At 43.8% G+C, this 57671-nt stretch carries 49 protein-coding genes and 1 pseudogene (1 of these 50 running past the window's edge); 17 read left to right on the top strand and 33 right to left on the bottom strand.

All coding sequences use genetic code 11. The features are described from left to right. Positions 1-814, top strand: partial view of an alkene reductase gene (locus R8269_RS02875; protein ID WP_033906506.1) — the 3' portion only. The gene continues 287 nt to the left of window position 1, outside the view; only the last 814 of its 1101 coding nucleotides appear in the window; the start codon falls outside the window, past its left edge; it ends in the stop codon at positions 812-814. Positions 815-931: 117 nt separating this feature from the next. Here R8269_RS02875 and R8269_RS02870 read toward each other — a convergent pair whose 3' ends face one another. Further along, positions 932-1207, bottom strand: a complete 276-nt coding sequence (locus tag R8269_RS02870; protein WP_017820985.1) for a nitrogenase-stabilizing/protective protein NifW — start codon at positions 1205-1207, stop codon at positions 932-934. A gap of 241 nt (positions 1208-1448) precedes the next feature. Here R8269_RS02870 and R8269_RS02865 point away from each other — a divergent pair, with 241 nt between their 5' ends. Further along, positions 1449-3299, top strand: a complete 1851-nt coding sequence (locus tag R8269_RS02865) for an acyltransferase family protein (protein ID WP_215810365.1) — start codon at positions 1449-1451, stop codon at positions 3297-3299. Between the two features lie 79 nt (positions 3300-3378). Here R8269_RS02865 and R8269_RS02860 read toward each other — a convergent pair whose 3' ends face one another. From R8269_RS02860 to R8269_RS02845, 4 genes are all read right to left on the bottom strand, one after another. Beyond that, positions 3379-3849, bottom strand: a complete 471-nt coding sequence (locus tag R8269_RS02860; RefSeq protein WP_005376497.1) for an RES family NAD+ phosphorylase — start codon at positions 3847-3849, stop codon at positions 3379-3381. Position 3850: 1 nt separating this feature from the next. Beyond that, on the bottom strand, positions 3851-4303 hold the full coding sequence (locus R8269_RS02855; RefSeq protein WP_005376498.1) for an antitoxin Xre/MbcA/ParS toxin-binding domain-containing protein: 453 nt from the start codon (positions 4301-4303) through the stop codon (positions 3851-3853). 165 nt (positions 4304-4468) lie between these two features. Continuing rightward, positions 4469-6643: a catalase/peroxidase HPI gene (gene katG / locus R8269_RS02850; protein ID WP_005376499.1), complete on the bottom strand. Its 2175-nt coding sequence runs from the start codon at positions 6641-6643 to the stop codon at positions 4469-4471. 186 nt (positions 6644-6829) lie between these two features. Continuing rightward, entirely contained in the window at positions 6830-8371 is a 1542-nt protein-coding gene (locus R8269_RS02845; protein WP_005376500.1) for a glutamate synthase-related protein, read from the bottom strand. A 156-nt stretch (positions 8372-8527) separates the two neighbouring features. Here R8269_RS02845 and R8269_RS02840 point away from each other — a divergent pair, with 156 nt between their 5' ends. Next, the gene (locus R8269_RS02840) at positions 8528-9007 is read left to right on the top strand and encodes an aminoacyl-tRNA deacylase (protein ID WP_215810364.1); all 480 of its coding nucleotides are present in this window, start codon (positions 8528-8530) and stop codon (positions 9005-9007) included. Between the two features lie 175 nt (positions 9008-9182). On the opposite strand, the gene R8269_RS02835 is transcribed toward R8269_RS02840, so the two are convergent. From R8269_RS02835 to R8269_RS02825, 3 genes are all read right to left on the bottom strand, one after another. Next, positions 9183-10595, bottom strand: a complete 1413-nt coding sequence (locus R8269_RS02835; protein WP_033906502.1) for a coniferyl aldehyde dehydrogenase — start codon at positions 10593-10595, stop codon at positions 9183-9185. A gap of 125 nt (positions 10596-10720) precedes the next feature. Next, positions 10721-11293 carry a GNAT family N-acetyltransferase gene (locus tag R8269_RS02830; RefSeq protein ID WP_033906501.1) on the bottom strand — a complete coding sequence of 191 codons (573 nt, stop codon included), beginning with the start codon at positions 11291-11293 and terminating at the stop codon, positions 10721-10723. A 104-nt stretch (positions 11294-11397) separates the two neighbouring features. Beyond that, entirely contained in the window at positions 11398-11856 is a 459-nt protein-coding gene (locus R8269_RS02825) for an NUDIX hydrolase (RefSeq protein WP_005376504.1), read from the bottom strand. 169 nt (positions 11857-12025) lie between these two features. On the opposite strand from R8269_RS02825, the gene R8269_RS02820 reads away from it, so the two are divergent. Further along, positions 12026-12931 carry a DMT family transporter gene (locus tag R8269_RS02820; protein ID WP_258477024.1) on the top strand — a complete coding sequence of 302 codons (906 nt, stop codon included), beginning with the start codon at positions 12026-12028 and terminating at the stop codon, positions 12929-12931. 79 nt (positions 12932-13010) lie between these two features. On the opposite strand, the gene R8269_RS02815 is transcribed toward R8269_RS02820, so the two are convergent. Then, positions 13011-13325 (bottom strand): DMT family transporter, encoded by a 315-nt coding sequence (locus R8269_RS02815; RefSeq protein WP_005376506.1) that lies wholly within the window; start codon positions 13323-13325, stop codon positions 13011-13013. Between the two features lie 394 nt (positions 13326-13719). Here R8269_RS02815 and R8269_RS02810 point away from each other — a divergent pair, with 394 nt between their 5' ends. Continuing rightward, complete coding sequence (locus tag R8269_RS02810; RefSeq protein ID WP_258477025.1) at positions 13720-15084, top strand: endonuclease/exonuclease/phosphatase family protein; 1365 nt, start codon at positions 13720-13722, stop codon at positions 15082-15084. Between the two features lie 284 nt (positions 15085-15368). On the opposite strand, the gene R8269_RS02805 is transcribed toward R8269_RS02810, so the two are convergent. The 4 genes and pseudogenes from R8269_RS02805 to R8269_RS02790 all read right to left on the bottom strand — a co-directional run bounded on the left by R8269_RS02805 (position 15369) and on the right by R8269_RS02790 (position 18221). Further along, entirely contained in the window at positions 15369-15902 is a 534-nt protein-coding gene (locus R8269_RS02805) for a DNA mismatch repair protein (protein ID WP_158173471.1), read from the bottom strand. Then, on the bottom strand, positions 15896-16282 hold the full coding sequence (locus R8269_RS02800) for an MAPEG family protein (RefSeq protein WP_005376510.1): 387 nt from the start codon (positions 16280-16282) through the stop codon (positions 15896-15898). Before R8269_RS02800 ends, R8269_RS02805 begins: the two co-directional genes overlap by 7 nt. A 209-nt stretch (positions 16283-16491) precedes the next feature. Further along, positions 16492-17397, bottom strand: coding sequence for an EamA family transporter RarD (gene rarD, locus R8269_RS02795; RefSeq protein ID WP_031778926.1), 906 nt, complete (start codon positions 17395-17397; stop codon positions 16492-16494). A 102-nt stretch (positions 17398-17499) separates the two neighbouring features. Beyond that, a pseudogene (locus R8269_RS02790) lies at positions 17500-18221 on the bottom strand (sulfite exporter TauE/SafE family protein). A 444-nt stretch (positions 18222-18665) separates the two neighbouring features. Here R8269_RS02790 and R8269_RS02785 point away from each other — a divergent pair. Beyond that, entirely contained in the window at positions 18666-19196 is a 531-nt protein-coding gene (locus tag R8269_RS02785; protein ID WP_005376513.1) for a prepilin-type N-terminal cleavage/methylation domain-containing protein, read from the top strand. A gap of 49 nt (positions 19197-19245) precedes the next feature. Here R8269_RS02785 and R8269_RS02780 read toward each other — a convergent pair whose 3' ends face one another. Next, the gene (locus tag R8269_RS02780) at positions 19246-20226 is read right to left on the bottom strand and encodes a chemotaxis protein (RefSeq protein WP_213961544.1); all 981 of its coding nucleotides are present in this window, start codon (positions 20224-20226) and stop codon (positions 19246-19248) included. A gap of 683 nt (positions 20227-20909) precedes the next feature. Between R8269_RS02780 and R8269_RS02775 the strand changes: the two genes are divergently transcribed. After that, positions 20910-21518, top strand: a complete 609-nt coding sequence (locus R8269_RS02775) for a response regulator transcription factor (RefSeq protein WP_017635344.1) — start codon at positions 20910-20912, stop codon at positions 21516-21518. Here the strand turns inward: R8269_RS02775 and R8269_RS02770 are convergent. From R8269_RS02770 to R8269_RS02750, 5 genes are all read right to left on the bottom strand, one after another. After that, positions 21515-22402: a LysR family transcriptional regulator gene (locus R8269_RS02770; protein ID WP_017635345.1), complete on the bottom strand. Its 888-nt coding sequence runs from the start codon at positions 22400-22402 to the stop codon at positions 21515-21517. The genes R8269_RS02775 and R8269_RS02770 overlap by 4 nt on opposite strands. Positions 22403-22559: 157 nt before the next feature. Beyond that, the gene (locus tag R8269_RS02765) at positions 22560-23930 is read right to left on the bottom strand and encodes a GGDEF domain-containing protein (protein WP_258477030.1); all 1371 of its coding nucleotides are present in this window, start codon (positions 23928-23930) and stop codon (positions 22560-22562) included. Between the two features lie 9 nt (positions 23931-23939). After that, positions 23940-24536 carry a response regulator transcription factor gene (locus R8269_RS02760; RefSeq protein ID WP_017635347.1) on the bottom strand — a complete coding sequence of 199 codons (597 nt, stop codon included), beginning with the start codon at positions 24534-24536 and terminating at the stop codon, positions 23940-23942. After that, positions 24529-25695 (bottom strand): EAL domain-containing protein, encoded by a 1167-nt coding sequence (locus R8269_RS02755; RefSeq protein ID WP_017821555.1) that lies wholly within the window; start codon positions 25693-25695, stop codon positions 24529-24531. Before R8269_RS02755 ends, R8269_RS02760 begins: the two co-directional genes overlap by 8 nt. Beyond that, positions 25679-29344, bottom strand: coding sequence for an ATP-binding protein (locus R8269_RS02750; protein WP_258477031.1), 3666 nt, complete (start codon positions 29342-29344; stop codon positions 25679-25681). Before R8269_RS02750 ends, R8269_RS02755 begins: the two co-directional genes overlap by 17 nt. A 447-nt stretch (positions 29345-29791) precedes the next feature. On the opposite strand from R8269_RS02750, the gene ylqF reads away from it, so the two are divergent. Both ylqF and cqsA read left to right on the top strand, forming a co-directional pair. Further along, positions 29792-30736 (top strand): ribosome biogenesis GTPase YlqF, encoded by a 945-nt coding sequence (gene ylqF / locus R8269_RS02745; protein WP_005376521.1) that lies wholly within the window; start codon positions 29792-29794, stop codon positions 30734-30736. Between the two features lie 336 nt (positions 30737-31072). Then, positions 31073-32254, top strand: coding sequence for an alpha-hydroxyketone-type quorum-sensing autoinducer synthase (cqsA, locus tag R8269_RS02740; RefSeq protein WP_017635350.1), 1182 nt, complete (start codon positions 31073-31075; stop codon positions 32252-32254). Positions 32255-32357: 103 nt separating this feature from the next. On the opposite strand, the gene R8269_RS02735 is transcribed toward cqsA, so the two are convergent. Next, the gene (locus R8269_RS02735) at positions 32358-34403 is read right to left on the bottom strand and encodes a response regulator (protein WP_053303516.1); all 2046 of its coding nucleotides are present in this window, start codon (positions 34401-34403) and stop codon (positions 32358-32360) included. A 363-nt stretch (positions 34404-34766) separates the two neighbouring features. Here R8269_RS02735 and R8269_RS02730 point away from each other — a divergent pair, with 363 nt between their 5' ends. Further along, a complete protein-coding gene (locus R8269_RS02730; protein ID WP_025767847.1) occupies positions 34767-35384 on the top strand; it encodes an HAD family hydrolase in 618 nt (205 codons plus the stop codon). Positions 35385-35474: 90 nt separating this feature from the next. On the opposite strand, the gene R8269_RS02725 is transcribed toward R8269_RS02730, so the two are convergent. Next, entirely contained in the window at positions 35475-36023 is a 549-nt protein-coding gene (locus R8269_RS02725) for a GNAT family N-acetyltransferase (RefSeq protein ID WP_005376525.1), read from the bottom strand. A gap of 271 nt (positions 36024-36294) precedes the next feature. Here R8269_RS02725 and R8269_RS02720 point away from each other — a divergent pair, with 271 nt between their 5' ends. Beyond that, positions 36295-37419, top strand: coding sequence for an acyl-CoA desaturase (locus tag R8269_RS02720; RefSeq protein ID WP_017821552.1), 1125 nt, complete (start codon positions 36295-36297; stop codon positions 37417-37419). A gap of 359 nt (positions 37420-37778) precedes the next feature. Continuing rightward, positions 37779-39146, top strand: a complete 1368-nt coding sequence (gene dcuC, locus R8269_RS02715; protein WP_005376528.1) for an anaerobic C4-dicarboxylate transporter DcuC — start codon at positions 37779-37781, stop codon at positions 39144-39146. Between the two features lie 102 nt (positions 39147-39248). On the opposite strand, the gene R8269_RS02710 is transcribed toward dcuC, so the two are convergent. Continuing rightward, a complete protein-coding gene (locus tag R8269_RS02710) occupies positions 39249-39605 on the bottom strand; it encodes a hypothetical protein (RefSeq protein ID WP_005376535.1) in 357 nt (118 codons plus the stop codon). 576 nt (positions 39606-40181) lie between these two features. Between R8269_RS02710 and R8269_RS02705 the strand changes: the two genes are divergently transcribed. From R8269_RS02705 to R8269_RS02690, 4 genes are all read left to right on the top strand, one after another. Next, entirely contained in the window at positions 40182-41414 is a 1233-nt protein-coding gene (locus R8269_RS02705) for an OFA family MFS transporter (RefSeq protein ID WP_005376536.1), read from the top strand. A gap of 68 nt (positions 41415-41482) precedes the next feature. Then, complete coding sequence (locus tag R8269_RS02700; protein ID WP_005376537.1) at positions 41483-43096, top strand: VRR-NUC domain-containing protein; 1614 nt, start codon at positions 41483-41485, stop codon at positions 43094-43096. 165 nt (positions 43097-43261) lie between these two features. Further along, positions 43262-43909 (top strand): AcfA family outer membrane beta-barrel protein, encoded by a 648-nt coding sequence (locus R8269_RS02695; protein ID WP_005376538.1) that lies wholly within the window; start codon positions 43262-43264, stop codon positions 43907-43909. 15 nt (positions 43910-43924) lie between these two features. Further along, positions 43925-44260, top strand: coding sequence for a YgiW/YdeI family stress tolerance OB fold protein (locus R8269_RS02690; protein ID WP_005376539.1), 336 nt, complete (start codon positions 43925-43927; stop codon positions 44258-44260). Positions 44261-44341: 81 nt separating this feature from the next. Here the strand turns inward: R8269_RS02690 and yegS are convergent, their stop codons facing one another. The 11 genes from yegS to R8269_RS02635 all read right to left on the bottom strand — a co-directional run bounded on the left by yegS (position 44342) and on the right by R8269_RS02635 (position 56447). After that, positions 44342-45244 carry a lipid kinase YegS gene (yegS, locus tag R8269_RS02685; protein WP_005376540.1) on the bottom strand — a complete coding sequence of 301 codons (903 nt, stop codon included), beginning with the start codon at positions 45242-45244 and terminating at the stop codon, positions 44342-44344. An 8-nt stretch (positions 45245-45252) separates the two neighbouring features. Further along, positions 45253-46158 (bottom strand): LysR family transcriptional regulator, encoded by a 906-nt coding sequence (locus R8269_RS02680; protein WP_258477033.1) that lies wholly within the window; start codon positions 46156-46158, stop codon positions 45253-45255. 172 nt (positions 46159-46330) lie between these two features. Further along, entirely contained in the window at positions 46331-46756 is a 426-nt protein-coding gene (locus tag R8269_RS02675; protein ID WP_005376542.1) for a bifunctional diaminohydroxyphosphoribosylaminopyrimidine deaminase/5-amino-6-(5-phosphoribosylamino)uracil reductase RibD, read from the bottom strand. 49 nt (positions 46757-46805) lie between these two features. After that, the gene (locus tag R8269_RS02670; RefSeq protein WP_318222447.1) at positions 46806-48107 is read right to left on the bottom strand and encodes a BatD family protein; all 1302 of its coding nucleotides are present in this window, start codon (positions 48105-48107) and stop codon (positions 46806-46808) included. Further along, positions 48104-49834, bottom strand: a complete 1731-nt coding sequence (locus tag R8269_RS02665) for a vWA domain-containing protein (RefSeq protein WP_033906483.1) — start codon at positions 49832-49834, stop codon at positions 48104-48106. The genes R8269_RS02670 and R8269_RS02665 overlap by 4 nt, the downstream gene beginning before the upstream one ends. Continuing rightward, complete coding sequence (locus R8269_RS02660) at positions 49827-50897, bottom strand: vWA domain-containing protein (protein ID WP_258477035.1); 1071 nt, start codon at positions 50895-50897, stop codon at positions 49827-49829. Before R8269_RS02660 ends, R8269_RS02665 begins: the two co-directional genes overlap by 8 nt. Beyond that, complete coding sequence (locus tag R8269_RS02655) at positions 50890-51468, bottom strand: DUF4381 domain-containing protein (protein WP_054574631.1); 579 nt, start codon at positions 51466-51468, stop codon at positions 50890-50892. Before R8269_RS02655 ends, R8269_RS02660 begins: the two co-directional genes overlap by 8 nt. Continuing rightward, entirely contained in the window at positions 51469-52431 is a 963-nt protein-coding gene (locus R8269_RS02650; RefSeq protein WP_047101409.1) for a DUF58 domain-containing protein, read from the bottom strand. It abuts the gene before it with no gap. Between the two features lie 12 nt (positions 52432-52443). Then, positions 52444-53427, bottom strand: a complete 984-nt coding sequence (locus R8269_RS02645) for an AAA family ATPase (RefSeq protein WP_258477037.1) — start codon at positions 53425-53427, stop codon at positions 52444-52446. Between the two features lie 85 nt (positions 53428-53512). After that, the gene (locus R8269_RS02640; RefSeq protein ID WP_318222446.1) at positions 53513-54814 is read right to left on the bottom strand and encodes an anaerobic sulfatase maturase; all 1302 of its coding nucleotides are present in this window, start codon (positions 54812-54814) and stop codon (positions 53513-53515) included. A 106-nt stretch (positions 54815-54920) separates the two neighbouring features. Further along, positions 54921-56447, bottom strand: a complete 1527-nt coding sequence (locus R8269_RS02635) for an arylsulfatase (RefSeq protein WP_017635363.1) — start codon at positions 56445-56447, stop codon at positions 54921-54923. Between the two features lie 141 nt (positions 56448-56588). On the opposite strand from R8269_RS02635, the gene R8269_RS02630 reads away from it, so the two are divergent. Then, the gene (locus R8269_RS02630; protein WP_258643872.1) at positions 56589-57446 is read left to right on the top strand and encodes a LysR family transcriptional regulator; all 858 of its coding nucleotides are present in this window, start codon (positions 56589-56591) and stop codon (positions 57444-57446) included. Positions 57447-57671 lie beyond the last annotated feature (225 nt).

The following is a 57671-nucleotide window of genomic DNA, read 5'->3' as shown; positions in this document are numbered from 1 at the left end:
TATCTTCGCGCAATTGTGGCACGTTGGACGTGTGACTCACCCTGATAACATTGGCGGTGAGCAACCTATTTCTTCTTCTGCGCTAAAAGCAGAAAACGTGAAAGTATTTGTCGATAACGGCACAGACGAACCGGGTTTTGTCGACGTGGTTGAGCCACGTGAAATGACCAAACAAGACATCAAGAACGTTATTGAAGAGTACCGCCAAGCCGCACTAAACGCGATAGAAGCCGGATTCGATGGTATCGAGCTTCATGCAGCGAATGGCTACTTGGTTAACCAGTTTATCGATTCTGAAGCGAATAACCGCACCGATGAATACGGTGGCTCCATTGAAAACCGTCTGCGTTTTCTTAGTGAAGTGGTAGAGGCGATGACGCAAGCTATTGGCGCAGAGCGTGTTGGTGTTCGTCTTGCACCATTCACTTCGTTAAATGGCACCGTTGATAGTACGCCAGTCGAAACCTACACCGCCGCTGCAGCGCTGCTTGATAAACTCAATGTGGTTTACATTCACATTGCAGAAGTGGATTGGGACGACGCGCCAGACACTCCGCACGACTTTAAAACCGCAGTTCGTGAGGCGTATAAAGGCACACTGATCTATGCCGGTCGTTACAACGCAGAAAAGGCGCAACACGCGATTGAAAGTGGTTTAGCCGACATGATTGGCTTTGGCCGTCCGTTTGTTGCAAACCCAGACTTACCAAGCCGCATCAAGCATGGCTATCCGCTGGCAGAACATGACCCTGCCACATTGTTCGGCGGCGGTGAAAAAGGCTTGGTGGACTACCCTGCGTATCACGCGGGTTAATTCATCTACGTAAAGCTGATTCGTAACTCGCGACAAACCAATAGCGAAACCAAAAGAACCTTGCTCTTCCCCCTGTGACACCAAGATGCAGGGTTCTTTTTAGGCAAGCCACCAGAATTAACGTCTTTGACAAGATGTACAACCTCGACACGCAGAGCGCGTCGTTTTACTGAGCAAACTGCGTTGTACTTTACAGTAAGCATTCTTTAAAGCACGACGACCTGAAAACCAATCATCCGGTTTAGTGAGGATTAAGTAGCCGTGAAACCTCTTAACCAACTCGGTTCGATTGTTTTCGATAAATCGGCTATCAAACTCGATGTCGAAGTAATTCAAAGCCTCTTCGATACAAGTAAAGCTGGCAATTTTTTCCTGAATCGTATTCTCTGTCATCGTTTCTTTAGCGTAATCATTTTCAATGAAGTCTAAGTGCCTCGCGCTTTACGTTCTTTGATTTAGCGCTTCTTAAGATCATTCTTTATGGGGTTTCCATATTGAAATTCAATTTGGGAATTCGTTAACCCACCTAGCATTTTCATTTTGACAATCACTTTAAGGCACTGATTTAAATAAACATTATTTCTGGTTCATATTTTGCTCTACTTCATTAAACGGAATGTTGGAGCAACACGATATGACTTACAGAGCAGAAGTAGACGGATTAAGGGCGATTGCTGTCACGTTGGTGATTTTGTTTCATGCAGGAGTTGAGCAATTCGCTGGTGGCTTTATTGGCGTCGACGTGTTTTTTGTGATCAGCGGCTATTTGATCACCACCATCGTGATTAACGACTTAGAAAACCAGAAGTTCAGCCTTGGTGATTTTTATGAGCGACGCATTCGTCGCATACTCCCCCTCTTACTGGTGGTGATCGCCGTCAGCTATTTGATGTCTTGGTGGCTATTTTTGCCGCAAGCACACAAAGACGTTGGTCAGTTTGCAGTATCTTCCATTCTTTCCTCATCCAACATTCTTCTGTATTTGAAAGGCCACAATTACTTCGGTTTAGAAGATCAAGCCAACCCGCTGTTCCACACATGGAGCTTGGGCGTTGAAGAACAATACTACATTGTCATTCCTTTGCTACTCATGCTACTCGCTCGTGGCAAAAACGCGTTTTACCTGACTTTTTTTATCACGGTATTTGTGCTGAGTTTGATGACTATTGTCTACGCGAGCAACGATCCTGATTTCGCTTTTTACATGATCTTCTCTCGCGCTTGGGAGCTGGCAACCGGTTCATTACTCGCATTAGTGATGAGAAAAGTCCAAGTTCAATCTAACGATACTCTAGCAACCATTGGCATCGTTTTGATATTGGCTTCCGCGCTTTTGTTTGAAAAATCGCAAGATGGCGCGGGCATTACGCTGCTGGTGCCGGTCATCGGTAGCGCGTTGGTGATTTTGTTTGCCTCTAAAGGCAATGTCTGCGGTAGATTACTGAGCCTAAAGTGGGTCGTGTTCGTCGGCTTAATCAGCTACAGCTTATACTTGTGGCACATTCCATTATTTGTCTTTTACCGCTACGTGTTGGACACAACACAAGACGTCAATATCCCGCTTTACGTTATCGCTCTTTTTGTACTGTCTTACTTCACTTGGCGCTTTATTGAAAAGCCGTTCCGTAGCCGAAAAGCCATGAGCATGCGCACTGTGTCCGCGGTTATTGTGTTGTTGACGTTGCCCTTGCTAACGCTCGGCGTTATCGGTCATCAAAACGGTGGTTTTCCAGAAAGAAGCGCATTTTTCGAGGCCATGCGCGTTAACAACGGTTATGGTTTAGATTGCAACGGCAACACCAACGTTAACGATGTGTGCTCGTCTGCGCCGCAGCCCGCCATCGCTGTGTTAGGCAATAGTCACAGCATGGTTTACGTGAAGCGTCTATCTGAAGTAACACCAACTGGCGTGGTGCAACTTACTCAAGATTCCTGTGCGGTCGGTTATGTCGACATCCTAGAAGCTGCTGGCTCAATTTCTTGCCGACAGTTCTTCAATGAGGCTGTCGATACAATTCTAAGTACCCCTTCCATTCGTCGCGTTGTTATCTCTTCTAATTTCAATAAAGAGCTTTCACAAGCCGATTATGAAGCATCATTAACCAAATTATTGAATGAACTGAAAGGAAAGGAAGTGGTCGTTTTCGGTCCAACCCCTTCTGCACCGTTTGCGGTAGGAGAATGCCTTTGGAAAGCGCGTTTGTTTGGCGAGACAGAAGAGTCTGCCTGCGACTTTTCTCCCAAACAACATCACCCTCAAAACGTGGCGAAGTTAGTGAACTACTTTGAGCAATTTGAGCACGTTGAGTTTGTCGACTTGACCGATGCCATTTGCAGAAATGGCGTATGTCGAATGAGAGTTGGAGCAAACAATGCGATGTATACGGATGACAGCCATTTATCTTACAAAGGTGCTGAGTTGGTGCTTGGGCATTACCTCAACACTACAAATGAAGCGCAACAGTTCACTTACGATCGACAATAACCAAGGAAATAAACTTTTATGCTTCAGCGCTTATCTCAGGTAAGCGCTGAATGCTTTAAAGCAAGACAAAGCTAGGCGTCTATTTGAAAATGCGCGGATCAAACGCGAAATCGAGCTTTTCGGCTTTCTTGATGATCTCTTTCATTTTGGGATGATTTGGATTCACCACGTAGTTTTTATCACGAGGTGAAATCGTTGAAGGCACTTGCAGCGCGGCAAACTCTGGATGAGGATCATTGAGAAACTGATCACCAATGTACTGCGTAGACTCGCTCGCCGGTATTGCTCGCCACGTCACAGGGAGATCTTCTTCATCTAAGGTGGCGATGAGGTATTCTGGCATTTCAATACGATATAAATCGTAAAGTTTGGTGATAGCAGGATCGTTGTTTACGTGAACAAACACTTCCAACGAACAAAGGGATTCCGATTCAGAGAAGTAGAGGGCTTCGGTTCCTTTTGAGTTCCATCGCCCTCCAAATAACTTTGCGCCAACGGGGCTGAATGGCGTGTCAGCAAATTTCTTTTGTGTGAGACGATAGAGCTTCATATTACGAGAATACCCCGTGCTCTAAACGGCCGATCAAATCTTTTACGATTTCAAAATCCACCGTGGTCGAGACCATATCAAGTGGACGTTTTCCACCTAAGCCATACACATTCTCTCTCATCCATTTTAACGCGCGCTCTTCGTCGTCAAACAGTTCTGTCGCGAGTTTCAATAACATCGCTAATCGATAGATTGCATCACTTTCTTGCGTATTGAAGCGCTCATCGTTTTTTAGACGACGCTTGACCGTGCTGACAGGTATCAATGTGACGTTTTGAAACTCACTCTGAGAAAGCTTCACACGCTCAACAATATTGCGATACACCTTTGGCTCAAAGCCTTTGTGAACCGCATCAGTGCGACCTGTTTCAGCGTCTTCAATACCCAACATAAACCAGAAATTGGCTTTATGAGGTTGTTTCGGTTTGAAGCTTTTTAATGCTGCAGTTGCCATATCAAGCTCCTATGGTTCATATGGTCCAGTTATTATGGTTCAAATGAGCTTAATTTTCAATCAAAGTAACAATCAAAGTAAAAAGATAGGTAAAGAAAAAGGCGAGCTTTTCGCCCGCCTCTCTTACTTATTCATCAACCCATCTACCGACAGGCATCGTTTCACTTATTGCAAGTCAAAACGATCCGCGTTCATGACTTTCGTCCATGCGGCGATGAAGTCATGGATGAATTTTTCCTGATTATCATCTTGCGCATACACTTCCGCATACGAACGCAGGATCGAGTTTGAACCAAAGACAAGATCCACTCGAGTAGCCGTCCACTTCACAGCGTCGGTTTTACGATCACGGATTTCATATTGATTAGCACTCACTGGTTTCCACGTATATGCCATGTCAGTAAGGTTCACGAAGAAATCATTCGACAAAGTGCCGACTCGCTCAGTAAATACGCCCTCTTTTCCACCGCCGTAGTTACTGCCTAGAACGCGCATACCACCGATAAGTACCGTCATTTCTGGCGCCGTTAGCCCCATAAGCTGAGCACGATCTAATAAAAGCTCTTCTGGCTTAACCGCGTAGTCTTTCTTCAACCAATTTCGGAAACCGTCAGCGACAGGCTCAAGAACTTCGAATGATTCAACATCCGTCATCTCTTGGGTGGCATCACCTCGGCCTGGCGCGAATGGCACACATACATCATGACCTGCGGCACGCGCAGCCAGTTCAATACCTACGTTCCCAGCAAGCACGATAGCGTCTGCAACACTACAGCCCTCTTCTGCTGCTATTTTTTCTAACACCGCAAGAACACGGCTTAGACGTTCAGGTTCGTTCCCTTGCCAATCTTTTTGTGGAGCCAAGCGAATTCTCGCGCCATTTGCACCGCCTCGGCGGTCAGAGCCACGGTAGGTACGCGCACTATCCCACGCCGTACTTACTAACTCACTAATGGATAGGCCACTTGCTTCAATTTTTGTTTTCACTAAATCGACATCGTAGTCTGTCTTACCTGCGGGCGTTGGGTCTTGCCAAATAAGATCTTCGCTTGGCACATCAGGGCCGAAATAACATGATTTTGGTCCTAGATCGCGGTGTGTCAACTTAAACCAGGCACGAGCAAAAACGTCATCAAAGTACGCAGGGTCATTTTGGAACTTTTCTGCAATCTTACGATATTCAGGGTCCATTTTGAGCGCCATATCGGCGTCGGTCATGATTGGATTGTAGCGCTTAGAACCGTCTTCAACATCGACAGGCTTGTCTTCTTCTTCAATGTCGATTGGCTCCCATTGCCATGCACCTGCTGGGCTCTTTTTCAGTTCCCAGTCATACTTAAATAGTAGGTGGAAGTATCCGTAGTCCCATTGTGTAGGGTGTGTTGTCCAAGCACCTTCAATGCCACTCGTTACCGCGTCACGGCCAATGCCACGTGTTTTGTGGTTAATCCAGCCAAGACCTTGCTCATGAACGTCTGCTGCTTCGGGCTCTGGGCCAAGGTTTGCGGCATCACCATTACCATGACACTTACCCACCGTGTGACCACCAGCTGTGAGCGCGACGGTTTCTTCATCGTTCATTGCCATTCGCGCAAAGGTCACTCGCATGTCATGTGCTGTTTTGAGAGGATCTGGGTTACCGTCTACCCCTTCAGGGTTCACATAGATAAGACCCATCATTACCGCAGCAAGCGGGTTTTCTAAATCTCGCTCACCAGAGTAGCGGCTGTTATCAGCGTCACTTGTGGCTAACCATTCTTGCTCAGACCCCCAGTAAGTGTCTTTTTCTGGGTGCCAAATGTCCTCTCGTCCAAACGCAAAGCCAAAGGTCTTAAAGCCCATGGATTCGTACGCCATGTTACCGGCAAGGACAATCAGGTCTGCCCAACTTAGTTTGTTGCCATATTTTTTCTTGATTGGCCATAAAAGGCGTCGAGCCTTATCGAGGTTGGCGTTGTCTGGCCAAGAGTTGAGAGGAGCAAAGCGTTGGTTGCCTGTAGCAGCACCGCCACGGCCATCCGCAATACGATAACTACCCGCTGCATGCCATGCCATTCGGATCATTAAACCACCGTAGTGTCCCCAGTCGGCAGGCCACCAGTCTTGGCTATCAGTCATTAAATCTTTTAAATCTTTTTTAAGTGCTTCGACATCTAGCTTTTCCAGTTCTTCTTTGTAATTAAAGTCCTGACCAAATGGGTTGGTTTTGGAGTCGTGTTGATGCAGGATGTCTAAGTTCAAGGCATTCGGCCACCAATCCATCACCGACTTATCTGTAGATGTTTGCCCACCATGCATAACTGGACATTTACCTACCGAACCGCCGTTTGCTTTGCTCATATAATGCTCCTTCGTGTCGTGGTTGTGGTAACCACTCTTTGTTATTCAATAAATCGAATATCCACCTCAAACAGCGTAGTTCATACACACTTTTTTTAGTTAACGCCAAGTCAAAATTTCAAACATTTCAGCGAATAAATAATTGTTATCAAACATGTACCTATATGCAGAAAATATGGATAGAGATCAGTTTAAGTCCATACCTGAATACTTAATCCCAGACAGCCTCGCCATGTTGTGATCCCAGGTCGCTAAATCATGATGACTAAATTCATTCAGAGCGTGATGACCACACGCCCTCGCCATGACTTTCATGAGCTCAACAGAAGATTCGAAGAAATTTTTCAGTTGCTGGGATGACTTTTCAACGTCGAGACGCTGCCTCAAATCGGCATTTTGTGTCGCAATGCCTGCCGGGCAATTATTGGTGTTGCAGATGCGAGCCGCGACACAACCGATCGATTGCATCGCACTGTTTGCTATCGCTACTCCGTCTGCTCCAAGTGCCAACGCTTTGACAAAATCCGTAGGAACTCTCAACCCACCGGTGATGATTAATGTGACACGGTCACTTACGCCTTTTTCATCTAAGTACTTACGTGCACGAGCTAAAGCAGGGATGGTGGGTACACTAATATGATCACGGAACATAGTTGGCGCCGCACCCGTGCCACCACCGCGACCATCTAAGATGATATAATCAGCTCCAGCATCAAGCGCAAACTGAATGTCTTGCTCAATATGGTTGGCACTGAGTTTAAATCCAATTGGAATACCGCCTGTGATGCCACGAACTCTGTCAGCAAACTTTCTGAAATCGTGAGTAGTGTGAAGATCTTTGAACGTTGGTGGTGATATCGCTGGTTGTCCCTCGGGGATGCCTCTCACCTGAGAGATCTTACCTACATTTTTATTTGCAGGCAGATGACCACCCGTGCCCGTTTTTGCTCCTTGCCCGCCTTTGAAGTGAAACGCCTGAACATTAAGAAGCTTAGATTCGTCGTAGCCAAATTGAGCACTAGCAAGCTCATAGAAATACCGTGAATTAACGGCCTGCTCTTCCGGTAACATGCCACCCTCACCAGAGCAAATCCCAGTCCCCGCCAACTCTGCACCTTTTGCTAGTGCAATTTTCGCCTCTTCAGAAAGTGCGCCAAAACTCATGTCCGACACCAACAAAGGAATAGCGAGTCTGAGCGGCTTACGCGCGTTTGGCCCCACAATCAATTCGGTAGACACAGGAACGTCTTCCAACAACGGTTGTGTCGCCATTTGCGCCACCATGATTTGTATAGCATCCCAATGTGGTAGCAAATGCCTAGGAACCCCCATTGCAGCCATCGGACCATGATGACCGAGTTTAGAGAGTCCTTCTCTCGCTAATTGGTGGATAAACTCGAGGGTTGGTTCTTCTCGTGAAGCAGACGCTGTTGGTTTGTCTCTTTTCTCTCGCTTTTGTTCCGGTCCCTCTTTACCGACTTGCTCTGCGGTAAACCGCTTGTGTGTACCATCACAAAAAGGAGCATTGGCGGTATGCTTACATTGGCAGAGATAGGCATCTTCGTCTTTTTCCGCACTAAAGCTCATTGGCTTTAAGCCGGTCCCCGAATGAGACCCATCGCAGTAAGGTTGATTTTTAGAACGCCCACATCGGCAGAAGTAATATTCTTGCCCAGCTTTCAACTCTACTTTGATCGGCTTGTTATCAGCGATGATTGGCTTGCTCATGTTGCCCCCTATTTATTATTGTTAACCATGCTTTCTCGCTGGCTTGCAATAAGCGTAGAACAGGAGCGTAAAGAGCGTCAGTGTCGCCGAGTAAAATGCGCGATTGTCGCCCGACTAACCTATACTTTTTATGGGTCTCATACACGTGGAGGCTATATGACTATTGCAACCCGATTAGATGAATATTTGACTGAGCATAACATTCACTTTCAAACCGTGAATCACAGCCACAGTCATAGCTCGCTACAAAGTGGTGTTGCAGCAGGTGTGCCTTTAATGAATATCGCAAAAGGTGTGATTCTAGAGGATCATGAAGGGCGTCATATGATGGCGGTCTTACCTGCCAACAACAAAATCAGTTTGTCGAGATTAAACGACGAATTTAATGCCACCTTCCACTTGGTGAAAGAGCGTATGGTTTACCGACTCTTCACCGATTGTGAACACGGCGCTATTCCACCGATTGGTAGTCCTTACCACATGTCGACAGTTTGCGATGAAAGACTAGCAAACTTGGAACATGTCTACCTTGAAGCTGGCGATCATGAAACTCTGATTAAGCTGGAGCGAAAGGCGTTTAAAGAACTGATGAACGACTGTAGATATCTAAGATTCAGCAGTGAAGTTCTGCATTAAACTTGCCAAGATATTTCGACATTTCCTGAACAAGGCTCTTTCAACAAGAGCCTTTCTTTGTTTTGTTGGTAGCACGCGATGGAAGTTTCTCGGACTTTGGTGCCCAGCGTTTCAGAGCATATAGAAACAAAAAACCGCCTATTCGGGCGGTTTTTTATCAATCAAATCATAATTATTATCGAACAAAGATCTTTTGGATCGCTTTTATCGCCATAGCCCTACGGCGCATTAATACGCTCGTTCTTGGCAACCATTTCGGTGTGTGAAGAATGGTTTTCGCATGACTAAAAGTTCTGAATCCTTCCTCTCCGTGATAATGCCCAATACCCGATTCACCAACGCCACCAAAAGGCGCATCTTCAGCGCCAACATGTAAAACCGTATCATTAACGCCGACGCCACCACTGTGGGTGTTGCGTACAATATGTTTGATGGTCGATTTGTCGTCCGACATAACATACAGCGCAAGTGGTCTTTGGCGCTGATTAATGTAGTCAATCGCTTCATCAACGGCATTGTAGGGCTTAACAGGTAGAAATGGCCCGAAGATCTCCTCTTGCATGATTCGCATATTCGGCGACACATCCGTGACCAAATGAGGATACAGAAGTCGTTCCTCTTGGGGCGACGCTTCAACAGTGTGAAGGTTAGCACCTTGCGCTTTTGCATCCTCAAGTAGCGCAGTCAAACGATCATATTGTCGTTGGTTGACAATATGGGTCAGCTTTTGATTCTTGTTGGATTTTAAATAGAGCTTTTCAAAACGTTTTAAGAATAACGAAATGAACTCTTCGACACGTTCTTGCGGTACAAACGCGTAGTCAGGCGCGACACAAATCTGGCCTGCATTAATGCATTTACCAAACAAGATAGCATCAACGGCTTTCTTCATGTCTGCATCTTTTGCAATGATCACCGGGGACTTTCCACCCAACTCTAACGTCACCGGGGTAAGGTTTTCCGCTGCCGCTTTTGCCACTGCGCGACCAACACTCGTAGAACCCGTGAACAAAAGGTGATCGAATGGCAGTTGGCTGAATGCTTGTGCGACGTCTGCTTCACCCTCAAAAACTTCGACATACTCAGACAACCCACGGCAAATATCGACGATGACTTTATTGGTTTTTGGCGTAAATTCGCTGAGCTTCATCATCACGCGGTTGCCAGCAGCCAATGCTGTCACTAAAGGCGCAAGGCTCAAAATCACAGGAAAGTTCCACGGTGAAATGATCCCGACGACACCTAACGGTTGATACTGAACGGTGACTTTAGAAGGTGCGAGCAATAAGCCGGATTCGCGCTTGCTGGGTTTGCACCATTTTTTTAGTCGTTTGAGGGTATAATTAATATGCGAGACCGTTGGCAAAACGTCGGTCATGGCGGTATCAAATTCTGAACGATAGCCAAAATCGTCACTTAACGCTTCAACCAAAGCTTGTTTGTTCTCAAGCAGCGATTTTTTTAACAAAACGAGGCGCTGTTTACGTTCATCCAAACTAGGATAAGGCTCGGCTGCATATGCCGCTTTTAAGCGTTCGAGGCTTTGCTGTAACAAGTTATCTACTTCAACCTCTGTGATTGCGTTCATGATGCTTCTCCTAGCCTAGTTTCTACCAATGACGCTCCAAGTTAACACGAGCGCAACAATGTTACTATTGTAGCGCTCGTGAAGTTAGAGTTCGAACTCTGATTAAAATATCTCTGGGGTGGATACTACATCAAACGTAGTTCATAAATGCCTAGTCGTTGAGAGCGGTCAAGCATATCAAACTCATGATCAACGTATTCTTTTAATGTGGCGCCTGCACGCTCAGCAATATTGATGCTAGCGATGTTATCTTCCATACAATGGAACTGAATGAATTGTGCGTGCCCTTTCTGCTTCAAAAAAGGGATCAATACTGCGAGTACTTGATCAATCACACGATGGCCTCGCCCATTATTGGCAAGCCAGTAGCCAATTTCAGTAACACGTGTATGTAAATCCACACCTTTAATGCCAATAACACCCGTAAGCTGCTCATCAAAATAAATTGCACACCAGTGGGAATCCAGCGCGTTACTGTTCACTCGCAGGGAAATGTAGTTCACGGCCTCTCTATGATTCGTGACAGAATCCGTCCAAGGTAGATAGCCCTCAAGGCTCTCTCGGTGAGTGTTCACAACCTCTAGTAAAGCGGACGCGTGTTTCGTGTTGAGGGGCTCAATTGAGACCCTTTGCGAGACGGAAAAACGCTTCTGTAAGTGATTTCCTTGATACGTCTCTTGGCATGTAACTTCATCCATAGATGTTATTCCTTTTTATTGTGAACGCTCAGCGCAAATCCTAACGCTTCATTTTATGAGAACAAACCTCTCTATAAAAACTAATCAAAGCCGTTGCCGTTCATTTAGCCCTTTTGATCGATCAGCGTAAATGGCGTTAGTGATGCCACATCTACATAATGTTTCCATACATGTTCATATAGGTGATGCTGATTGGCAAACGGAGCCAGCTGCTTAGCTTCTTCAAGCGTACACCAGCGATACTCTGTATGCTCTTCGTTAAGAACAACTGATTGGTTAGGCGGACAAAATAGCACAAAACATGGGATAACCATGATACGGTTATTTTTTGCTTCGTAGAACTGCTCTAGGAAGTCTGCTGTATGTAACTCAACTTGGTCAATTAGTGTCTCTTCTTTTAACTCTCTTAAAATGGTTTGCCACCCGGCTTCACCCGCTTCGATACCACCTGCAACATGGCACCAATAGCCACCTTTTACGCGTTTGAGTAACAGCATTTTTTCTATGCCATCAATTTTTGAAATGACAACGCCTGAAACATGCGTTGCTTTTATCGGGATCATGTAAGCTCCTTAAATATCGAGTTTTTATTGTTACGCTGAAGAGAGGCAGATTAATTGCTACGTATTCTACTGTTTATTCATCTTGTCGACAGAAGTGTTTGAGTTGAGAGGATTTAATCGCTAACTAAGTATGCTAAAGTGAGATCTGTCGCAACAAATGAGCAGTAAAATGTCCAATTCATTCAACACTATGATTCCCATCGGTGTGCGCTTTATGGTGCTTTCCGCGTTCGGCTTTGCTCTGATGTCAGCTACAGTAAAGCACGTCGGCAACTACGGTATCCCCGTTTTTGAAATCGTAGCAGCAAGAGCGCTCGTTTCACTTATCATTAGTTATTTCGATGTAAAGCGAAAACGAATTTCTGTATGGGGCTATAATAAGCCATTACTATTTGCACGCGGTGCTGTGGGCACGATGGCTCTGATGTGTGTATATTATTCAGTGACCACCTTACCTTTGGCAGAAGCGACGATATTCCAGTATATTCATCCGGTATTTACTGCACTACTCGCCGTATTTTTCTTGAAAGAGCGCATCCAGCCGTCAACTTTCCTTTGTATTGCGTTGTGCTTACTCGGCATCTATATCATGGTAAGCCCAGAAACTGGGCAAGGCTCAGATAGCGCTTTACCAATGTTTAGCGTCATGATTGCGATCTTAGGCGCATTTGGTAGCTCAATTGCCTACGTCATTGTCAGAAAACTGAGTCAGACAGAAGACAGCTCAGTGATCATTTTCTATTTCCCGTTGGTTGCTCTCCCCGCTTCACTCTTACTGATTGGCGACGATTTTGTAATGCCCGATCTATATCTGACTTTCATGTTGGTTCTAGTTGGTGTCTTTACCCAAATTGGGCAATTGGGGTTAACCAAAGCGATGCAAACTCAACAAGCGGGTAAAGCCTCCGCTTATTCGTATATCCAGATCGTATTTTCTGTGTTGTTAGGCATCATTTTCTTTGGCGAGGTTCCGATCATTTGGACGTACGTCGGTGGCGGTCTGATTGTTACAGGCGCATTAATTAATGCGTTTGGTCATCACTTACGGTTACCTTTTATTGAGCGCAACGCTTGATATACCTACCCAGAACCGTAAACACGACATTTAGAAAAACAGCCAGAGTGACTCTGGCTGTTTTGTGTTTAGCCTAACGTTAAGCTGATATTTTTAACCCTGCGATACCAGCGACAATCATTAGCAAGCTTAAGGCTTTGATAAGTGTTGCTGGCTCATTGAACAGATAAATACTCACGACTGCCGTGCCTATTGCGCCAATCCCTACCCATACGCCATAAGCAATGCCTAAAGGCAAGGTTCTTAACGCAATGCCAAGCAACCAAAAGCTCAATAACATAAAGACAATAGTGAATGCCGAAGCACCGAATTTGGTAAACCCTTGTGAATATTTAAGACCGACAGCCCATGCGATTTCACACAAGCCCGCAATGAAGAGAATTCCCCAAGCCATGTCACATTTCCCAACGAGATGGGGTCGTCCCCGAGAAAAGATAGAGCGGTGAGGTCGTCCTCACTTCTGATTGACTGCTTATTATATACAGAAATTTAAACATAAAAAATAAAACACGGCGATAAGCATACAACTCAAACATCTCATGCACGCTTAAATTCTACGCTTTTCTTTTTAACGGTGGCGGACTCTCTATTTCGCATCAATAACGACACCGTTTTTTAACAATTTACATATAACCTTCTGGTGTTGAAAGTGTTGCATTTATTGCACAAATCACACAAAAACTAATTGAACATGTAAATATGAAAACGTTTGTGTGACTAATATCGCTTAAAACAATGACTGATGACTTTAATATTCAGCCGAATTAATTATAAGGTATGACGTACCCATGAAAGCAATCAAAACCTCTATCGCTGTCCTTGTTGGCGCCGCTCTACTATCTGGATGTAATGACGATACTGAATACGTCAATGTTCAGCCTAAAGAAGTAAAAATAGCGACTTACAACCTCTCTTTTGACCGCGCTACCTTCGAAACTTTGGTAGATGAAATGCAAATTGAACCAACGCAGCAAGCTGCGTTGGTCACCTCTTATTTAGACGGTTCAATCGCAGCCGAAGACAAAACCACTGCGGAAAAAGTCATTCAAATTCGTAACGTTGCAGCAATCATTCAAAAGAATCGTCCTGATGTTCTCATGATGGCGGAATACAACAACGATGGAACAGGTGAAAACAAAGCAGCCATTGAAGGATTCCAGAAGAACTACCTGTCTGTCGCGCAAAGCATCAATGGCGCGGGCGGTGAAGCAAACCTTGAGCCTATTGAATACCCTTATGCTGAATCTTACTCAACTAATACAGGGTTGTTGAGTGAGTTTGATCTCGACAACAACGGAACCGCAGGTCAAATGCCAGGTGATGCATGGGGCTTTGGCATGTACCATGGTCAATATGCATTTGCCCTTATGTCTAAGTATAAAATTGACACAGCAAACACACGTACATTCCAAGCATTTAAATGGAAAGATATGGAAGGTGCGACAATTCCAACCATTACTATCTGTGACGGTTCGCAAAAGATTCCAGACGGCATGAAGTGTGGTGATGAATGGTACTCAGCGGAAGAGTGGGATCAAGTGCGTCTATCTTCGAAAAATCACGTCGACGCACCAATCATCATTCCAACTCGCAACGGCGAAGAAGTTGTACACTTGTTGATGTCTCATCCTACTCCACCAGTATTCGACACCGGTAAAAACAAAGCGCAAAACGCAGCAGAAGTGGAGTTTTGGCATCATTACATTCAAGGCAAAGACTATTTTTACGACGATGCGGGTAAAACAGGTGGCTTAACGAACGGCGCTAAATTCGTAATGATGGGTGATCAAAACCTTGATCCAGTGTCTGGTGACGGTATTAGCTCTGTAATGCAGGAGCTGCACAACGATCCATTGGTTAACCAAACCGTGATGAATGGTGAGCTTTACCCAACAAGCTTTGGTGCAGCTGAACACGCTGTTGACCGCAGTTCAACTCACCCATATCCGAATCGCATCACTTCAACGTTTGGCTTAGGGGTAGACTATGCCTTGCCTTCAGCAAATTTGAATGTAATAGACTCTGGTGTGTACTGGTCAGCGTCTTATGAAGAAGGCCATAAACTATTTAACGATGCACGTATCGGTAAGTATGGTGATGGTAAGGATGTATCTTCCGACCATCGCATGATCTGGATTAAAGCACAGTTCTAGACCGCATAAAAAAAAGCCAACCACAAGGAGTCGTGATTGGCTGTATATATTTGTGAACAAGATGGTTCACTAACAACGTCAGTTGGCTAGGTGACCCTCGGCTTAGAAAGGGTCACTCATACTAAGGCATGAGGCGTGCCAACTTTTCAGCGCACAAAAACAGGTTGTTATTTAATCACTTTCATTAAAACTTAACCAATAGCTACTGTTTGCTCACAGAATAAATTGCAATTTGCAAACTACCATTGGCATTTCGCAATAAACCTGATCTTTAGCTCTTGCTTTTATTGCTTCCTAGCTAAGTCGCGTGCAAGGATTAACGCAAGTCCGAATACTTGCAAGAAGAGTCCGATATTCTTGTACCAAGCGATCTTTTCATCCTGCTTTGCCATTACCTCATTGAGCTCTACATTCTCAATGTAGTAATTATCGATGCGGTCTCTATACGAAGCTTGTGCCTGATTTATCTTTGACATTAGTTGAGGAAGTTGATCAATTTTTATTTCATCCGACTCGTTATGAACCCAAGAAGATAAATGCCCTGCTAATACCTCTTCTAGCTCTAAAGGTATCGCTACGCTCTGACTTATGTGCACATGCAGCAGTAAAGCTTCTCTTTTCCTTTCTAGGGTTTCCACACTGTTCCATGCGAGTTGGATGGAATACAAGTTTTTTGCTGTTTGCTCTGCGAGCTGCGATTGCTGTTTACCCAACTTATCAAGGACTAAGCTAGTAACGATGATCGCGCCAATATTCAGTACTAATCCAATCAGAACGAGTACCCAAGGTGGTGGAATGTAACGTCGCAGACTTACCATAACTTATCGTATGGCAGGTAAATCATATTTAACACAACCAATGAAAGTATCACCAGAAATGTCACCTGCATCCCTCTAATGCGCTTTTTCAAGTCTTTTTTCAATATGCCTTTAGCATGAATAACTCGACCAATTACAAAAATAATACCGGTGAGATGTATCCATGTTGGGTAAGCACTATTGAATTCTAAAAGTGCCATTAAAATCAGGGTGATGGGGATATATTCTGTCGCATTACTCTGGGCACTACGAGCAATTTGTAGTGCCTCTACCCCACCATCGGCATAAGCAATTTGATTTAAGCGACGTTGCTTAATTACTTGAACAGCCAACCAAATAATGAGTATTGCGAGAATGTTGGCATACAGAGCTGTGATCATATGTCGTCCTTCTTGATCTGGTTTTCACTTATATAAGCGTGTCACTTGGCTATAACTATAGCGGTATCATTATGATAATGCGTCAAATAATCTCAAGTTATGATTTCTATTCGGGCAAAAAACGAAAGCCAATGCTTCATGACATTAAAAATGCCCTCGAATGGAGGGCATAAGAATAAAGAAGCTAATATGTGAGAATATTGAAACCACTATAAGGGGTGTTTGACCAGCTTTTTGCGCCGATGCCCTTTGATAATACTTTCAAAAATTGTGAACAACAGCCCTACCCAAATAAATGCAAAGGTCACCGCTTTCACTTCGTCAAACAACTCGCCAAAAAACATAACTGCCAACACAAACTGCAAGCTTGGCTCGATGTATTGCATTAGACCGACGGTTGATAAATTAGTTATACGTATTGCGATAGAATAAAATACGAGTGGCAAAAGTGTGATAGGCGCACTGCCAAAATACAAAAGCAATGTTGTGGTATCTGTGCCCGAAGCCAGTTCACCAGTTGCCCATTGTTTATAGAGCAAATATGCGAGTGCAACTGGAGTCAGTAACAACGCCTCAACAAACAAGGTTGTACTCCAGTCATAATTTATCTTCTTCTTGTACAGCCCATACAAAGCAAAGAACAACCCCATCGTTAGTGCGATAACGGGCAGCTGACCATAGTGAATCACTTGATACATAACACCAATTGTTGCCAGCACGATTGCAATAAGTTTGCCTTTTGAGAGCCTATCTCCAAGAATAAATACGCCCAGCGCAACAGATACTAATGGCCCAATAAAGAAGCCTAAGCTGGCATCGATGACCCGATGATGGGTCAAAGCCCAAGTGAACGCACTCCAAGAAATACACATCAAACTGCTCGCCACAAACGTGTACCACAAGGATTTTTTATCAAGCCAGATTTCTTTCCAATTCAGCCCTCGACGGGTTATCCCAAGTACAATTAGAAACCCGACAGGTACAGACCCAATGATTCGCCATGCTAGCAACTCATCCATAGAAGCATTTGGTAAATAACGATAATAAATTGGTAGCAATCCCCAGATCACAAAGGAGAATGCTGCCATAAAAGTGCCATAACGAGTGTTATTCATAAAACTATCGCCCATCTAAACGACCAATTTGGCGTAAGTAAACAAGTCCGCCATACATAAAAAGGAATGCAATCCCGCAGTGACTTTATGATGCAGATGGCATTATTGGCTCAACGCTTGTACGACGGCGGTAAAGCCACTCACAAAACACAACATAAGTGCCCCAAACCGAATCTTTTCTTTTGGTAACGACTGGGTAGTTTTCATTGCTAGCCAGTAACCAAGCGACGCAGCAGGTAATAGAGGAATAGTAATGACCAAATGATGCAATGTGAAGAAGCCCACTGGGATTTGTACTATTAGTGAAATAATCGAACTGAAAACAAAAAAAGCCGATAAGTTGCCGCGTAACTGATTTGCTTCTTGATGCTGCAACAATAACGCCATCGGAGGACCTCCAATCGCAGAACTGGTACCAAACAACCCAGAAAAGAAACCAGCACATGTCATACGCGAAGGCGTAGGCTCAACCCGAAACGGTAAAACACTCACCACGACTGCAAACAGCACCAACAAACCAATCCAAAGCGTGAGAGTTTGTGTAGATACAAAAAAGAGTAGCAAGCCACCAGCAATTGATCCCGGCACTCGCCCAATCAACGCCATCTTTAAGCCGCCGATTTCAACACTACTGCGGTGCTTCATCGCATTCATCAACGAAATAAATAACGCGACTAAACAGATTGGCGCAGGAACAATTCTGGCGCCCAAAGAATCAGTAAAGGTGCGGCAACAATAGCCAAGCCAAAACCGATTGCGGTCTGGACATAAGAGCCAAGAAATATCAAACCTATTGCAAGGAAGTTTATCGAATCGAATTCCATTTAGATTATTCTTATATTTGAAAAATAAACACAAAACCAAAGCACATTCGCATGATGAATACCTCAGGCATACTGCGATATGAATTCCGCGTAGCATTCATCAAAGTGAATAAAAAGACAATCCATTTGTGCGGTTCGCCCTCATTTGCATTTTGTATTTCATTCCGCTGATGTACATGTTTGCTTACATCGAAGAGGATTCATGCTCGCCTGTTCACGCAGCATTTCTTCAGCGGAATTAATGACCTCTTAAAATCTAGCAGAATTAGACCCGTGAATTCTCCATTGCATTTAATGGATTCAGTCAATTAGTGCGGCGTCGGTATAGCACTTTACAACTCACCTCTTTATACTACTGATCGATTTATCATTACCGTACTTATTTACACAATAAACAAGTGTACGGTCAGTGTTTTTCTACCTTTAACTTGCTGTGAAAATAATATGAAAAAACAAACGGGATTTACTCTAATAGAGTTAGTCGTAGTTATTGTCGTGCTCGGTATTCTTGCTGTCACTGCCGCGCCACGCTTTTTAAACCTTCAAAGTGATGCACGTGAAGCTCGTTTGGAAGGAATGAAAGGCGCTATTGCGTCAGCATTAGGCGTGGGTTATGGGAAAATGGCGATTGCGGGATTGGAAAGCAAGCCTTACGTTTCAAACTTCGTAGACAGTGCTTTAATGGCAGATTTACCATTTGACGGCTGTAATATTGGTGGTTCAAAGCGCTGTGTTTTTTTATATGGATATCCTGATTCTGATAGCGAATCGATGAAGTTACTCGTGCAAGGACTGAACGAAGAAGACTCGGATTGGAAAACATTTCATCACCCGGCTGGTTCAACAACTCGCGAAATGGTCATTGCTGCAGCCGACGAAAAAAGAGCTAGCCTTACACAATGCGGAATTTTATATGGGCCACCGCAGACTCCAAACGAGAGTTACACCTTAGATATTCTTCCCTGCCCTCAATAAAAATAAGGCTGCCAATCGGCAGCCTTATTTGTTTCATCTGATCGGTTTTTTACGCAAAGTTAAACACGTATTTATCCATCATATTCACCATGCGGCCAATCTCTGGCTTGGTAATCGTATCATTTGCGCCAAGAGATAGTGCTTTCGCTCGGTTATCCTCACTCATCAATGACGAGAACATAATGATCGGCATTGCATGAAACGCTTCGGTATCGCGTAGTCTCTTCACTAAGTGCATACCATCCATTCGAGGCATTTCTACGTCCGTAACCACCGCATCTAATAGCTCTTTAACTGGCAAGTTTTCTTCTTTCGCAACCTCGATCAAACTCATCAACTTCTCATGCGCCTCACCACCGTCTTTACATGTGATCACATTGTAGCCTGAAGAAGCTAATGTATCTTGGATCAAAGAGCGAATAAATGCTGAGTCATCCACCACCATGATCGTTTTAGCATTACGCTTACCGACCATTCTCTGGTTGAGATCCACCGACTTGTCCCCTTTCACATCGTATTTTTCCATACTCAATTCTGGGTTGATGTCTGCGATGATTTTTTCAAAGTCGAGAATCATGATCAGGTTGCCTTCTTTACGGACAACGGCTACTACACAATCTTGTTCGCCCGCTTCCAAAAACTGACTTGGTGATTCCACATCATTCCAAGAGATGCGATGAATACGCGAAATGCTGTCAATTAAGAAGCCATTGGTCATTTTGTTGAAATCCGTAACGATTACAAACTTGCGCTCCAGATCTTGTCGTGTTGGCACACCTAACCAACCAGCTAAATCCACTAAAGGCGTCAGTACATCTCTGGATGAGAACACACCAATCATATGAGGTTGTGCGTTTGGATAATCGGTTGTTTCTGGCACGCGAATCACTTCTCGTACTTTCGCAACGTTAATGCCGTAATAACAAGTTTTTGTGCTGCCATCTGGCAATGTTTTTTCTAAATGAAACTCGATGATTTCAAGCTCATTGGTACCACTTTCTGTCAAAATGGTGCTGGTTACGTTACTCATAAAGCCAATTATCCAACCAAAAATACGCATCAGAAAAGTTTGATGCAAACGCCATGAGAAGCCGTTCTCTGGCTAAAAATCCAAAAGTCCTTTTTAGTCGTTACAACAAAATTTGTAAACCATCAAAAGGACGGCTAACGCACATTTCCATACCAAACCATGTAAAATTGTCTCATTTTTGAACACGACATTATGAGTGGCCAAAGTGCGAATTAACACCTCCACTTTTAGCGGCAGAGTCAATGAAAAGTTTAGAAATAATTTGAAGTGATGTTCAGCGTCAATAGCCAAACCTATCCAACAGATATCAGTGCAAAGTTGGCTACTGTGCTCATGCCTGGTGTAGAACAAGCTCTCTTCAAGTGGCATGGTATAAAACTGCGCTTGTGAACACACGAGTTTAAATCGAAGCGCTAGAGGCATCGCAAGAAAATCTGAAGGCATAGAACACTGAAAGAACACTTTCAGTTTGTTAGTTTTCTGTCAGCGTAAGTTTTAAGCAATCATCCTATCACTAGGTATTTCAATACCTGACATCGTTATTCCCATAATCAAGACACTGATTTTCACTTTTGGAAAGAGTCATTTTCCTTCCTCTTAGCAAGGTTTTTCCTACAATCCTATTCATCCAATTGCGCTGTCGCCTGACAGCACACTAGTTGATGTATTAGGTGAGGTTAACTTTGAATAATGTTCTTATTATCGACGCTCAACCATTGTATAGCGAAGCACTTGCTTCTCTAGTTGAATCTATAATCAACGCAGCTGAAGTGATTCAAACCACTGACAGTGCGGAAGTGATGGATCTTGTCCGAGGCCAAAAGATTGATTTGATTATTTTAGACGTAGTGCTTGGCGACCGCGATGGTATGCGTTTAGCCAAAAACATTTTAGCGACAGGATATCGTGGCCGACTGTTATTTGTTTCTTCACGTGACTACTCGAGTCTTTCTAAAGCAGCGTACGAAATGGGCGCAAATGGCTTCTTAAGCAAACATGAAACAAGAGAGACCATTATTGACGCAATTGTGAGTGTTTCACGCGGTTACTCAATGTTTAAGTCGACTCACACACCATCGTCGGGTAACGTAACACTTTCAAATCGCGAAGCCATGGTGTTCCATTATCTTGTACAAGGCTACTCAAATAAGAAGATTTCTGAACAACTTTCACTCAGCGCTAAAACAATCAGCACCTACAAAACGCGTATTCTGAAAAAGTACCATGCGGACACGTTGATTGAACTTCTGCATACTATTCCTCAGTCAGAAAACATTGAGTTTTGCCGCTAAGCGCTCATGTATTTTGCAATAGCACCGATTAACAACTGGTGCATTGCATCATGTCTTAAGCTTTGCTTCACCTGTACAACCACTTTTGGCCAGCCATCTGGGTAAAAATGCTCTGGCACTCTTATAAATTTATATCCATCAATTGGCGCCTGATATTCAAGTAACACGGTTGCGGCGCTTTTTTGCTTAATTAGCTTCAATACGCTGCTTACGTTGTCTAGAGCCGCAATACGGTTGATGACCATACCGTGGCTTTCCATTGCACGCTTAACGAGCTGCTCTTTCTCTTTCCAACCGATAATCTCTAACATGATAAAGGGAAGTTTGGCCGCTTCTTCCAGGGTGGTAATTCCCAGCTCTTCAGGGACAACTACCACAGCAGGCGCATAGCCGATGAACTTCTGATAAACAGATTTCGGAACATCCTCGTTGAAGTAATGTAACTGCGCATCCACTTTGCCTAGGATTATCTCTTCTATCGTATACTCTGTAATCGTTGCTATCGAAATGTGCGCCTTGGGAAACAGCGCCATTAAATCCATTGCAAGTAAATGCCCAAATGAGTATTGAGCGGTTTGCGGCAAACAAATGGTGATGTCTTTTTCGTAATTTTCCGGTTCAAACTCATCTCTAATTAGACAAGTTTCAAGTTTCTCGAGTGCATCGGAAATTTTAGGTAATTGACGTTTTAAATAGTCCGTCGGTTCCATGTGATGAGGATGCCGAATAAACAATTCATCGTTTAGCTGGAGTCGCAATCGGGCAAGGTATTTGCTAATTGACGCTTCACTCTTCCCCATCGCTTTCGCAACGGGCTTGAGCTGACGGTGCTTATCCAGTAAGACAAGTATTTTAAGTAAGTTTAAGTCGAGATCTTTGTTCACGTGCGACACCAGATGTAAGGTCGAGAATAAATAGAGCAATCACTATTTGTTGACTGCTCTAATATAAAAGACCACTCATTCTGTTTGGTCAAATTAATCAAACAGTTATGTCATGGTTATGTTCCGTAACTTAACATTGAGTCAATACCAGACCTGCTTAATGGGACTTTTGTCTGTGTTTTTTCATCTCATAGAGATCTTCATCTGCACGTACAATAACGTCCTGAAGCGTTTCGTGTAATTCATTCGCCGCGATACCAGTACTCACACTAACCTCGATATCCAAGGTCTTTAGTCGGTTATCTTTAACGACACTACGAAGCTTCTTCGCCAATATTGAAGATTGACTGATACTGCAACCCGGCAGAATCGCAACAAACTCATCACCACCAGTTCGAACTAGATAATCACTATTTCGAAACACTTTAGACATAGCATCAGCAATAATTCCAATAACTTCGTCCCCTACATGGTGACCGTAATGGTCATTGATTCGCTTGATCCTATCGCCATCTATTGCAATGACGGAATATGGCGCGGTTTCCAAACGACGTTTGAACTCGCTATCTTGAAAAACTCTGCGGTTAAACAATCCCGTTAAATCATCTTTCGTCACGTTCGTCAGTGCTTTCGCGAGGCGAAGTTGGCTCTCTTTAGATTCATAAGCTTTGTTGTAATACGCTAAGGTTACGAAAAAGAAGATGATAAACAAGAACACGTAATCCAATACAATTTTGCTGAATGGGTACATGTAAACGATAAGATTGTTGTTGTCTGCGACATATGATTGGGTGTACGCGAATGATGGAAAGGGGTAGCCAGCGAAGTAAATCACCATTTGCTTGTTCCCATTCGCAATTTGAACATCCACCGCTTTCCCATCATTATAAAGCGGCGAGAGGTACAATTGTTCCGAAAACTCTCCCACTAACTCACCTTGAAAGTAAACCGGACTCATGATGCTTATCGCCATGTCATCGGAGTATGTCGTTTTAAATGGTAGGGAAAACAATACCCGGTCCGTTAGTTGCTCTTTCCACGCGGCTAACACACAAGAATAGTTACTTTTACACCAATCAACATCAAATGTGGCTTTCACTCCCTCTAGCGCTTCAATCGGTCTCTCTAAGATGAGTTTGTTTCCAGTATAAGAACGAAAATACATAACGGCATTTTGTCGATTGAACGCATTTGATAAATACGCTTCAGCCTGATGAAGCGATTTCCGTGCAACAGCTTCAACGTAATTAAGTTTTTCATAACGTGACAGGGAGTAAATCGCATCTTGAAAGCTCAGCTCTGTTTGCGCTTCTACTTCACTCACGCTCATGCCTTTGTATTGCTCGAGCTGCGCTTCCGTCAATAGCCCCACGAGAATCACTTTTTGTTTTATTTTGGCTAAATTATTCGCGTAAGTGTTGAACTGCTTTACTTCATAAGAAATTAACACCGCACCAATCATTGTGACAGAAGTGACGAATAGTAATGTTGCGATGAAAAGAGACAACGCGATACTTTTAAGTGTCATGATGCGGTCTTACGCCCCCGCCACTCTTGTTAGCTCAACAATGTTCTTTACGTTAAATTTATCCAATAGACGACGTTTGTATGTGCTGACTGTTTTGTCACTTATTGATAGCACTGAAGCGATTTCTCGATTGGACTTTCCTTGTAATAAATACTTCATTACTGCGCTTTCTCTGCTTGAAAGTTGTGGCATTTCTCGAACGCTATTAACAACTTGCTTAAATTTGAAGAAGGTATACCCCTTCTCTACCGCTTCTATCGCGTCTTTAAGAATGTCGTGATTTTCCGATTTACACACATAGCCATCAGCGCCAGAACGAAAAGCCATTTGGCTGTACATTTGGCTAGTTTCAGCGGAGAAGAAAATGACTTTGCCTTCATAACCATGGGATTTGATACGTTTGTAGAAATCAAACCCATCGCAATCTGCCAAGTTCACATCTAAGATCAACAGTTGAATTTCTTCCTTTTTCAATATTTGTAATGCCATCTTCGCTGATGTTGCAGTAAATACCCCATTTGTTTTCCCTAACTCTTCCAACAATGACTTGATTGCAACACAAACGAGAGGATGATCGTCAAAGATCAAGTAATTCAATTTATTCATATCTTTCATTTAGTATGGTTATGGCTTCTAGTGGCATGGGTTTATCAATGTAGAAGCCTTGGCAAAGATCAATCCCATACTCACGTATCGCTTGCAGTGTGACTTCGTCTTCAATACCTTCCGCGACCAGTCGTATATTTAAACTTTTCGCTAACGCGCAAATAGCAACAACGATGTTGCGTTTTTTGATGTCGCATTCGACACCTTGTACAAACGAACGATCGATTTTTAACTCGTTGAATGGCAGTTGAGCCAGTTTTTCAAACGTCGATGACCCCGTGCCAAAATCATCTATTGAGACAGTGACACCGTTCATCCTCAACTTGAGTAAATTCTTGTACAGGGACGCGCTAGTCTGAAATGTATCTCGCTCTGTAATTTCAATGGTGATTTGTGATGGGTCAATTTCGCTCTCTAAACATTGCTGTAAAAAGTAATGAGAGAACGCCGTATCTTCTAAGTTTTCATGGTCTACATTGATGGATACGTTTTGCGTCAATCCGCGGTGTTTCATGTCATAGATAACATTACTCAATACAGCTTGAAACAACTCTCCAGAAAGGCGGCAACGCTCTACAATTGGCAAAAAATAATGAGGGGGTAACACACCATAAATAGGATGATTCCAACGCGCGAGCGCTTCATACCCAAGCACTTCCCCACTTTGCACATCGACTAAAGGCTGGTAATAATTTTTCACTCGCCCTTCAGCCAGAGCAAACAGGAATTCTTGATCTTCCACTTCAATAGGTTGAGCAAAGCTGACTTGTTTCGCTTTTTCATCTTTTATTTTACCCAACAAATCAACGACTTCATTTTCATCGTATGGCTTAGGCAGCTTCCCTAATACTTCAAAGCTAAATCCCTCGCACATGGCTCTTACCGCAGAAATAATGGTCAATTCCATTGCACTGACCAGTACAACTTGCCCCTGGTACTGGACTTTATCGAGCATTTCCATCATATCGATGCCGTCTTTTCCGGGCATTTGGATATCACAAAAAATTACGTCAAAATGTTGTTCCTGCACACTCTGAATAGCGGCATCCACACAGTTAAAAGGGATGACTTGCGCGCAATAGCGATCCAATATTTGCGTAAGTATTGTGGTTTGTAGCGGATGGTCATCAATCACCATCACATTAAATTGTGTATTCATTTGTCTCTACCCAATAGTTTATGTTTTCGATCTCCTGCTCGATTCGTAAAATTAGCTCCGCTGTTCGCCTGTCAAACTCCGCAGCAGTAACTCGTTCTGCCTCAATGCAAAGCTCAGTCAGCATGCTTACCCCTATCGCGCCAACCGCTCCTTTGATGCCATGAATGACCCGTTTTTTGTCTCGCTCAGTCGATGCGGCGTTTAAGTTTTTTATATCTGTAGACATTGATTGACTAAACACGCGCGCAATCTCTTTTGCGTCCTGTGCTTTGAACCGTTTAATCCAGCCGGGCAGCCTACCCCTCTCTTTTTCGCCAATAAATGGAATCAAAACGGTTTTTAATTGATTAAGGTCATAGGGCTTGTAGAGCACATCATCAATGCCGATATCCTGTGTGCGCTCAATGGCAAGACGAGCATCTTCTGCTGTCACACCGATGATTGGAATTGCTTTAAATTCGGAGTTTTTCACGTGCCTAACAAGCTCATAGCCATCCATTTCTGGCATATGAAAATCGGTCAGCAGCAACACAACGTTTTCATCTTGGTTGATGTATTCCCATGCTTCGCGGCCGTTATTCACAATGACAGGTTCGATTCCAAGTTCATGAAGCTGCATTGCTATCACACTTTGGTTAATGGGATTATCTTCTGCGACCAGTACCGTGCCGAGAACCCAAGAAACCACTTCTTGATTTACGTCACTAAGCTTGGTTTCTTGCTGCGTTTGGCTGAGCAAATTGAACAATGTATCTGGATACTGAAGCTCTCTTAACGTAAGACTGCCAAGTACTCTTTGTTCGTCACGCAGCATTAGGCCATTAAAACTGGCATCGCTGTCGTGTATAGGGTGAAGGTTCGCCACCATTGTTTTTAACGTCGCTGGACGCATTTTCCACGCGTCACACCACTGGCGAATATTAAGTGGTAAGCTCTCGCTATACGTCCAGTTCAAACAAACGTCTGGCTCAGAGTCGCAATGCTCAATTGGCAGTTTGACGGTAATCGTCGTGCCTAAGCCAAATTGTGAATCGATGCAGAGCACGCCGCCCATGCAGTCGATCAATCGGTCAACAATGCTCAGCCCCAATCCAGTGCCGCCATATTTACGCGTAATAGTGTCATCCGCTTGAACAAAAGGATTGAGAATGCCTTCGAGTTGGTCATCCGTCATGCCGATACCTGAATCTGCCACTTTCAAGATAAGCTGCTTTTCATGAAGAATGACACTGATTCCAACCTCGCCTTCCGCAGTGAATTTCACCGCATTGGAGAGTAGATTGGTGGTAATTTGCACCAATCGCAGCGCGTCGATTTCAATGAAAGCATTCGAAAATGGTTTGATTGTCACTTTGTAATCCAAACCTTTCGCAAGCGCTCGTGGTTCAAAGCTTCGAAACACATCGCACAAGGTTTTAAGCAAGTCGGTCTTAACTGGGGCGACGGTTAAGTGCCCTGCCTCTAACTTTGAATAATCCAGTACTTCGTCTACTAGCGTATTCAAATGATTGAGCGAGCGTATGGCTTGGGCAATTAACTCGCGATTTGAATCTGCCGTCACTTGGTGATTTAGCAAATCGAGGATGCCGTGTGCTGCCGACAATGGCGTTCTTAATTCGTGACTCATGGTTGCCAAAAAGTTTTCGCGCGCACGTACCGCGGTTTGCGCTTCTTTTTGCGCATCGATTAACGCCTGCTCACGTTCTTTTTGCTGGGTAATATCTTGAATAACAGTCAGTACAAACTTGTTCTTACCGCTAGGAGAAGCGATGACTTTGCGTTCTCGATATACATGTTTAATATCAAGTTCACAGCCCGACGAGGCAACCTCTTCTGAAATACGCTTTCCAGCAATAACAGTGGTTAGTTCATCAAAATTATTCACCAGAGGAGCGTGCGCAGAATCACTTTTCAACTTACATTGTTGGCACTGTTTACTGTTGTAGTTGGCACAATTGCTCATCTCCATATGGTTATTTTCACTATGGATAAAAACCAAGCTATTGATCTCTTTGATGATGTCCATCAGCCATTGCTTTTCCGCTTCCTCATTGTCAGCATTAAATTCGGCTAACCTCACTTTAAGTCGCATGTGAGATAAGATGAAATACGCCGCAATTAACATGAGACAGAATATGAATGAACCAGCAACAACAAATGTAGCGATCTGCTCCGCGTCATAGCCATAAGTCAGTTTGAAGCTTCGGTGAGAACGCAGCAGTTTTTCGATCTCGTTAGAATCAATGGTTTCGATGATGCTGTTCAACATGTGTTGAAGTTGTGTATTGTGGTTTGCAACCGCAAATGCATTAGAGAACGTCAAAACGTCCTCCGCATTGATCACCAAGCCATCGACTTGATCTTGTGCAATCATGTTGTGAACGATGTCGTCAGGAATGTAAGCCACATCCAAAACGCCCGATTTCAAATCGGTAAGCAGCTTTTTCAAATCATCATAATGATCAACTTGGCCTTGTTGCCAAGTGCCCAAATGAACTAACCCTTGCTTTTTCAAAGTGAGCAGAATACCCGCTTCTTTCAGTGCAGATTTATCGCGCTTGCTCTGCTCCGTTTGGATAGCCACGTAATTACTGTGCATGAATGGTTTAGTGAACAACCAATCTGACTTAGGTAGCTCACCCACATAAGAGATGGGGACTATATCGGCATCAAATGCCGTTAATCCATTAGAAAGGCTCGACGTCGGCTTCACATACTTAAAGCTCAAGCCAGTACGAGACTGCAATAAGTCGACAAAATCTGGAAAGAAGCCATCTAACTCGCCCGTTTGCGAATCTCGGTAGAGAAACGGATAAGCTTCGTCACTGCTGCTGTAAGTTATCACTAGTTTGTTTTGATGATTACGTCGGTAATCTACCAATAACTTATCACTGATATGGTAAGGATTTTTCGAGGCGACGGAGCGAATGTTTTTTCCATTTTGCTCCCACTGAAGGATTTTGTTGATGTCATCGATCAGACTCTGTTTGTCCAACGAAGCGATAAAACTCACCTCTTCGTTTTTCAACCAACTGGGAATATCGACAACCCCTTTTACAATGTCATTCAAATCCAAATATTGGGTAATACCAACATAAGTGTAAATCAGCGCGTTCGCTTTACCTCGCTTAACTTCATTAAACGCCTCTAAACGTGTTTTAACATAATGTATCTTATCGATACCACGTTCAGTGAGGTTGTCACAATACACACTGCCCTCAACACACACCCATTTAAGATCACGCGCATCACTATCTCGGTAAGTGGCATTCCGATACCAAACAGCGATAGTGCTCGAAAAGAAAGGCATCGAAAACAAGAAACGCTTTTCTCTTGCTGCTGTTTTACTAAATCCAACCGCACCATCAATCTTCTTGCTTTCGACATCCGCAAGTAAAGACGGAATATGCTTGTAAGTCCGAAGTTCTAACTCATAATCCAAAGCTTTAGTAATGTTAGACAAATACTCAAGACTAATTCCGTACGAAGGACCAACGCTACCGTCAAACGAGTCTTTAGCTTCGTCTTGCGCAATAACACCAACGATGACCTTCGGTTTAGGACTCTGTTTGGCAGTTGAGCAAAAAGAACTCGCTAAAAAAATTAAGGCGACGGACGATACCGTAATACTTCTAAGAATACTGAGCATGACTGCTTCCTCTGAATGGAAGCTCAGACTAGTTTTTGTCAGATAAAAGTCAAACTTAGCTCAATAGTGAAATAAAAATAACACTCTGATATAAAAGTAAAAAACCAAAATTCGTCAGAACAATCTGACAACACAATCCACCTTTGACTACACAGCGTTTGCGTTCGGTCTCTCACCCAGACGGATATTCACTGCGAGTCGGTATACATAAGGGATGTGTGCTTTTAGGTTTGCACGCCATAGCTTTTTACTTTCATCTTGAATGATTCATCATCATTCCATGATAAACTGGCGTATTAACATGAAAGAAAGCTCAACTCCGCGGTTTCGAGCAGCTTGAAGTAAACACAGTTTTAGAAAATGCGTTCTAGTATTGTATTACTCAAGACTCACATTGCTACTTTTACAACCGCTGGAGCATTAGAAAAATTAAGGTATTAAATTCAAATGGTTAATAACTCAATCCAGTGGTTTCCTGGCCACATGCACAAAGCACGTAAAGAGATCGAAGAAGCAATCCCTCAAGTGGATGTGATCATCGAAGTACTGGATGCTCGTATTCCTTTCAGTAGTGAAAACCCTTTGATTTCTCAAATCCGTGGTGACAAACCTGTCGTTAAAGTTTTGAACAAACGTGATTTGGCCGATCCAGAGTTAACTCAACTGTGGATTGAGCACTTGGAGCAAGAGCAACATGTAAAAGCAATGGCGATCACGACTTCTGAACCACAAGAAGTGCATCGAATCATGGAGCTTTGCCGCAAACTTGCCCCACACCGAGAAGAAATTGGTAAAAACATTCGCACCATGATCATGGGTATCCCAAACGTTGGAAAGTCGACGATCATTAACACCCTCGCAGGCCGAACAATCGCTGTAACAGGTAACCAACCCGCGGTTACACGTCGTCAACAACGTATCAACCTGCAAAATGGCATCGTATTATCTGATACTCCAGGGATTTTATGGCCAAAAGTGGAAAATCCACACAGTGGCTTCCGCCTTGCGGCTACTGGCGCGGTAAAAGATACAGCGATGGAATATGACGAAGTCGCATTCTATACCATTGAATACCTAGCAGCTCATTATGCAGACAAACTTAAAGAGCGTTATCAAATTGAAGAGCTTCCAGAATCAGATATCGAGATCATGGAAGAAATTGGTCGTCGCCGCGGTGCACTACGTGCAGGTGGACGTGTTGACTTACACAAAGTATCAGAGATCTTATTGCACGAACTTCGTCAAGGCACTTTGGGCCAAATTACATTAGAACGCCCAGAAATGATCACTCAAGAGCTGATTGAAGTCGAGATTGAGACCGCCCGTAAAGAAGAAGAAAAAGCGAAGCGTAAAGAAGAGCGTCGTAAGCGCTATTTACGTAATAAGCGATAAGCTTGTCTTTTATCTACTCATGTTTCAAGGCGCGATTTTCGCGCCTTTTTTGTTATCTAATGCGCCCATTTTTTTCACTTTTCAAACTTTATATTCCTCATCCAAAATCCAGATATGAAGCACGAAAAAACACCGCAAAATCGCCGTATAAACTTTAAGCACAAACTAGTTTAGACCCCGGGCCCCTATAGAGTTACAGCCACCATCCAACCCTCAAATGTCGAGTTTGCAAGGGTCTGCAAACTTATGCAACCTGGTTAGTGACACTCTCCCCAAAATCCGCAATATGAATAAGTGTCAGCGCTGGCGTTTTTCCATATGAAGAAGAGATTTATTATGAGTGAAACTATACAAAGCAAACCACTTCCCTCCTTTATCGAGGAACGCCTAGATTTTTATATTCAAGATCTAATCGAACCGAATGAGAACAAAAAACACCTTGTTCTTGGTAAACGCCCACCGTGTAATGCCGTTGTCCTGCAAAGCAATGATTACCTTGCACTGTCTCATAATAAGGAGATTCAAAACGCGCATCGTGATGCGATTTCCCAGCACGATGACAACGTCGTGATGTCCGCGATTTTCTTACAAGACGATGAATCGAAACCTGTATTTGAAACGCAACTAGCCAGTTTCGTTGGTATGCCTAGTTGTCTACTTTCTCAATCTGGTTGGGCTGCGAATGTCGGTTTATTGCAGACTATTTGTGCACCGAACATACCTGTGTACATTGATTTCTTTGCACATATGTCTTTGTGGGAAGGCGCACGTATTGCCGGAGCACAAATTCATCCGTTCATGCATAACAACACCAGTCACCTAAGAAAACAGATTTCACGTCACGGTTCAGGGATCATTGTTGTGGATTCGGTTTACAGCACTATCGGGACCATCGCTCCTCTACGTGATATCTACGAAATAGCACAGGAGTTTGACTGCGGCCTGGTTGTAGATGAATCACACTCTTTAGGTACACACGGTCCACAAGGTGCGGGGATACTGCAGGGTCTTGGCTTAACTCATAAGGTAGATTTTATTACCGTTAGTCTTGCCAAGACATTTGCTTATCGTGCTGGCGCGATTTTAGGCCCAGAAAAACTGGCGAAGACGCTTCCATTTGTGGCGTACCCTGCAATATTTAGTTCTACCGTATTACCGCAAGAGATCATTCGGCTAGAGAAAACACTGGACGTCATTAGAAAATCAGATGATAAGCGAGATATTCTGTTTGAAAGAGCCAAGTCTTTAGCCGTTGGTTTAAAACGCATTGGATTTACTATTCGCAGTGAATCACAAATTATCGCATTAGAATGTGGTAACGAGAGAAACACTGAGCGAGTCCGCGACTTTCTCGAAGAGCGAAATGTTTACGGCGCAGTGTTTTGCCGCCCTGCAACTGGAAGGAACAAAAACATCATCCGTTTTTCAGTCAATGCAGACATGACAGCTGCTGAAGTTGATCATGTACTCACTGTCTGCCAACAAGCATTTGCACACCCTGACTTAGAGTTTGTGTAAGTTAGTGTGTAGATAAAACTAAAGAGCTCAACAGTTTTGCTGAGCTCTTTATTCGTGTTATTCGTTGTGAGCAACTCGCCTCAAGAAAACAAGTCGCGAATGATTAGATCCAGTTTGCGATTTTATCGAACAAACGATTTTTATCCGCCGGTTTTACGATGAAGTCAGACATACCCGAAGACCCAATTTTGTCCAACGTGACAGGTGAACTATCCCCTGTATGCGCAATAATAGGTACCGACGCATAGTTTTTATCCGAGCTTCGAATTCGCCTAGACGCTTCTACACCATCCATAATTGGCATTTCGATATCCATCAGAATGAGATCAACATCTTCTTGCTCTAGTGTATCCAGAGCCTGCTGCCCGTCTTCTTTCTGAATCACTTCAAAGCCTTGCTTTTCAAGTAACATTGCCGTGAATTTACGCAAAGATTCATTATCATCCACGACCATAATTGTGCGCTTATTTGAATTATCTAACGTCACCGAGGCCGTTGGTGTCGATACATAGCTTGAATCATATAAGAGACGCTCAATAGTTGGTTTAGTATTCAATAACCAGGCTTGCGTTTCGATCCAAATAGGTTCATATGCAGCCTTACGTGCTCTCTGAGTCGGATGATGCTCAAAAAGATAAACGATGCGTGCTTCAGTGAAAGACAAGAGAGATTCTAATCTATCCAATTGGTTTGCTCTTGGATCTAAGCTCTCAAGATCGATAAAAATCAGATCGAATTCGAACTCGTACTCTTTCTTTTTGAGTACTTGGTTGACATCTAAAATTGTCGAGTCAAAGCCCATAAAACGGCTAATATCTGTTACTTTAGACACCAAGATATCTTGGCTAGTCACCGTTAGAATGGTTTTGAGTTTAGTCAGATCGTTTTTGATTTCAGTAACGGTATCAGATGTCGTTAGTGGGAAAGTTAACGTAAATTGAGACCACTCCCCTAACTGAGATTGACACTCAATGTTCCCCCCAAATGAACGCATGACTTTTTTACAAAACGGTAGGCCCAAACCATAACTTCCTGATTTGCCGGTGGTGTAAAAGTCTTGAAAGATATTGCGTAGAACATCAGGAGCAATACCAGCACCATTATCGGTTACAACAATTTGATTAAAGCGTTCTGAACTTATCATGGATACATGTATGTGAAAATCTTCAGATTTACGGTGATGGAAGGCATTCTTGAAAAGATTATACATAACGTATTTAAGCAGCGTATCACTACCTAGAAACTCAAACTCACTTCTCGCATCCAACGATATGGCAAATCGATCAGTGGCACGTTTATAACTGAAGCTTTCAATTGCCTGTTCAACGACCGAGTGAGCTGAATATTTTTTGAAGCTAGAACGAGAAACTCGATTTTCATCAATCGAAGTCAGCAATAAATCGATGGTTTCATTACCCGATTGGATAATGTTCATTGCATCCTGACTCACTTCACGTAATAAGGTGACATCTTCTACACTCATGACGTACTGCTCTTTTCCTGCCTCTTTCATGTTGGGCAAGATCGACTGGATAACATCTATTGAAGTGCAAAGCCCACTCAACGGGTTACGCATTTCATGTGCAATCCCTGCCCCGAATGATTTTGCCAGCGAGACTTTCGCTTCATGTTCAACTTGGTTACGAAAATAGAACAAATTACCGAAGACATAAATAAACAGAAAGATTGGCACATGAGTCCAATCCATGGTCAAGTCAAGATGGAACCCTTTTGCAACCCAAGCGAAGAATGTTGCTAAACCTATCCCAGCAAAGGTTTGAGCAAACATGACCCTAGTAACATGAACCAGTAAAATGTGTAAGAAAATTGCAGACATAAACGACATAACCCATACATTGGACCAGTCATTCATCAGTAACATATAAAAAAAGAAAAACGGTAAGCACAGCGTTATCGTCACTTGGTAGTAAATAGGAACATAATCTCTCCAAGTCGATGATAAGCGGTTTCTAAAAATGATGCCGAAAAACAATAACGAGCAAAACAATCTAAGAGGTAAATTTTCATAAGCCTGTGGAAAGGCAAACTCCCAGACAAAGTAGTACAGCGGAAAGCCAAGAAACCCCATCCAGCCAACGAGAGTTAGGTTTGGTTCTGCATATTGATAAACCTTACGTATCGAGTCCATATAATCTGTTTTGCTTACTCCGCCTGACGCACAACAATGTGATTTTGATTCACTTTTATCATTTTATTATTAACTAATTATATATTAATCATCATTTATAAGCAGCGCGAAATGACGTAAACAGCTCGCAATACTTATCTTTAGTTTCAATCTTTTAAGACAGCTGCACTTGATTTACAACCAAATAAACAAAGTTGCATATAGTTTAGTGTAATTTTGCGATAATCGCTCTGTATCCAATTGGATGTTAATCTCATTTTGTGCAAGAAACTTAAGTCGCGCCTTTGGCACGACTTTCCAACGATTCAAAAACAGTACTCACCGCATATAGCGTGGTGAAGAACAATTGGCTTGGGATGTGTTATGAATTCTGTCCAGATAAAAAATGTCATTTTTGATGTAGGTAATGTATTGGTACGCTGGTCTCCAGTAGAAATCGTTCGCTTAACATTTGGTGGTTCCGTAGAGTCAGAGAAAATGGCTCAGATGCTATTTTCATCACAAATCTGGAAAGATTTAAATAAAGGGACGATCTCCGAAAGGGAAGCAAAACAGCGTTATCAACGTGAACACCAAGTAACGACGGAAGAAATGGGCCGCTTCTTTTATTATGTAAAACACACTCAAATATTACTTTACGGCAGTATAGAGCTGTTAAAACGAGTAAAAAGAGCCGGATATGGCGTATATGCGCTCACAGACAACATCAACGAAATTGTGGAACACCTTCGTACTACTTATGAGTTTTGGCCACTGTTTGATGGAGCAATCATCTCTTCTGAAGTTCAATTACTAAAACCACAAGCGGAGATCTACCAAACTCTACTTTCAAAGTATCAGCTTAACCCCGAAGAGACAGTATTTCTTGATGACATGCCTTACAATGTTGAAGGTGCCCGAGCAGTTGGCATGGCTGCTATTCAGTTTGAAAATGCTCAGCAATGTGAGCTCGAACTAAAAGCCATGGGGGTTAACTTCTAGAAAGCTTTTAATAAAAACATAACGTTAGGGTGCATAAACAAAAAAGAGCAGTGTTGAGACTGCTCTTATCTAATGTTTTAGAACGCTAGGTTAGGAGTAAATCACGTTTTCCTCAATCCCACTAACTAATGACTGGGCGTTCTTCCAACGGAATACTTTTTCTAACACCTCTTTGCCATCAGGTGCGCGCCAAGTTCGCTCTTGATCCTCTTGTCCACCAATGTGGCGATAGAATTCAATCGCAGAAATGTTTTGCGACACAACTTCTAAATAAAGACCTGTGTCTTTAAAGTACTGCTGTTGCCATTCTGCGACAGCAAGTAATAGCTGCTTACCAATACCACGACCACGGTAACTGTCATCAACATGCAATGCGTCAATAAAGGTTCCACGCTCGAAATCATGGTTGCCGAACACACAAACAAAGCCAAGTAGCAAACCTCCCTCCTCCGCCAAGACAATGTGCTGATTGAATGGTGGGTTGGTCAAACGGGTTTGCCAAATCAGTAGTTTGTCGTCAATCGCTTCTTTCTCAAGATAGTTATCACTAAGAATGCCACGGTAATGACGCTTCCAGCTATCCGCATGAAGATGCGCAATGCGCTCGTAGTCCTTATATTCCGCTAATCGTAAATCCATTACGTATTCCTATTTTCTTACATTTTTGCTTCTTTATAGAGTCTCGGTATATTCCACCTTTATAACACTTGTTTCTTGGCAGATTTTATACACCTTAAGCCAGAGCTCATTTTTTAATACTACTCATTATTCAATTAAAAGCAAAATATCCCATCAAGTTCCTTAATCTACACCCAAAGGAATAGTCACATTTGTCTAACTTTAATTTGACTTACATGTGTACGCTGATATTCTGGCGAACAGTTGTTAGCTCAAAGTTAGGGATACACCTGTGACTCAAAACAAACCACCTGTTATCTGGTTGAATACATTGATATTTTCTGCCAGTTTTGTTCTGACTTTTATTGTAATGCCTTGGTATGCATATCATTTTGGACTGGGTTGGGAACATCTAATTTGGGGAGTGATTGCATTTAGTTTTACTAACCTTTCTATTACAGCAGGCTATCATCGTCTCTGGAGCCACAAAACGTACGAAGCTCATCCTATTTTGCGCGCCATTTTTGCGATTGGAGGAGCATTTTCTTTGCAAAATAGTGCATTACATTGGTCTTCTGATCATCGTGTGCATCACAAACATGTCGACAATAACGATAAAGATCCGTACTCAGCCAAGCGGGGTTTTTGGTATTCTCACATTGGGTGGATGTTACGTGATTACAATAAATCAAAGGAAAACGAATATACAAACTGCCGTGACCTAAAGCGCGACAAAATCGTCATGTGGCAGCATAAGTATTATGTTCCACTTGCCCTACTGACTAATATTGGTTTCCCAGTCATGCTCGGACTGATCTACGGTGATATCTGGGGGATGTTATTGGTCGTTGGTGCGGCTCGACTCTTTATGAGTCACCATACGACTTTTTTCATTAACTCCCTCGCACATATTTGGGGTAAGCAAACTTTCACAGACAAAAACACTGCTCGCGATAATGGTGTACTCGCCTTTTTCACATTTGGAGAGGGTTACCATAATTTCCATCATATTTTCGAGAATGACTATCGCAATGGCGTGTATTGGTGGCATTACGACCCAACGAAGTGGTTGATAAAGTCATGTTCTTGGCTAGGACTCACATCTAAGTTGCGCACAACGCCTACATTTAGAATTGAAAAGGCCCGTGCGAGTCAACTTTTGAAGAAAGCAAGAGAAAAGCTAGAATCGAAACCGAACACGCAAACGATCCTCGATCAGCTACAGCACGAGTTTGATACTCTAGTTCATCACATGCAGGAATACTACGAGATGCGCAAAGAAGTACTCGGTGCCAAAACTGCCAGTGTGGTAAAGAAATACGAATGTTCTGTAACGAAAATGAAGTACCAGCAAATTAAAGCAGAGTTCGAACGGCAGCAACGTAGTTGGAACCTTATGGTTCGTCGATACGCATAGTTTATCCTCATTCTTACGATTACTTAGCTTCGCTTCGGCGAAGCTTTTTTGTTGTGAAGAGTGTTTTCCAATAATTGCTTACTGAGTAAAGTCTTTTTCCTATTGTGAATCAATTCACTCTTTATTCATTCACTTTCCTAGTCATATTTTCCTTCCTATAAATAGCTTCAAACCAGCACATAACACTTAGAAAACCAAATTCCAACAATACAATCTAACGAAATTATTTATTAAATTATTATTTGTCTCAGATCATGCAAGCCCCATATTTGTCTCGTGCCACAGCTAAGAATTCTGTAAATTCCTTGTCATAAACTGAAACAGTTTCTTTCTTTTTCACATAACATTCGGAGATCCCTATGTTAGAGCTCTTAATTGGCTTAGTGGTTACCATTGCGGTGGGTTACTTTATTGTCAAAGGCTATAAAGCTGCGGGCGTGTTACTGACCGCTGGTATTGCTTTACTTCTTATGACTGGCGTTTTGGGGCACGACGTGCTGCCGTCAAAAATCACCTCAACTGGTAACATGGTGACAGATGCGCTTGAATACGTGAAATACATGCTTCAATACCGCGGTGGCGGTCTTGGTATGCAAATCATGCTGCTTTGTGGTTTTGCGTCATACATGACTCATATCGGCGCGAACAACGTGGTAGTGAAACAGTTCTCTAAACCGCTTTCTGTCATCAAGTCTCCTTACGTCCTTTTGGTAGCGGCTTACATTGTGGCGTGTTTAATGTCTCTTGCGGTAAGTTCTGCAACAGGCCTTGGCGTACTATTAATGGCGACATTATTCCCAATGATGGTCGCGATGGGCATTTCTCGTCCAGCAGCCGTTGCAGTGTGTGCCTCTCCAGCGGCAATCATCCTTTCTCCTACTTCTGGTGATGTTGTTATCGCAGCAGAAAAGTCTGGTTTAGAGCTTGATGTGTTTGCGGTACAAACTGTGTTGCCTGTTTCTATTTGCGCAATCATCGTCATGGCAGCGGCAGCGTTCTTCTGGAACAAATACTTAGATAAGAAAGAAAATACACCAATGGAAAAAATTGATGTATCAGAGATCAAAGCTGACGCACCAGCGTTTTATGCAGCTCTTCCTTTTCTACCTATCATCGGCGTTTTCCTATTCAACGGTCGTACCATTCCAGGACTTAGTCTAGACATCTACACTATTGTGGTTGGTTCGATTTTCCTTGGAGCTCTGATCCATTATGTTGTAAATAAGTTCGATGGTAAGAAATCACTAGAAGATTTAGATTCTTGTTACGCAGGCATGGCTGACGCGTTCAAAGGCGTTGTGATGCTTTTGGTTGCCGCAGGGGTTTTTGCACAAGGTCTGATGTCTATCGGAGCTATCGATAACCTACTTCATCTAGCAGATAATGCTGGTGCAGGCGGCGTTGCTTTAATGCTTATTCTAACTGCATTGACAGTTGCAGCAGCAATTGCAACGGGTTCGGGTAACGCGCCTTTTTATGCGTTCGTGGAGTTAGCACCATCTTTGGCTGCGAAAATGGGATTAAACCCTGCTTTCCTAATTATCCCGATGCTTCAAGCATCAAACCTAGGCCGCACTATCTCACCAGTATCTGGCGTAATCGTTGCGACATCAGGTATGGCAAACATCAGCCCGTTTGAGGTTGTAAAACGCACATCCGTTCCAGTTCTAGCAGGCCTTATCACGGTGATTATTGGTACTATGGTGCTTGTTCCAATGAGTGCCTAACGGTATTGCCACGATCAAACTAAAAGCAATATCCGAACAAAATTACGTTTAATTAAAAACGCCAGCAAATGTGCTGGCGTTTTTTTATTCTAATGTGTTGATTTACGCTGACTTAAATCGGTCAGGAATCTTAGTGATGCTCTCTCTGTAGCTAAACCATAAGTAGGTAACGGCAAGCGAAAAGAATAAATATGAAAGTGCGAATACGATTGGAGACGTGATTAATTCCGCGGACATTCCCCACATCACACCGACTACGGTTATCGTCAACTTAGAAAGCATACCGCAAATGAGTAGGAATAAAGCAAGCTGTGGAAAGCGCGAGCTGCGAAATGCGAAGAAATAACAGCTACCTACCGCTAAAGAAGCAATAGATAAGCCCAACATAAATGAATGGATGTGGTCTGCTGATGCGATACCAGCGGATACCGAAGCCATGAGTAATAGGAACAGTTTCATAAGTCACCTCACAACAAATCTAAAAAGCATCCCTTCATAAATGAAAACTCATTTTTCACTATATTCTGCGCCTAAAATCAGCAATTACAAGTTACTTTTTTGCTCACTTAATGAACATAAAAGCTAATCAGCTTCAATTATTACAAAAGGTTAACAATTAAAAATTAAGAAACCCTTTGCATCTGATACTTACGACAGTTAGATGATAAATTCGCCATTTTTGTTACAGACGGTTAACATGGAAACATTTTGAAATTTTTTATTTGAAATGTGAACTGTGCACTCAACAGCGTAAAACCTCTCTGTCTTGACTCATCATTCGTTATTAGCGAACAAAAAATATCACTTTTTTACAACGTTCTTACTACATACAAAACCATGAATTCACATCCACTTTTAATGTTGCAAATTATTTTATCAGTAACCGTAAAAAGAGATTCCAATCACATATTTATTGGTTATAATCCGCGCTCATTGCGTTAAACGTTGAAAAACGCAAACTAATTTTGAGAAAAAACATCTTTAAACCAACCTTCTTTGCGGCATTGCCAATAAGAGGAAAAACTGAGAATAAAAATGAGCAAGATTGATAAAGCTATGCGCATCCTGTTAGCAGGGTTCTGTATCAACCTTTGTCTTGGCATCCTGTATGCTTGGAGTGTATTCAACAAGGCACTGGTAACTGAATCAGGCTGGAGTGCTGCAGAAGCTTCTGCACCTTACGCAACTGCAACCATCACTTTCTCTATCTGTCTTCTTATTGCAGGTATTCTTCAAGACCGCATGGGCCCTCGAATGATCCTTATCCTAGGTACTGTTCTTACAGGTCTGGGCATGATCGCGTCTGGCTTTGTTGACACTCCACTCATGCTGAACATTACCTTCGGTGTGATCACAGGTGCAGGTATCGGTTTTGGTTACGCATGCCTATCACCTTCTGCGATGAAGTGGTTCCACGCTTCGAAGAAAGGTATGGTTAACGGCATTATTGCGGCAGGTTTTGGTCTAGCGGCTATTTACCTCGCGCCAGTAACTTCTGCGCTAATAGACAGCATGGGCATTCAAACTAGCTTTATGGTTCTTGGTGTTGGTATTCTAACGATTGCGGTTCCTCTTGCAGCAACCATCAACAACCCACCAGCAGACTACACACCTGCGGAGCCTAAAGTAAAAGAAGGCCAAGCACCTAAAGCGGTGAAAAAGTCAGATGACTTAACTTGGAAAGCAATGTTGAAAACGCCACAGTTCTACTCTCTATGGATCATGTACGCGTTTGCAGCTTCTGTTGGTCTAATGATCATTGGTAACATCACGACAATCGCAAGCGTTCAAGCAAACTTGCCAAACGCGGTTTACCTAGCGTCTATTCTTGCTGTATTCAACTCTGGCGGTCGTGTTGCCGCGGGTATGCTTGCAGATAAAATCGGCGGTGTTCGTACGCTTCTACTTGCGTTCGTTCTACAAGGCGTAAACATGGTACTGTTCGCGACGTTCGACTCTGAGTTTACACTGATCATCGGTACAGCAATCGCAGCGGTAGGTTACGGTACACTTCTAGCGGTATTCCCTACTCTAACGGCTGAGTTCTACGGTCTGAAAAACTACGGCACTAACTACGGCGTGCTTTACACAGCATGGGGTATTGGTGGTGCAATCGGCGCAGCGGTTGTTGGTTTCTCGATGACAAATGGCGACGGCTACACCTTGGCTTACACAATTTCTTCAGCAATGATGGCAGTATGTATCGTACTTGCGTTCATCACTAAGCCATTGTCTGAAGCGAAAGTAGCACAGCTAAAAAACGCATAATTGCGAATTGATTTGATAGCAAAAAGGCTTAACCTATGGGTTAAGCCTTTTTTTGTTATCGGTCGTTTATGGAAAGCCCTATCGAACTTGCACCAGACTACTATCTAGAGAACTTCTTTAAGCTGACTCATCACGCAGTAACTTGGTACAGCGATTTACTGACCAAGGAAGAACACGCATGGCTTTGCTCGTTTGATTCTTTGAGCAAACACGCCCAGTGCCTTTTGGTACGTTTATACAGCCGAAAGGGATGTTGGTTTCGAAGTGATAAGCTGAGTTATCAAGAAATACCTTCTATCAATGAAGCGCTGGCGGAATTGAGTCAACATGAGTTTGTAGCCCTTTCCCCACCCCTTTCTCATCAAGAGTTAGCGGCCAATTTACTGACCAAACCAGAAATCTCTGCGCTTTATCCCGAACTGCCGAAATCACTCAAGAAAGACGCCCTTGTCGAACGTTTGAGTAATACGGAATTTGATCGTATAGAGAAGCTTGAGTTTACGATCGTCAAACTCAATTCAGCTCATATGATCGACGTGTTGCTCACTCTGTTTTTTGCCAACACCCATCAAGACTTAAGTCAGTTTGTGCTTGATGACTTAGGTTTGCATCAGTTCGAGCAATATCAATTGAGTAAAGTGCGCCGTTTCTTTGATTCACGTGAGCAAATAGACCGTTTAATTGAACTGAGCCAGTTGGCCAACCTGTACTGGCAATTTGACCGAAAAGACAAAGCCAATCTCGACTTATTAATTGAGGCAATGCCTCAGCCCGTTAAACACCGTTACGTAGATCGTAAACGCGAGCACATGTTGAATGACATAGCACGTGATTACGAACGGCTTAATGATCTAGAGACCGCCCTATCTCTATTTGGCCAAACTCAACTCACACCGAGCCGAGAACGACGCGCACGTATCTATGACAAATTAAACCATGATGATTTATTTGGTGACATTGTCACAGATATGCTTAACTCACCGATCGATGTGTCTGAGCTCGAAGTTGCACAAAAACTTGAGCAACGGTTAAAACGAAAACAAGGCGAGAAAGTGCCAAGAGTGACGAAGCCAACCTGTACGGAATACCGCCTTGAACTGGATTTATCTCAACAGAGAGTCGAACTCGCCAGCAAAGCGTATTTTGAGTCCTTAGGCTGGACTGTATTTTACGCCGAAAATGCACTGCTTAATGCATTACTTGGTCTCACTTTTTGGGATGCGATTTTCGCTCCCATCGAAGGCGCATTCATCAATGCCTATCAACATCGTCCTCTGGATTTGTACCATTCTGATTTTGTTACCAAACGCCAAGCTTTGATAGATGCGACGTTTGATATGTTGGAAACGGGCAATACTTATACGTTGTTAACTAGATACGATGAGAAGTTTGGTATCAGCAATCCATTTGTGCATTGGAGCTTAATAAGTAAAGAGCTACTCGAAATGGCACTCGATACAATCCCAACTAACATGTTGATGGCGCTATTTAAAATACAATTGAGTGACCTAAAGCTTTACCGCAATGGGATGCCTGATCTGATTGCTTTTAAAGGAAACGAGTTCGAATGGATTGAAGTAAAAGGGCCAGGCGATAAACTCCAGGATAACCAATGGCGTTGGATCAAAGAGTTTACTCGCCTTAATGTCCCGTTTGCGGTGTGTTACGTCGCAGCAACTTAACTTACTCTATATAAAGAGCTTGGTGTTTGTTCACTCAAACCGCCCCTCGGTTATCGCCCCTTGCTCTTTTTTCTAAACATTTTTTCGTTTCTTCACGATCGCTTCACGCTTCTTCACACAAAATGCGCTTCTACTCACTAAGTTGATTTGAAGAGGCAAAATAAAATGAACAAAACACTTCTTGCGTTACTTGTTACCTGCTCAGTTTCGGTATCTGCGGCTCCTTATGTAGGTCTGGAATATGGACTAGGCACCACTGACCATGATTTGGAACCTCACTTTTCAACTGACAACGTAACACTCAACCCTGAGCTTGAAGACGGTATTTTCTCAGGCTTTGTCGGTTACGCATTTAATGACAACTGGGCATTGGAACTGGGTTACAGCCAGTTTGACCTTGATGATAGTCGTTCAAAAAACCTAGGTATCAAGTCAATCGATGGCAAAGATTACCATCATGAAATGGATTGGGATGCGTCAATCAAAGCCAAGCAAGTGTCGTTGGCTCCTGTGTTTAACTATGCATTAAATGATAAATGGACAACAAAATTCAAAGCGGGTCTAACGTACACGGAATACAACGCCAAGGTTTCTAAACATCAAGAATACGAACTTGTCACGAACGACGATGTGGAAATGACCAACACGCTTTTCCATAGCGCGGAGAAAAACAACGAGCTAGGCGCAATGTTCTCAGTGGGTGCGGAATACAGAATTTTCCCGCAGCTCACCATAGGTGTAAACGCAAAATATCAACTAGACCGATACGCGAACACTGCATCCTTTAACGTAGGCACAACTTATTACTTCTAATATAAGGAGATGATAATGAAAAGAGTATTGTTAACATCCATGCTTGCCCTACTTTCAAGCTCGGTTTTCGCCGCGTTTAATGGTCCAGAAGTCAGTGCAATCAATACGGTGAAAGAGGCGCGCAACGCAACCGACGACAGCGCTGTAGTGCTAACCGGGCATATTGTTCAATCATTTGGTAACGAGACTTACTTGTTCAAAGACAACACTGGTGAGATCGAAGTAGAGATCGACAACGAAGATTGGATGGGTCAAGAAGTGACACCAAAAGATACCGTAATGATTCGAGGAGAGGTTGATTCAGATTGGACAACTACGCAAATAGACGTTGAGACCATTCAAAAACGTTAAGAAGTTGACTAATACCTCAACACAAATAACACAGCCACATTTTAGTGGCTGTGTTACGCAATAATCATGGAAAACGCTCGTTTAGCTAGTCAAGCAAGGGCAATCTTGCGGTACGACTAATCGTATACTCTTAGGCTGAACATCAAATCTAATGGTTCTCGAATGATAAGGTTCTCCATCTAAATTAAGAGGCAATGGATTCGGAAAATCTATCTCCAACCAGCTTGCTTTAGTGTACTTCACAAACTCTCCTTTCTCACTCGGGTTATTGATCTCGTCGATTACTTTAGGCAGCTCATGAGGTAAAAATGGGCGCACCAATGTTAGATCCATCATCCCATCATTAATCATCGCTTTTGGAGCTAACTCTTGCCCACCTCCAGCAAGGCGCCCATTACAAAACGCACCGAGCAACATTTCTCCCTGATACGCGCCACCTTCAATCTTTATTGTTCCGTCATATGGTTTAAAGCCAAGTGCTTTTATAACACCAGTTAACGTGTAAGCTCCGCCGCCAAGAAAGTTTTTGAGTTCAACAGGCGTTTCTGCTGTAACTTCTGCACCAAACCCTGCTGTTGCCACGTTAATAAAGCAGCGATCGTTCGCTTTGACGCAATCGACCAAAGCGGACTGCCCCTCAACAGCAAGAGATAAAGACGCCTTAATGGAATTAGGTACTTGAATAGCGGTAGCAAAGTCATTGGCGGTACCAAGGGGAATAATGGCTAACTCAGGGCGTTTTTCTTTGTCAATTTGAATAATCGCAGAAGCCGCCTCATTGACGGTCCCATCGCCACCAGCGACAACAATACGTTCAATGCCTTCATCAACCGCTTCTTTAACTAGCCGCGGCATGTCTTGAGATTCCCACGTCACACGCACCTGTACGTCGATGCCTTTTTCTCTCATTTTCATGATTGCATCTCTTAACTCTGGATTCCCAGCTTTTTTTCCGTTAAGGATGGCACGTATTGTCTTTTTCATTGCACTTCCTATTGGTTGATGACTTTTCCTGCTTGCTTAATCTGTGAACGTAACCACTGATGGGCGCTGTCGTTTGTGCGACTAGGATGCCAGATTGTACAAAGCTCATACATTTGTTCATCAAATGGCATTGATAAAGATTTAACATGATAGGTGTTATTGAACAAGTTGATCATCCACTCTGGCATTAAACCAATGTATTCACTACCACAAATAATTGGGAGCATTTCTAGTACGCCTGAGGCTCGATACTTAATCTTTCTCTTATCCAAGTCGACAATGTCATCGGCGTTTAACAAGCTCTTACGACTCTGCCACTGCGAAACCACTACGTGTTCTTCTTCAAAAAATTGTTCAGCCGTAATCTCGTCATTCAGGCGTGGATGCGCTTCGCTACATACCACCACCAAACGCTCCGTAAGTACAGTTTCCAGTTTTAACACCGTTCTTGCTCTTGGTGTGATATCAATGATCAAATCGTATCGTTGTAACCGCAGATCACTTTCAAAATCTTCCGTAAAAAGCGGATGTACTTCTAATGCAACATTTGGCGCCGACACACGGATTTGTTTCATGACTTGAGGTAGCAACTCAAAGCTTGCAACGGACACACAGGCAATAGAAAACACTCTATTCGACACTTTAGGGTCAAACTCACTAGAGGCCGATAATGTCGAAGTGAAATTTTGTACTGAAGCTAGAAGAGCAGGATAAATATCCATCGCAAACGAGGTAGGCTCGACACCTTTAACGCAACGATGAAACAATGGATCATCGTAGATATCACGTAGCCTTGCTAGCGCTTTACTCACCGCAGGCTGGGTGATGTTTAAACGCGCCGCCGCCCGAGACAAGTTACGCTCTTCATAGATGGCAGTGAAAATGGGAATAAGATTAAGGTCGGTCGGTTTCATGCTATTAAATTTTTCAAAAGTCACTTTCTCTATTTTAATCTAACAGCATGATCCTTCACGTAGCCAAGTGCAATAAATGGGCGGTATCGCTTGTTTTAATGAGTTTTAACTCAATTTTGACGCACTTCATTCACCACATAAACTGGCACCATAGTGCAACGTAAAGCTTGACTTAGGCTTTGCCTAGGTAAGGGGTAAGAAACTCGCTGACTTCCTCGCCGCACAAACCCGTTTCTACCTCTATACCTGCTTGTTTTAGAATCTCGATACCTCGACCACTGTTGCGCGGGTCGGGGTCCAATATGGCTACGACGACTTTGCTTATGCCGGATTTGACTAATGTCACCGCGCAAGCTGGCGTGCGACCAACAAACGAACACGGTTCCAGCGTAACGTATGCCGTCACCGATTCTAACGAGCCTTGATACGCATTCAGCGCTTCCACTTCCGCGTGATTGCCACCAATCGCTTGAGTATGACCTTCAGAAACGATTTGATTGTCTTTCACTAACACGCAGCCAACCGGCGGGTTGGGTTGACATTCAGGAAGCGCATTTTTGGACACTTCCAATGCGCGGCGCATAAACTCTTGGCTCATTTGAACTCTATTCTCTAATAAAAACGAGGCGCTATATTAGCGCCCCGTTTTATTCATTGTCATCTCTTCCAATGACTTTGTCCAGTTCTGGTAACGCTCGCGGAATACGGAATTTAAAGCGTTTTTGTTTGGTCTGGACTTTGCGCCACATCGACTTCAGTAAATGAGCGCTATTTTCACCATTTTGCATTCGCGACGCACTTTTTTGCCACGATTCACTCGTATCGGCTTTGGTCATTTCTAGCTCGGCCGTATTTAAACGCAATTGTTTGTACAATATGGTCCTTGCTTCAGACCAACGTTTAGCCTTTAACAAACGGTGGAACGTCAGCCATGCTGGTGTCGGTCTGTTGCGGTAGTAACGTTTAATGGCTACCAATGAAATAATCACAAAACCCAGCAACACAAGCGTGGAAACAATCCATTCAAAGTACGTTCTGATGAAGGACTTCAACGTGTGCTTCGCGGCAAAAGTTTTGCCCTCTAACATCACCGTTTCCACTTGCTGAGTCTTACTGTTCCACCAACGGAACTCATAATCCGGCAGGGTTAATTCACCACCTTGTTGAATCACGTACACGCTCTCTTCTGTGCGTGTTGACTGGTAATCACCACGTGTTTGCGTATCTGTCAAACGGTGGGGTTGAGGATACGCTTGATAACGGGTTGTTGATTCTCCTTTCAACAAGTCTGGTAGCAATACAGATAGTGAATCTTGAGCCGAAATGGTGATTTTACGCGTGATTGCATCCCCAACTTTGAGTGACTCAGTGGAGGTATCCCACTCTTGCTTTACCTCTACATCTGTTGCAGAAAACCAAGGTGTCTCACCACTCAGCAGGCCCGATGGCAATACGGTTTTGAACTTAATCGGCTGGGTGTAAAGTGTGCCTGACACCTTCTCGCCGTCCGGCGCCGACACCTGAACGCCCACTGCGACAGGTGGAATCACAAAATCACCAGAAGCTTGAGGATACAAAGTCACTTCCCAGCGTTGACGCGACCAAGTTTGTCCCTCTTTTTGCTCAGTAAAGTTGGTTGCTAGTTGATTACGCTGTTTGGCGATAACATTGGGTATTTCAATATTGCCAATTCTCGTACCACCCGTAAACCAACGCGGCGTTGCCACTTCGATGGTTAAAATAACTTGCTCATTGACGCTAAAACTTGGTGTTTTCCGCCTCTCTCCAGCCGTTGGTTGTTTACCAACCCACGCTTGTAACTCAACACCATGCTCTCGTTGAACGTCACGAATATCTTGAGCCAACACACTACTGCTCAGGAGGAAACCGAAACAGATAACTAACCACAAGGGTAAAGCAAAGTGCGTAAAACGGTGGCTTTTCATCATTGCACCGCCTCCTCTGTATTTTCGTTCGCAGTAGAGGTTGATTCTCCGGTTTCTATTGAACGCAATTGAATCTGAAACTTCGCATTTAAGAAGTATTTAGGATCCGCTTCGACTCGCTTTAACCATTTGTCGGCTAATTCTTGGCTACCTAAGATGTCGTCTGCACTTAACGTCTCTTTAATCATCAACTCCGCTGACGTTTTTTCATCCGCCCCTTCTGCGGTTTGAGGGTTATCGCCTAGCTCGGTTGATGCTTCTTGCTCCGTTCCTGCCTGACTCTCACTCATCCGGTTGATGTCCTCTACAATACCACCAATCACTTTCAAGTTATGCTCAACATCCGGTCTTAGCCTCTCGCTCAACGTTGGCTTGTTGGCTAGGGATTTTAACAAGTCACGTGCAGCCAAATATTCACGCTGACGCGCCAATGCACTCGCCGCATTATAAAGACCGTAATCTCGAACCTCTTCGGACGGGTCGTTTTGCATTTCCAAAAACGCGCTGTGCGCGAGCTCAAACTCGCTAGCGTAGTAGTACGCCGTGCCTTTGCGTAATGGATCGACAAAGTGTTTTGCAGCTTCTAAATACGCTTGTTGGTTGAACAAACGCTGTCCTTGTTGGTCTGGCGTCAGCCACAAATCCCACCACCATTGCGCCACCTTGTCGAAGGTCGTCACTTTTTGCACAACTTGTGGCTGCTCGGCTTTAACAGAAATGTTCTCCGCCATTGCACTGGTCGGCATCAACAGTGTACCGCTCATCATTACAATCACGCACCACTGCACTAACCACCCTTTTCTAAACCACAGCATCATGATCAACGCGATTGGAAACAGAAGTTGATAACCCATGTCTTTCCAAGGCATTGAAGATTCGCCATTAAGCTGCATATTGCGCTCAACGTATCGGTTCAGTTGCTCGATATCACTATTATCGACAGTCACTTCCACCAATCGACCGTTAGTCTGACTAGCCAGTTTTTGTAGAGAATCCAAATCCATTGGGTTGTTACTCACAATGTCAGCATTCCCTGCCGCAAGAATTAACAGTTGATAAGGTTTGCCCGAGAAATACGCTTGGTATTGCTCAATCGTGGCTGGATTAACGCCATCACTCACCAACAGAACGGTGGAGCCTGGTTGACCTTGCAATTGTTGATCAATTAACGGCAAGGCTTTTTCGGCAAGCTTACCTTGCACGGGCATAATTTCTGGCGTAATGGCCGCCAAAAATGGGTCAAATACTTTGCTGTCTTGAGTTATAGGCATTGCGACATGAGCACTGCCCGCGAACACGACTAAACCCGTTTTTCCGCCTTTTCGCACGGCTAGCAAATCGCGTACTTTCTGTTTGGAACGCTCAAGGCGGCTTGGTGGGAGATCTTTTTGCAGCATCGAGTCGCTGTTATCAAGCACCACAAGCATAGAGGCTTTATCTTCGCCAAAGGGAGAAGGTTCTCGTTGCCACGTTGGGCCTGCACAAATCACAATGGCGATGAACACAATCAGCATCAAGAGCTTAAGCGGCAGTTGCTTACGCCAGCCTCGCTCACCTATCGTCAAAGCATTGCGTAAATGTTCGGGCAGAATATCCTTCCAGCTTGGCTCGCTTTCTTCTCGCCAGCGTAACCACACCAAGAAAAACATGGGGATCAAAGCCAGTAACCACAGTGGTCGAATAAAATGAAACTGCGTAAAGAATTGCGTCCAACTAAGAGAATCAAACATCGCTCTCTCCTAATGATGATCGTGTAACAGCCCTTCTTTTAAGTGTTGCGACGCTGAACGCGAGCAAATGCATGATGACCACTAACGCCATCAAGTAATGGTGAAGGCTTTGTTTTGGGCGGTATGTGGTGCTTTCGTAAAGTTGAGGTTCCAGTTTGCCAATTTCGTCGTAGGCAGCCGATAGTTCATCACGGTTGAGTGCTTCAAACGCTTCACCGCCAGATTCTTTCGCAATGCGATGAATCGTGTCCATATCCAACGCGGTTTCACCTATCGTTTCCGGATCGCCCATCGCAATGACGTGTACTCTCACGCCTTTGGCTTTCGCAACTTTCGCCGCATCAATCGGTTCAACAAAACTGCCCGTGTCGTTACCATCGGTTAATACAATCGCGACTTTTTCACGGTTTTGGTCTTGTTCTAAAGCACTACGCGACTTATCGCTTTGCTCAAAAACTTTAATCGCTAAGCCAATCGCATCACCAAGATGGGTACTCTGCCCTGCCATTGCCACATCGGTTTGGTTAAGCAGTTCGAGCCACACTTTTTGGTCTGCGGTAAATGGCGTTTGCACGAAAGCAGCATCACCAAAAAGCACCAAGCCTAATCGGTCACCTTTACGAGACTGAACAAACTCCGACAGCACTTCTTTTGCCGCATCAAGACGAGAAATTTTTTCGCCTGTACGTGAGGTGAAATCTGGCTCGGCCATGGAGCCCGAAAGATCCACCACCACCATCACATCGCGGCCTAAACTCTCGCGAACTTGAGGCTCGCCTAACACGGTGGGTTTTGCCATCGCACACACCACCAAAAGCCATGAAAGAATTAACGTTGCTCGTTGCCACCAACTCGGGGTCAACTGGCTTGCACCTTCTGATGGCGTCTCGCCAATCGCTTCCACCAGCTGACTAAAAAACGGCACTTTGATCGCCATTTGCTTAGTGCGATATGCAGGCACCAAGTAGTACACCACCAACGGCAAGGGCAAAACCAGAAACCACATTGGGTGAGCAAATTCAAAACCAGACAAACCAGTTATCGATCCAAGAAGATCATTCATGTTGACCTCCCTGATGTGCTTTGCGTTTCAATCGTGGTGATTTCTTTGCCGCGCTTTTTTGAGCATCACCACGGTGTTCACTCACCCAGTTTTTCGCACGAGCAATTAGCATTACACGATCTTCGTTGGTTAGCGTAACGCTTGGGTCAACAATACTTTGTAGCCAGCACTTTGAAAGCTCATCGTTAAAAACCATTTGCGAGTTTGCTTGAGAATCTTCGGTTTGCGGATACAGCGCATCGAGCTTGCGCAGAAAGGCGGTATCAAACAATTTCGCGTTGCGGCTATCAATATGAATCAGCACTACTTTAAGCACCGAGAACAATGCTTTAGGCATATCTTTGTCGCTCGATTTGATTTGCGAAATCGCCATTAGAGCTTCTTTTCGGTAACGATTATGCCACCATTGCCGAGCCAATCGATATACGACATACACCAATGCAATGAGCACAACCGCCGCTAAAATTTTCCAGCCAATAGTTTGCGGGTACCAACTCACGCTGGGTGGTACAGCCACATCATGCAGCTCTCTGAGTATGTAGGTACTCGGAGGCGTAGGAAGATCACTCATTTAACGCCCTCCTACCAGTTTTTGGAATTGTTTAATGTGCTCACCTGTCGTATCGAGTTCGATGTGTGGAAGGTGTTTCATCGCCATAAGTTGAGAGAGTGATTGACGCTGTAAGCTAGTTCGAGCCTCAAGCTTTGCGCTCGCAGCTTCTACCTTTGCTTTGCTGTCTAAGTTGAGTTGATACTGCCCATCACCAACCACCCATTTCGATTTTGCCAAATCGTCTGGTAACGTTTGTTCTAATGGGTCACTAACCATCACTGCGAGAACATCATTGTGCTGTTGCAGCTGTTTAAGGTGATCAAGATGGTGCTCCTCGCAGTCGCTCCAGTCGCTGATAAAAATCAAAGTGGATTGCTTGAGCTTCATGCGTTTAATGAGCTCAATCCATTGACTGAACGTTACTTTTTCGGAGTTGCGGGAGTCCACATTGAGCGATTGATTGGCTTTAGCGAGACGTTTAAGTTGCGCCAGAAGATCGTTTTGCGAACGCTGTGCCTTGCTGTGAAACAACGCCTGCGGGGATGCGATGACAAAACCGACTCGATCGCCATCTTTTAATACTCGCCACCCACACATCGCTGCGATCTCTGCCGCGACAACTGATTTCATTACTTGCGTCGAAGCAAAAAACATTGTGCTTCTCTGGTCGACACACACGATTACGTTGCGATCTTTTTCTTCTGTATAACTGCGTACATGCGGCTTACCCGTACGCATCGTAACTTTCCAATCAAGGTTACGAATATCATCACCTAATTGGTAATGGCGCAGCTCTTCGAAGTTCAATCCACGACCGCGAAACAACGAATTGTGTCGGCCAGAGAGTACGCTACCCGCCTTTAGGTGAGGAAGTAAACTGAATGATTCTGCTTGTGCTTGCAGACGTACTAAACGAGCGTAATCGCAGTACAAACGGGGATCCATCCCTTGTGATTTTGGCGCAAGAGTTGGCTTAGCCATAATGCCTCCCACTTACCCAATTTCTACACAATCTAGCAGCTCTTGTACGACTCGTTGGTGATCGACTCCGTCTGCTAGTGCGTCGTAGGTCAAAGAAAAACGGTGGCCCAATACAGACGGAACCATGGCACGCACATCGTCAGGAGTCACATGGTCACGTCCTTGCATCCACGCATACGCACGAGCGCATTTGTCGAGTGCGATGGAAGCACGAGGACTAGAGCCAATCTCAATCCATTTTGCTAAGTTTGAATCGGCATAAAGCTCTGGCTTACGAGTCGCCATCACTAACGCAACGATGTAGTTTTCCACTAGGTCCGATACCACGATGTTTGGTAACTGACGGCGCGCTTCTAGCACCACGTCTGGCTCGATGTGTTTTGGCGTAATAATTTCGCTGCTGGTTTCCGCACCCAATTCTTCACTGCGCACCAAACGAATGATGTCACGTTCTGCGTCATCTTCTGGATAATCGACGGTAACCTTCATGATAAAGCGGTCCATTTGCGCTTCTGGCAGTGGGTACGTGCCCTCTTGCTCTACTGGGTTTTGCGTTGCAAGCACCATAAATAAGTCTGGCAATACGTGAGTTTTATCGCCTACTGTGATTGTGCCTTCGGCCATGGCTTCAAGCAGTGCCGCTTGTACTTTGGCAGGTGCACGGTTGACCTCATCAGCAAGTACAATGCTGTTAAAAATTGGCCCTGACTGAAAATGGAGTTGCGGCTTACCATCCAGCTCTTGATAAACCTCAGTACCCGTCACGTCAGATGGTAAAAGATCCGGCGTAAACTGGATTCGACCAAAACTGGTGTTTAACAAGTTCGCCAACGATTTTACGGAACGTGTTTTTGCCGTTCCCGGTAAACCTTCTAGCAGAATATGCCCATTTGTTAATAACCCAATGACTAAAGCTCGAACCACGTGGCTTTGTCCAATGACGCTTTTTTCTGTTTGTTCGATGAGTTCTTTTATCGCTTGTTGTGCGTGGTTCATAGGATACCTTTTCAATGGTTTAAGCCGTCTTTTCGATAGTTAAGTATAAGAACAAATGAAATAACTTAAGGTTATATTCACTATGTTATCTTTGCGGTTCTTGAGATTGGAGAAGTTGTGCAAGACCAACCAACATCGGTAACGCATAATCAAAGAACATTTTGATTCCCGAACACAAATAGTTTAGACCACTCTCACCATTCAGCGTTTTGATCAAACGGTTTTTTGGGCACTCACCCCAACAATAAGGCAAGTAAGGGCATTGCTTACAATACGTCGGCAATGAATCGCGTTTTGCCATGCCAAAAGTATATTGTCTTGTAGAGAAGGCCATTTCATTCAGTGAGTGTTCATGAATGTTGGCGAGTTTGTATTCTGGATACACATAGTGGTCGCAACTGAACACGTCGCCATTGTGCTCAATCGCCAACCCTTTGCCACAAAACTCCGCCGTCACGCAAAGCTGAGACGGTTTCCCCATTAGTTGCGCCACCGCGGTTTCAAACAGATTAACCAGCACACGGCCAAGATCGTTATTCACCCACTCTTCAAAGGTCGCCATTAAAAAGCGTCCCCAGTCTTCAGGATCGACTGACCAATCCGTTACAATCGACATTGGATGCCCCGGTTTAGCCAGATCACTGCCTTTGGTTGGGATCATCTGTTCGTTCCAAAACTGCGGCGCGGTTGTTTGGAAGTTGTTGGCTTCTACCACCGGCGCAAACTGAATATAAGTCACACCCAATTCTTGGGTTAAAAATCGATATACTTCGAGCGGGTATTTCGCATTGTGACGATTCACCGTGACCAACGCGTTGAATTTCACGCCATGCGCTTTGAGCTTATCTACCGCTTTCATCACGAGATCAAACGTTGGCTTACCGCTGCGGGTTTTGCGATATTTGTCGTGCAGCTCTCGTGGTCCATCAATCGACAAGCCAACTAGGAAGTTGTGCTCTTTTAAAAACGCACACCACTCATCGTTTAGCAAAATGCCGTTGGTCTGAAGGTCGTTTTCAATGCGAACGCCTTTCGGCTGATATTTCTTTTGCAAAGCTACGACATTGCGGAAATAGTCCAACCCAAGCAGCGTCGGCTCCCCGCCCTGCCATGAGAATACAATTTCTTCGCCATCCTGACTTTCGATATAGCTTTTCACGAACGCTTCCAGTGTTGCGTCGTCCATTTTTGGCTGCTTTTCTTGGTGCAGTAGATTTTCTTTATGCAGATAAAAGCAGTACTGACAATCGATGTTGCACTTTGCTCCGCCTGGCTTTGCCATCACATGGAATCGACGGTCATACGCGCCCAGAACCGGCGCTTTAGACGCCGTTTTAAGAGGAACAATAGGCATAGTAGTAGAATGGCGAGGGGAAATCTTACTCATACGTTTCTCACTATTACATATACCCAAATAACCTCGTGAGCGCTGTACAGCAAAAGTGAAGCTATTTGGGTATATAGCGCTCCAAAAAGCGCTATATAATCTTAATTTACTTAGAAGACTTAGGTACGAACGAACCTGCTTCCATACGAGGCGGGAATTCTTTGAATGTACCCATCACCTCTTTCACTGTATCCATTGCTGGCATCATTAAGAATGAACGCTCGTACATCCAACGAGAATAACCCATGCCTTGATCGCCTCGTTCAAATGGATCAATGCTCAAGTCAAAGATCAGTGGCACACGAAGTTTAGTGAACGGCTTACGCCATACATCCATACCCGTTTCATTCTCTTGAATCATAAAGTGGAACTTGTACTTTCCTTGGCGCAATGCCACAAGATCGCCGTCGTCGCTCCAGTAAACGAACTCATTTCGTGCGGATTTGTCTGACTTACCCGTTAAATATGGCAGTTGGTTGTAACCGTCTAGGTGAACTTTGTAGTCCATATCGCCAACTTTTTTGCCTTTTAGCAGTTCGTCTTTAACTTTGGTATCACCTGCCGCAGCAACTAGTGTCGGGAAAAAGTCCTCTAATGACATCATGCCGTTGAATGTTTTACCTGCCTCAATTTTTCCAGGCCATTTAATCAACATTGGCACACGGAAACTCCCTTCCCAGCCAGTGTTTTTCTCTGAGCGGAACGGTGTCATCCCTGCATCCGGCCACAAATCAACCATAGGGCCGTTGTCAGTGGTGTAAACAATGATTGTATTGTCATCCACACCTAACTCTTTGATCTTGTTAAGTAGCTGACCGATTTGGTCATCGTGCTGCTTAACACCATCCGCGTAGAAACCGGCACCTGTTTTACCTTGGTATTCTTCAGGAACATGTGTGAAGTTGTGCATGCGAGTGGTGTTAAACCAAGTAAAGAACGGCTTGTCCGCTTTTACTTGCTTTTCTATGAAGCTCTCTGCGGCATCAAGAAATTCACCATCAACATTTTCCATACGCTTACGCGTTAGTGGACCGGTATCTTCGATTTTGCCGTCAGCGTAAGAATGGATAACGCCACGAGGGCCAAATTTCTTCTTGAACTCCGGATCTTTAGGGTAATCCACGTTCTCTGGCTCTTCTTCTGCGTTCAAGTGGTATAGGTTGCCGAAGAATTCATCAAAACCGTGGTTGGTAGGAAGATGCTCGTCTCGGTCACCTAAATGGTTCTTACCAAATTGTCCGGTTGCGTAACCCATTTGTTTAAGCACGGTTGCAATCGTCGGATCTTTTTCCGAGATACCTTCCGGAGCGCCTGGTAAGCCCACTTTTGATAGACCTGTACGTTTTGGCATTTGACCAGTGATGAATGCAGAACGGCCTGCTGTCGAGCTTTGCTGTGCGTAGAAGTTAGTGAACTTCGCACCTTCTTTAGCAATGCTATCGATGTTTGGCGTGTTGTACGCCATCATGCCTTGGTTATAGGTACTAAGGTTCCAGTAACCAACATCATCACCAAAGATGACAAGAATGTTGGGTTTGTCCGCTGCATGTGCAACTGCAGATGCAGCGCCCAAAGCTAACGTACATGCGTTAAGTACGAGTTTTTTACTGCTCGTTTTGGTCGCATTTTTCATATTATCTCCAAGAGTTCGCTAGTGCGTAAAAAATGGTATTCGCTTTTCAATACCATTGTTGATATAAGATAAAGCACTAATTTCAGGCGATAAATGCAGTCAAAATTAGTTAACCTATAAATTAAATTTATGAGTAACGTTATGGACTTGAATTTGATCCAAACTTTTCTTGTTGTCGCGGAGTTCCAATCTTATACAAAAGCCGCGGAACAATTGGGGCTTACGCAACCTGCTGTGAGCGCTGCAATAAAGCGTTTAGAGCAAGTCGTAGATAAGCAATTATTTGTGAAAAAAGGACGGGGAATTACGCTGACATCCGCGGCGTATCAACTATTGCCTCAGTTTGAGCAAGCGGTGAGTATTATTGATAATGCTATCACGGAGAAGAAGCACTTTGAGGTGTGCTGTTCAGAGATTCTGCTGCACATTATGAGCCCGATAAAAAATGCCATTTTTTACGAGTCACCTCCCGAAAAATACATCTTGTTTGAGCTTTTAAGACAACAAAAAGTAGATCTTGTAATTGATACAGTGGTCACAAAAGATGCGGCGTTTGTTATGGAGGAGGCGTACGAAGAAAAGGCCGTCATTATTTGTCGAGAGCAACACCCTCGAATCCAAGGCACTTTGAGCAAAGAACAATTTTATGATGAAACTCACTGTTTGTTTTCAGGCAAATGGAACAACATGTCGGGTTTTGAGCAACTCGCTCAAGAAACCATTTTGGAAAGAAAAGTGGATCTCGTCACATCTTCGCTTGCTGGTATGGCGTTGTACGTCGCACAACGCGATTGTTTAGGTCTAGTGTCTCAATCTTTTGCGAACAAGTGGAGCAAAGCGCTCAAGCTTCAAATTTTGCCCTGCCCCATTTCGATACGCTCTATCCCTTACAAGTTCGTCTACCATAAGCGAGAGGTAAACAACCCAGCCCACATCGCTCTACGTGAAAAAATCAAAGCCAACTTAACGGCAGCCCACTACGAACCAATTTGTTTATAACTCTTGTCAATTGAAGCGTTAGGCGTTTTCGTCATCAAGCTTTCTACAAACCTGAATAGATAGAATTTTACAGATAAAAAAGAGGCTCACGTTAATGAGCCTCTTTCTATATGTGTGTGCCGTCCTAAATAAGGTTGACACTTTCCACCCCCCAAAATTGGAGAGTGTTATGAAATCAACAACTAAAAGAACTCAGCGCGATTACTCCCTCGCTTTTAAACTCAC

This window comes from Vibrio sp. Vb0667 (genome assembly GCF_033391095.1).
Note: the sequence above shows the minus strand (reverse complement) of the source record. Positions and strands in the feature narration are given on the sequence as shown.

Excerpts from the sequence above, each read along its gene's own strand:
- R8269_RS02780 (WP_213961544.1), bottom strand. The coding sequence starts at position 20,226 with ATGAGTAACGTAACCAGCACCATTTTGACAGAAAGTGGTACCAATGAG.
- R8269_RS02855 (WP_005376498.1), bottom strand. The coding sequence starts at position 4,303 with ATGGCAACTGCAGCATTAAAAAGCTTCAAACCGAAACAACCTCATAAA.
- R8269_RS02750 (WP_258477031.1), bottom strand. The coding sequence starts at position 29,344 with ATGCTCAGTATTCTTAGAAGTATTACGGTATCGTCCGTCGCCTTAATT.
- R8269_RS02785 (WP_005376513.1), top strand. The coding sequence starts at position 18,666 with ATGAAAAAACAAACGGGATTTACTCTAATAGAGTTAGTCGTAGTTATT.
- R8269_RS02735 (WP_053303516.1), bottom strand. The coding sequence starts at position 34,403 with ATGGACTCGATACGTAAGGTTTATCAATATGCAGAACCAAACCTAACT.
- R8269_RS02630 (WP_258643872.1), top strand. The coding sequence starts at position 56,589 with ATGGACTTGAATTTGATCCAAACTTTTCTTGTTGTCGCGGAGTTCCAA.
- rarD (WP_031778926.1), bottom strand. The coding sequence starts at position 17,397 with ATGAATAACACTCGTTATGGCACTTTTATGGCAGCATTCTCCTTTGTG.
- yegS (WP_005376540.1), bottom strand. The coding sequence starts at position 45,244 with ATGAAAAAGACAATACGTGCCATCCTTAACGGAAAAAAAGCTGGGAAT.
- R8269_RS02830 (WP_033906501.1), bottom strand. The coding sequence starts at position 11,293 with ATGGATGAAGTTACATGCCAAGAGACGTATCAAGGAAATCACTTACAG.
- R8269_RS02815 (WP_005376506.1), bottom strand. The coding sequence starts at position 13,325 with ATGGCTTGGGGAATTCTCTTCATTGCGGGCTTGTGTGAAATCGCATGG.
- R8269_RS02760 (WP_017635347.1), bottom strand. The coding sequence starts at position 24,536 with ATGAATAAATTGAATTACTTGATCTTTGACGATCATCCTCTCGTTTGT.
- R8269_RS02675 (WP_005376542.1), bottom strand. The coding sequence starts at position 46,756 with ATGAGCCAAGAGTTTATGCGCCGCGCATTGGAAGTGTCCAAAAATGCG.
- R8269_RS02800 (WP_005376510.1), bottom strand. The coding sequence starts at position 16,282 with ATGATCACAGCTCTGTATGCCAACATTCTCGCAATACTCATTATTTGG.
- R8269_RS02705 (WP_005376536.1), top strand. The coding sequence starts at position 40,182 with ATGAGCAAGATTGATAAAGCTATGCGCATCCTGTTAGCAGGGTTCTGT.
- R8269_RS02650 (WP_047101409.1), bottom strand. The coding sequence starts at position 52,431 with ATGGCTAAGCCAACTCTTGCGCCAAAATCACAAGGGATGGATCCCCGT.
- R8269_RS02860 (WP_005376497.1), bottom strand. The coding sequence starts at position 3,849 with ATGAAGCTCTATCGTCTCACACAAAAGAAATTTGCTGACACGCCATTC.
- R8269_RS02820 (WP_258477024.1), top strand. The coding sequence starts at position 12,026 with ATGTCCAATTCATTCAACACTATGATTCCCATCGGTGTGCGCTTTATG.
- katG (WP_005376499.1), bottom strand. The coding sequence starts at position 6,643 with ATGAGCAAAGCAAACGGCGGTTCGGTAGGTAAATGTCCAGTTATGCAT.
- R8269_RS02640 (WP_318222446.1), bottom strand. The coding sequence starts at position 54,814 with ATGAGTAAGATTTCCCCTCGCCATTCTACTACTATGCCTATTGTTCCT.
- R8269_RS02635 (WP_017635363.1), bottom strand. The coding sequence starts at position 56,447 with ATGAAAAATGCGACCAAAACGAGCAGTAAAAAACTCGTACTTAACGCA.
- R8269_RS02865 (WP_215810365.1), top strand. The coding sequence starts at position 1,449 with ATGACTTACAGAGCAGAAGTAGACGGATTAAGGGCGATTGCTGTCACG.
- R8269_RS02645 (WP_258477037.1), bottom strand. The coding sequence starts at position 53,427 with ATGAACCACGCACAACAAGCGATAAAAGAACTCATCGAACAAACAGAA.
- R8269_RS02840 (WP_215810364.1), top strand. The coding sequence starts at position 8,528 with ATGACTATTGCAACCCGATTAGATGAATATTTGACTGAGCATAACATT.
- R8269_RS02730 (WP_025767847.1), top strand. The coding sequence starts at position 34,767 with ATGAATTCTGTCCAGATAAAAAATGTCATTTTTGATGTAGGTAATGTA.
- cqsA (WP_017635350.1), top strand. The coding sequence starts at position 31,073 with ATGAGTGAAACTATACAAAGCAAACCACTTCCCTCCTTTATCGAGGAA.
- ylqF (WP_005376521.1), top strand. The coding sequence starts at position 29,792 with ATGGTTAATAACTCAATCCAGTGGTTTCCTGGCCACATGCACAAAGCA.
- R8269_RS02810 (WP_258477025.1), top strand. The coding sequence starts at position 13,720 with ATGAAAGCAATCAAAACCTCTATCGCTGTCCTTGTTGGCGCCGCTCTA.
- R8269_RS02835 (WP_033906502.1), bottom strand. The coding sequence starts at position 10,595 with ATGAACGCAATCACAGAGGTTGAAGTAGATAACTTGTTACAGCAAAGC.
- R8269_RS02700 (WP_005376537.1), top strand. The coding sequence starts at position 41,483 with ATGGAAAGCCCTATCGAACTTGCACCAGACTACTATCTAGAGAACTTC.
- R8269_RS02755 (WP_017821555.1), bottom strand. The coding sequence starts at position 25,695 with ATGAATACACAATTTAATGTGATGGTGATTGATGACCATCCGCTACAA.
- R8269_RS02680 (WP_258477033.1), bottom strand. The coding sequence starts at position 46,158 with ATGAAACCGACCGACCTTAATCTTATTCCCATTTTCACTGCCATCTAT.
- R8269_RS02690 (WP_005376539.1), top strand. The coding sequence starts at position 43,925 with ATGAAAAGAGTATTGTTAACATCCATGCTTGCCCTACTTTCAAGCTCG.
- R8269_RS02660 (WP_258477035.1), bottom strand. The coding sequence starts at position 50,897 with ATGAATGATCTTCTTGGATCGATAACTGGTTTGTCTGGTTTTGAATTT.
- R8269_RS02695 (WP_005376538.1), top strand. The coding sequence starts at position 43,262 with ATGAACAAAACACTTCTTGCGTTACTTGTTACCTGCTCAGTTTCGGTA.
- R8269_RS02805 (WP_158173471.1), bottom strand. The coding sequence starts at position 15,902 with ATGGTAAGTCTGCGACGTTACATTCCACCACCTTGGGTACTCGTTCTG.
- R8269_RS02710 (WP_005376535.1), bottom strand. The coding sequence starts at position 39,605 with ATGAAACTGTTCCTATTACTCATGGCTTCGGTATCCGCTGGTATCGCA.
- R8269_RS02845 (WP_005376500.1), bottom strand. The coding sequence starts at position 8,371 with ATGAGCAAGCCAATCATCGCTGATAACAAGCCGATCAAAGTAGAGTTG.
- R8269_RS02655 (WP_054574631.1), bottom strand. The coding sequence starts at position 51,468 with ATGAGTGATCTTCCTACGCCTCCGAGTACCTACATACTCAGAGAGCTG.
- R8269_RS02665 (WP_033906483.1), bottom strand. The coding sequence starts at position 49,834 with ATGTTTGATTCTCTTAGTTGGACGCAATTCTTTACGCAGTTTCATTTT.
- R8269_RS02825 (WP_005376504.1), bottom strand. The coding sequence starts at position 11,856 with ATGATCCCGATAAAAGCAACGCATGTTTCAGGCGTTGTCATTTCAAAA.
- R8269_RS02670 (WP_318222447.1), bottom strand. The coding sequence starts at position 48,107 with ATGATGAAAAGCCACCGTTTTACGCACTTTGCTTTACCCTTGTGGTTA.
- R8269_RS02765 (WP_258477030.1), bottom strand. The coding sequence starts at position 23,930 with ATGACACTTAAAAGTATCGCGTTGTCTCTTTTCATCGCAACATTACTA.
- R8269_RS02870 (WP_017820985.1), bottom strand. The coding sequence starts at position 1,207 with ATGACAGAGAATACGATTCAGGAAAAAATTGCCAGCTTTACTTGTATC.
- R8269_RS02725 (WP_005376525.1), bottom strand. The coding sequence starts at position 36,023 with ATGGATTTACGATTAGCGGAATATAAGGACTACGAGCGCATTGCGCAT.
- dcuC (WP_005376528.1), top strand. The coding sequence starts at position 37,779 with ATGTTAGAGCTCTTAATTGGCTTAGTGGTTACCATTGCGGTGGGTTAC.